Below are 57,671 nucleotides of genomic sequence, written 5' to 3'. Positions count from 1 at the left end.
TCCCATCCGCGGGGGGTTTCAAGCTCAGGCCGATGGCGGCCTGAGGTGTTCGTCACGTTAAATTACCGCGGGTTATAAGAACCACGTTTACGGCAACCAAAACCTAGGTAACAAGGGCCGGCAAGCCGATTGATTCTCATCTTCATTCATGCAAAAAACGGCCACCAGGGCCGTTTTTTGTTTATCTTTCCAAGGTGTTAGAAGTCGTCGACAACCTTGCCGTCCTTGACCTTGAATTCACGGCTTTGCAGATACGCATTACGGATAAAGATGTATTTATCCCCCGTGATCAGTTTTTCGGCCGACAGCAGGTTGGCGCGGGCATCAATGATTTTCATCCCGGCAACGGTGTTGCGCGCCGAGACGTCATGCATGTAGCGGTAGGGTTCGGCGTAGGAGTCCGGGTAGATGCCCAAGGCATCACGCACGGTACTTGGGCCCAGCAGCGGCAGCACCAGGTACGGGCCGCTGTTCAGGCCCCAGTAGCCAAGGGTCTGGCCAAAGTCTTCGTCGTTGCGCTGCAGGCCCATCTTGGTGCCCACATCAAAGAAGCCGCCAACACCGACAATGGTGTTCATCAGCAAACGGGCGGTATCCACGCCCGCAGCGTGCGGCTTGACCTGCAACACGTTGTTGGCCAGGTTGCGCACGTCACCGATGTTGCGGTACATGTTGTGGATGCCATCCTCCAGAAACTGCGGAGTGATGAACTGATAGCCCTGGGCAATCGGCTTCAGGGCATAGGTGTCGAGGGTGTCGTTGAATTTGAACATGACCCGGTTAAACCCTTCCCACGGGTCGTCCTCGGTGGCGGCATTGGCTGCCAAAGGCATCAAGGTCACACCGGCACAGATAAACAATGGAGCGAGACGAACAGTCCAGCGCATAGCAAAACTCCCTGAAGTTACTCAACACTTGGGCGCTATGCCCTGAGTCAGGCCATTAGTATAACGGGAAATGTCTTTTAGGCAGCCCCCAAGCAATAGCCTAAACAGACTTGTATTAAAGATAGACGTTCCCGCCCTTGCAGATTCTTTTAAAACCACCTGCCAGCACGACAAAAAATCACGCACAGGGGATTTTGATAGAGATCATGCACTTCGGGCGCGAGTGGATTAATCTAGAAGCCCGCTTGCAGACCTTTTGTTCACTTCGAAGGTCTACACCAGAGCCTATCAATAAAGGATGAATGCTATGCCTGCCCGCGACCTGCAAGAACAACTCAACACCTTGCGCGAGCAACTGGAACAGAATCCGCCGCTCACCCAGGAAGAGCGTGATCATTTGAACCAGCTCTCCACTCAAATCCAGGCTCAGATTGATATCGAGAAAGCCACCAACGATTCCAGCCTGGCCGACAACGTCAACCTGGCCATCGAACGCTTCGAAGTCGACCACCCTACCCTGGCCGTCACCCTGCGCAGCATCGTGCAGACCCTGGGCAATATCGGCATCTGATCAGCCCGCGACCACCAGCAAACAAAAAAGCCCCGGCTCATGTCACATGAGCCGGGGCTTTTTTTTACAACTCAGGCTGTCAGAGCCCTGATTGACCGCTCAACGCCAGGTCCAGCAGCTCGCGGTTGGCCACCGCGTACATGGCGTAGTCATTGCCCGTGGCAGCCCGCAGATCCACCAGCATCGCGCGCCAGCGCTCAACCATCGAACTGTTTTGCTCAAGCCACAAGGCAAGACGCGCCTCGATACTTTCACCGGCATCGGTCATTTGCAGCACCGAAATGGTAATTGCCCGCTGCTGCCAGTCAATATCGTCACGGAACGCTTCACGCGCCAGCGCCTGCCAGTTGTTCTCCACCGGCAGGTTGCTGATCTGCTGCAAGTACCAGGTCAAGTCCAGCGCGCTGCCCACGGCAAAGTAGGTCTTGGCCACATCCGCAGCGTTCTGCCCGGTCACATCCGAAGCTTCGATAATCGGCAACAGGGTGTACAGGTGCGTCGTACCCGCCACCATGCGCGCCAGCAATTCCGGCACGCCCGCTTCGACGTAAGCCTGATAACGGGTCTGCCAGCCTTCGCGGGTCGGGCCTTCCAGCAGTTCGTCGAGCTTGAGGCCCAGCGCCGCCAGATGCGGGCCGAAGTGCGCCACATCCCGCGCTGCGTCCAGCTCGTTGCGACGGCTGCGCAGGAACCAGCGCGTAGCGCGGCGGCCCAGGCGCATCAGCTCATCCATCAGCGCCAGCTGGATTTCAGCGGGCACCTGGTAGTCCAGCGCTTCGATCTGACGGAACCAGTGCGGGAGATGGAAAATGTCACGCACGATCACGTACGCACCCGCCACGTTGGCAGCACTCATGCCGGTCGACTCTTTCAGGCGTTCGACAAAAGTGATGCCCATGTGGTTAACCAGATCGTTGGCAATCTGGGTGCTGACGATTTCACGCTTGAGACGATGGCGACGCATGGCTTCGGCAAACTTGCTGACCAGCATCGGCGGGAATGCGGTTTCCATGTCCCGGGTCAGGTAGTCGTCATCCGGTACCTGGGAGTTGAGCAGTGCTTCCTTGAGGTCGATCTTGCTGTACGAGATCAGCACCGACAACTCGGCACGGGTCAGGCCGTGGCCCGCCGCTACGCGCTCGTTAAGCTGCTCTTCGGACGGCAGGAACTCGATGGCACGGTCCAGCTTGCCACGGGCTTCCAGATCGTTCATCAGGCGCTTGTATTCGGCAATCCGCTCGTAAGCCTTGCGTGCTGCCAGCGAAATGGCCTGGGTCTGCTTGTAGTTGTTGCCCAGCACCAGGCCGCCAACCTCGTCGGTCATGCTGCCCAGCAGCTGGTTGCGCTGCTTCTCGGTCATATCGCCGGCCTGCACCACTTCATTGAGCAGGATCTTGATATTCACTTCGTGATCAGAGCAGTCGACGCCGCCAGCGTTGTCGATAAAGTCGGTGTTGGAACCGCCGCCGTTGAGGTTGAACTCGACACGGCCCAACTGGGTCATGCCCAGGTTGCCGCCCTCGCCCACCACCTTGCAGCGCAATTCGTTGCCATTGACGCGCAACGCATCGTTGGCCTTGTCGCCAACGTCAGCATGGCTTTCGCTGCTGGCTTTGACATAAGTCCCGATACCACCGTTCCACAGCAGGTCCACCGGTGCCTTGAGCAAGGCGTTGAGCAGTTCGGTCGGGGTCAGCTTGTCAGCGCTGATGGCGAAGCGCTCTTTCATCTCCGGGGAGATGGCGATGCTTTTCGCGCTGCGCGAGAAGATCCCGCCGCCCGCCGACATGATGCTGGTGTCGTAATCCGACCAGGCCGAACGCGGCAGGTCGAACAGGCGCTGACGCTCGGCGAAGCTGTTGGCCGGCTCCGGGTTCGGGTCGATAAAGATATGCAGGTGGTTGAAGGCCGCGACCAGTTGCAGCTTGTCGGACATCAACAGACCGTTGCCGAACACGTCGCCGGCCATATCGCCCACGCCGACCACACTGATGCTGTCCTGCTGGACGTTGATCCCGCGCTCCTTGAAGTGGCGCTGCACGCCCACCCAGGCGCCCTTGGCGGTAATGCCCATTTTTTTATGGTCATAACCGGCCGAGCCGCCCGAGGCGAACGCATCCCCCAGCCAGAAGCCGTAATCGATGGCAATGCCGTTGGCGATATCGGAGAAGGTTGCGGTGCCCTTGTCGGCGGCCACCACCAGGTACGGGTCATCGTCATCGTGACGGACCACGTTCAACGGCGGCACCAGTGCGCCATCTTTCAGGTTGTCGGTAATGTCCAGCAGGCCGGAAATAAAGATCCGGTAGCAGGCAATCGCCTCGGCCTGGATCTCGTCACGGCCACCGCCCAATGGCAGGCGACGCGGCACGAAACCGCCCTTGGCACCCACCGGCACAATGACCGAGTTCTTCACCTGCTGGGCTTTTACCAGGCCCAGCACTTCGGTACGGAAATCTTCTTCACGGTCGGACCAGCGCAAGCCACCGCGGGCCACGTTACCAAAGCGCAAGTGCACGCCTTCAACCCGAGGCGAGTAGACGAAGATTTCAAACTTCGGTACCGGCTTTGGCAGCTCGGGGATCAAGTGCGGGTTGAACTTGAAGCTGAAGTACGAACGGTTGTGACCGCTGGCATCCGGCTGGTAGAAGTTGGTGCGCAGGGTGGCCTTGATCAGGTCCAGGTAGCGACGCAGGATGCGGTCTTCGTTGAGCACCTGAACATCGTCCAGGGCCGTCAGGATCGCCTGCTCCAGACGCACTTGCTTGTCTTCCAGGTCTTCGGCCGTCAGCTTGCGCGCCAGGTAGAAGCGGGTCTTGAACAACCGGGTCAATTCGCGGGCGATATCGGTGTGGTTGTTCAGGGTACTGGCGATATAACCCAGGTCAAAGCCCAGGCGGATCTGCTTCAGATAACGGGCGTAGGCACGCAGCAAGGCCACGTCGCGCCACGGCAGGCCGGCGGTCAAAACCAGGCGGTTGAACGCATCGTTCTCGGCATCGCCGCGCACGATATGCACGAACGCATCCTGCAGCGTATCGTTGAGTTGCTGGATATCCAGGTTCAAGCCTTCGCCGGCGGTAAAGGCGAAATCGTGGATCCAGAACTCACGGCCGTTGGCATGACGCAGACGGTACGGGAACTCGCCCAGCACGCGCAGGCCCAGGTTTTCCAGAATCGGCAGCACGTCGGACAGCGCCAGCGGCGTGTCGGCGTGGTACAGCTTGCAATGCAGTTCCTGGCCAGCGCTTTGCCCCAGCGGCTGGTAGAAGCTCATCACCAGCGGGTTCTTGTCGCTCAGGTTCATCAGGTGCTGCATGTCGACCACGGCCGAGTGCGCGGCAAAGCGTTCGCGGTAACCTGCGGGGAAGCCCTTCGGGAAATCGGCCAGCACTTTGGTGCCATTGGCCTCACCGAAGCTCTCGACCACCAGGCTGGCGTAGTCGTCCTGCCAGCTGCGGCAGGCCTGGATGACTTCTTTTTCCAGCAGCAGCGGATCGATGTCGATGCGGTTTTTCGGGTCAACTCGCAGAATCAACTGCACACGGGCCAGCACGGACTCCGAGAAGAAGGTCCAGAACTCGCAATCCGACGCCTGCAGGCGCTCCATCAGCACCTGCTGGATTTTCTGCCGCACTTCGGTGGAATAGATATCACGCGGCACATAGGCCAGGCAGTAGCAGAAGCGGCCATACGGGTCTTTGCGCAGGAACACGCGAATCTTGTTGCGCTCCTGGATCTGCACGATCGACATCACGGTGCTGAACAACTCGTCCACCGGGGTCTGGAACAGGTCGTCACGCGGCAGCACTTCCACCACCTGCGCCAGTTCCTTGCCCAGGTGCGCCTTGGCCTGGAAGCCCGAACGACGCTCGATTTCCGCGACCTTGCGGCGGATGTAAGGGATCACCCGCACGCTTTCGCCATACACCGACGAGGTGTACAGGCCCATGAAGCGGCATTCCTTGATGACCTTGCCACTGGCGTCGATCTGGCGGATCGACACATAGTCCGGGTAAGCCGGGCGATGCACACGGCTCGGGTGTGCGGCCTTGGCGAACGACAGCAGGGTCGGCTCGCGCAGGTAGCTGACGGCGTAATCCTCGATGCGCAGGTCTTCGGCGGTCAGGCCGGCGCGCAGCAGCTTGGTCAGGCCGAGGAACGAATCGGCGTCATATTCGATATGCCCGCCATCGGCATCGTCGCGCACCACAAATTCTTCATAGCCCAGGAAGGTAAAGTGGTTGCCTACCAGCCATTCCAGGAAGCTTTTGACTTCGGCTTTCTCATCCGCATCCACGGCGTACTGGCAGTTGTCGACACTGGCCAGCAGCTCCTGCACCTTGGCCTTCATCGGCTCAAAGTCAGCCACTGCAATGCGCACTTCACCCAGAACCTGTTCCAGCTCCTTGCTCAGCACGTTCAATTCGGCGGCATGGGCGCAGCGATCGATTTCCAGGTACATCAGCGACTCTTGCGAGACACCTTCGCCCGCAGTGCCCTTGGGCAGGATTTCCAGCAGCTCGCCCTTGCTGCCGCGACGTACGCTCAACACCGTGGTTTGCAGGGTGTGGATGCTGTAGCCGCGACGGTTCAGCTCGGTGCGCACCGAGTCCACCAGAAACGGCAGGTCGTGGTGCAGCACTTCCACTGCCGTGTGGGTGGACTGCCAGCCGTGGCGCTCGTAGTCGGGGTTGAACACCCGCACTTGCGGCTGGGCCGGGTCGAAGCGCTCCAGCAGGCGCCAGGCCGACAGCGTGCAGCCGGCAAGGTCGGACATGCGCCGTTGGGTGAGTTCGTCCAGAGAAATGATGCCGAAGAATTGCTCGGCGAACAGCGCCACTTGTGGCAGTGCCTGTTCACTGATGTGCTGCGCCAGTGCCGCTTGCAGTTGGTGCTGGAAGTCGGCTTTGCTGGCTGCGGTGAAGAACGCCATCTGTGGTACTCCGCTTGGGCTTGTTATTGAGAGAAGCGTCGCGTGTTGGAGCTGTCGACACTGTGCGAGGCCTGTCCTGGCAGTTCACCTTCAACGCACAGCATGACAGGGAGGTGAAGCTGGCCGTGACCCACGGGTCACATTCACGTCCGGGATGGTGATCTGCAAAAACGACTGCCGGATAAACAGGCTGTGCCTTTACGGATAACAATCACCGCGCAGCTTAACGATTGCGCTGTACGACCTGCTTACGGTGCGGCGACATATTCGGTCATCGGGACGCAACCGCCCGGGTTGTCATAGAACAACCCTAGCATTGGCAAGCGAAAAAACTTCATAAAAGCACCGTAGTTTCCGTAGTCAGTATGGGAAATGACTGAGCATTTGCCCTGATGTTCCATTCAAACCTGCACAAATCGGCTCAGGCTGGCAAAATTGCCCCCTGATCGACCCATTCGCGCCCAGAGCGCCAGGAATTACCCATGCAAATGACCACCGACCACCTGCTCGCCAACCCGTGCGACGACGAAGAAGACAATATGGCGATGCTGTGTTGCCACACCCATACGGGCGAGATGTTCCTGATGACCCGCTACCCGGACGAAGACGAGCTGGAAATCACCCTGGAAGACGAGCCTTCGACCCTGGACGGCATCAAGGTGACCCTGAGCCCTACCCGCCTGCTGATCGAAATCGGCGCCGGCGATACTGATGTGCTCAAGGGCGATGACCACCTGGAAATCCTGCACAGCACCGCCGCCGCAGACCTGGCTGAAGTTGAACTGACCCTGCAGAACATCCTCAAGGGCACCGGCACCTATATCAGCGAACTGAATTAACCGCCCCCCGTGGGAGCGGGCTTGCTCGCGATAAAAGCGATGCGATCTGCCTGAAGCACCGCGGTGATGCTTTCGCGGGCAAGCCCGGCTCCCACCGGTATGGCGGTGACTACCCCACATCAACGCGAGCTTGCAGGTACCAATGCCATGCCGCCGATCTTCGATGCCCACTGCCATATCATCGACAGCGCTTACCCGCTGATTGCCAACAACGGCTATGTGCCCGAGTTTTTCAGTGCCGATGATTACCTCACCCGGGTCACCCCATTGGGGGTCGTTGGCGGCGCGGTGGTATCGGGCTCTTTCCAGGGCTTTGACCAAAGCTACCTGATTGCAGCCTTGCAGCGTTTGGGCCGGGGGTTTGTGGGCGTGACCCAATTGCCCGCCAGTGTCACCGACGCCGAACTGACAAGCCTGCACGGCCACGGCGTGCGCGCCCTGCGTTTTAACCTCAAGCGTGGCGGTTCCGGGCAGCTTGACCAGCTCGAATCATTGGCCATGCGCGTGCATGAGCAAGTGGGCTGGCATGCAGAACTGTATATCGACTCGCGAGAGCTGGCGGGGCTTGAGCAGCGGTTGCGGCGCCTGCCTGCGCTGAGCATCGATCATCTGGGCCTGAGCCAGGACGGCCTGCCCAGCCTGCTGCGCCTGACGGAGCACGGCGTACGCATCAAGGCTTGTGGCTTTGGCCGGGTTGATTTCGCCGTAGCGCCCGTGCTGCAACAGATCCACGGCATCAACCCCCAAGCGCTGATGTTTGGTACAGACCTGCCCTCGACCCGCGCACCACGCGCATTTGAGGACAGTGATATCGCCCTGCTGGTTGAGGCATTGGGGGAGGAAGGTGCGCACAAAGCTTTATGGCACAACGCCCGGACGTTCTACGGCCTGTAATTGCAACCGCTCTAAACCGTAGCAGCTGCCGAAGGAACGAGGCTGCGTCCGGCGGCGAAGCCGTCGTAAGACCAGGCACAGCGGTGTGTCAGTTAAACCTGGTTCTCAGGATTTACGACGACTACGTCGCCGGACGCAGCCTCGTTCCTTCGGCAGCTGCTACGCAACATCCCCCTCCTTTTTTATCCGCCATACCCCATGCAGATGAGCACCATTCTCAACAACACGGCTCATTTCAGTTTTTTCCGTAAAAAGCCCCACCGCCATTAGTCCGCAAGGCCTCCAATGGATTAAAGTAACGCCCCCAGCCCCGACGTAATTCTTGCGCCGCCGGTGTCCTTTTCAGGAACAGTATTCGATGGAACATCGTGAAGCGCTGCTAGCGCTGCGAACCTTTCTTTCAACCCAGATCCTCGGTCAGGAAAAGTTGATCGACCGCCTGCTGATCGCGCTGCTTGCCGACGGCCACATGCTGGTCGAAGGCGCACCTGGCCTGGCCAAGACCAAGGCCATCAAGGAACTGGCGGAAGGCATTGAAGCGCAGTTCCATCGAATCCAGTTCACCCCCGACCTGCTGCCCGCCGACATCACCGGCACCGAGATCTATCGCCCGGAAACCGGCAGTTTCGTGTTTCAACAAGGGCCGATCTTTCATAACCTGGTGCTGGCGGATGAAATCAACCGTGCCCCGGCCAAGGTGCAATCGGCCTTGCTGGAAGCAATGGCCGAACGCCAGGTGAGCGTCGGGCGCAGCACCTATGAGCTGTCGCCGCTGTTTTTGGTGATGGCCACGCAAAACCCCATCGAGCAGGAAGGCACCTACCCGCTGCCCGAGGCCCAGCTCGACCGCTTTCTGATGCATGTAAAAATCGGCTTCCCGGACGCCGCCGTCGAGCGCCGCATCCTGCAGCAGGCCCGTGGCGAAGCCCTCAATGGCGAAACCAAGCCCGAGCGCCGGGTCAGCCAGCAGGCCATCTTCGCCGCACGCAAGGAGATCCTTGGCCTGTACATGGCCGATGCGGTGGAGGAGTACCTGGTGCAACTGGTCATGGCCACCCGCACTCCGGGCAAGTTCGACCCGGAAATGGCCGAATGGATCGCCTACGGCGCCAGCCCGCGTGGCTCGATTGCCCTGGACCGCTGCGCACGGGCCCATGCCTGGCTGGCCGGGCGCGACTTTGTCAGCCCCGAAGACATCCAGGCCGTGTTGTTTGACGTGCTGCGCCACCGCATCATCCTGTCGTTCGAAGCCGAAGCCGCCGGTATCGACCAGGACCGCGTGGTGCAGCGCATCCTCGACGTCGTTGCCGTTGCCTGACCGATGAACACCCCCCTGCCCGCCGAGCCCGGCATCCGCATCACCCTGGCGCAACTCATCGAGATGCGTCACCGGGTGCGCGAGGTGCAGCTGTTTTCTTCGCCCAGCCAGCGCAGCCCGCTGGTGGGCCTGCATCACTCCAAGCTGCGCGGGCGCGGGGTCGACTTCGACCAGGTACGGGTCTATCAGGCCGGCGACGATGTACGCACCATCGACTGGCGCGTCACCGCCCGCACCCAGGAACCGCACACCAAGATGTTCCATGAGGAGCGCGAGCGGCCGATCTTTATCCTCGCCGAACAAAGCCGCCGGCTGTTTTTCGGTTCGGGGCTGATGTTCAAGTCGGTGCTCGCCGCCCAGGCCGCCAGCCTGATCGGCTGGGCCGCGCTGGGCCATAACGACCGTGTCGGCGGGTTGGTGTTTGGCGACCATGAACACTATGAAATCAAGCCTCGGCGCAGTAAACAAAGCCTGCTGCAACTGCTCAACCGCCTGGTGCGGGTCAACCAGTCGCTACACACCGAGGTGCAATCGGACCGCGATGCCCTGGGCATGGCCCTGATCCGCGCCCGCGAAGTGTTGCGCCCCGGCAGCCTGGTGATCGTGATCTGCGATGAGCGCGCCCTCACGGACGCCGCCGAACAGCAACTGAGCCTGCTGTCGCGCCATTGCGACCTGATGCTACTGCCGTTGTCCGACCCCCTCGACCATGCCCTGCCCGCCGCCGGGCTGCTGCGCTTTGCCGAGCGCGGTGCGCAGCTGGAGCTGGACACCCTCAACTATGATCTGCGCCAGGCCTACCGGGCCCAGGCCGAGGCCCGTATTGCACGCTGGGAACTGTTGGCGCAAAAATTACGGGTGTTGCTCATGCCACTGAGCACGCAAAGCGAAATGGTCGAACAGCTGCGCGAATACCTCAACGCCAAACGCCCCGGCAAAGCCTCATGAAAGAACTCGAACAACTGCAACCGCTGATCACCCCGCCCGCAGTTGGCCTGTGGCCGCCAGCGCCGGGCTGGTGGCTGCTGCTGGTCGTGCTGCCTGCGCTGGGCTGGGGCCTGTGGTGGCTACGCCGCTACCTGCCCGCCAAGCGCCAGCCGGCTCGTACCGAACAACCGCTGGACCCGGTGCGCCTGGCCGCCCTGGAAGAACTGGCGCGCTTTCCCAAGCCCTACGACGGCGCGCCCGCCGGCGCCTGGCTGCAGCAACTCAACGGCCTGCTCAAGCGCCTGTGCCGCAACCACTACCCCTACAGCCAGAGCCACACCCTCAATGGCCGCAAGTGGCTGGCCTTCCTCGACAACCGCTGCCCGGCTGCCGGCCTGACCCGCTGGATGGTATTGGTCGAAGGCGCCTACAAGCCCGAGTGCAAGCTCGACGACAAGGCCATCGCCGGGCTCAATCAGGCGGTTGAAACCTGGATTCGCAAGCATGTTTGAATTTGCCTGGCCGTGGCTCTTCGCCCTGCTGCCCCTGCCCTGGCTGATGCGTCTGGTGCTGCCGCCTGCCGACAGCGGTGAGGCGGCGCTGCAGGTCAGTTTTCTCAGTGACCTCGAACAACTGGCCCGACGCAAGGCCCGTACCACCCTGCCCTCCTGGCGTCAGCAAATCCCCTTTGTGCTGCTCTGGCTGCTGTTGTTGAGCGCCGCCGCCCGCCCGCAATGGCTGGGCGAGCCGCTGCCGATTGCCGCCAGTGGCCGTGACTTGCTGGTGGCGGTGGATGTGTCGGGGTCGATGGACTACCCCGACATGCAATGGCAGGGCGAAGACGTCACCCGCCTGGACCTGGTGAAGAACCTGCTCGGCGAGTTTCTGGAAAACCGCGAAGGCGACCGCGTCGGCCTGATCCTGTTCGGCAGCCAGGCCTATCTGCAGGCCCCCCTGACCTTCGACCGCCACACCGTACACACCTGGCTCGACGAAGCGCGCATCGGCATCGCCGGCAAAAACACCGCCATTGGCGACGCCATTGGCCTGGCCCTCAAGCGCCTGCGCCAGCGTCCGGCGCAGAGCCGGGTGCTGATCCTGATTACCGATGGCGCCAACAACGGCGGGCAGATCGACCCGCTGACCGCCGCTCGCCTGGCGGCCGAGGAAGGAGTCAAGATCTACCCGATCGGTATCGGCGCCGACCCTGAGGAAAGCAGCAGCAAGGGCATGTTCACCATCAACCCCGGGGTCGACCTTGACGAGCCGGCACTCGAAGAGATCGCCAAGGTCACCGGTGGCCGCTACTTCCGCGCCCGCAACGGCGGCGAACTGGCGGCCATCAAGGACACCCTCGACCAACTGGAACCCGTGGCCCAGCAACCGACCCAGGCGCGCCCGGCGCAGGCACTCTACAGCTGGCCGCTGGCTGCGGCGCTGTTGCTCAGCGTGCTGCTGGTAATCCGCGAGCTGTGGCCCAACAACCGCGTGCAACGCTGGCTGAGCAAGGAGCATTTTCTGCAACAACACCCTGACTGGCGGGCGCGCCTCAAGCGCCTGCGTCTGCGCAGGCGCCGATGAGCATGCTCTGGCCGCACTGGTTGCGCCCCGAATGGCTGCTGGCCCTGCCCCTGCTCGGCTGGCTGCTGTGGCAACGCTGGCACCGGGAAAAACGTGCTGGCCGCTGGCAAAAAATCCTGCCCGTGGCCTTTCATCGGGTGTTGCTCAGCGGCGGCACTGGCCGCAGCAGCAAATTGCCGTGGATCGCCCTCGGGCTTGGCTGGCTGCTGGCCCTGCTGGCATTGCTCGGCCCCAGCTGGCAACGGGTTGAGCAGGCCACGCAAAAGCCCGAAGACCCGCTGGTGGTGATGCTCGAACTGACACCCGAAATGCTCGCCACCGACAGCTCGCCCAACCGCCTGGAGCAGGCACGGCGCAAGCTCTACGACTTGCTGCAAAACCGCAGCGACGCGCAAACCGCGGTGATCGTCTACGCCGGCAGTGCCCACACCCTGGTGCCGCTGTCCGATGACATGGGCACCAGCCGCAACCTGCTCGAAGCCCTCAAGCCGTCGATCATGCCGCAGCCGGGGCATCGCGCCGACCTGGCGATCGACAAGGCCCTGGCGCTGCTGGACCAGGGCGCGCTGGGCCAGGGCCGCCTGCTGCTGATCACCTCATCGCTCAGCGAACAGGAGCGCAGCGGCATCCGCCAGGCCTTGCAGGGCCACGCTCCGCAACTGCTGATCCTGGGCATTGGCAGCCGCGAGGGTGCGCCGGTGGTCGATGAAAGCGGGCAGTTCCTCAAGGACGATCAGGGTGCCATTCTCCTGCCGCGCCTTGACAGCCCGAGCCTGCGCGCCTTTGCCCTGGATGTGGGCGGCCGCTACCGCCAGGCGCGCCTGGATGACAACGACCTGCGTGGCCTGGGCTTGCTCGACGGCCCGAACCACCTGCGCGATGACGGCCAGACCCTGCAACTGGACAGCTGGGCCGACCAGGGTTACTGGCTGTTGCTGCCGCTTCTGCTGCTGGTGGCCTGCGCAGGCCGCCGTGGCTGGCTGTTCTGCCTGCCCCTGCTGTTTATCCTGCAACCGCAGCCAGCCCAGGCCATGAGCTTTACCGACCTGTGGCTGCGCCCCGACCAACAGGGCCTGCGCCTGCTGCAGCAAAACAAGCCGCTGCTGGCCGTGGAGCACTTCAGCGACCCGCTCTGGCAAGGCGTGGCCCTGTACCGCGCGGGTAACTATGCCGGTGCAGCCCAGCGTTTTGCCGAGGTCAACAGCGCCAGCGCCCACTATAATCGCGGCAATGCCCTGGCCATGAATGGCGAACTGGAGGCGGCCATCGACGCCTGGGAGCAAGCACTGGAGCTGCAACCGGAGCTTGAGGCCGCCGCACAAAACAAGGCCCTGGTTGAAAAACTGCTGGAGCAGCAGCGCGCCGCCGCCCAAAGCGAGCAGCCCGCCGAGCCACCCGCGCCCGCCGAGTCTGAAACCCCGCTCAGCTCCAGCGCCCAGGGCTCCGCCAGCAGCACCACGCACAATAATGAAGACCACAGCTCGGCCAGCAGCCCCACCACCGAGCCTGCGCCCGCCGATCAGCTCGACCCCGATCCCGCCCCGCACGCCGATGGCGAACCTGGCGACGAGCAGACCACGCGGGCACCTGTACCCACCGCCAACCAGACCGCAGAAGAACAACGCCAGGCCCTTGAACAATGGCTCAGACAGATCCCCGACAACCCCGGCGAATTGTTGCGGCGCAAATTCTGGTACGAACAGCAGCTCCATCAGGACACGCCCAAATGAACCGCCTCTGTGTTTTGCTTCTTTTGCTGTGTTGCTGGACCTTGCCCGCGCACGCCCTGGGCCTGGTCGCCAGCGTTGACCGCGACCAGCTCAACTCCGGGGAAACCGTTGAGCTGACCCTGGAATCCGACGACGTCACCCAGTTCGGCAAACCCGACCTGGCGCCGCTGGACGGCCTGTTTGAAGTGCGCGGCACCCGCCAGGTCAACCAGCTCAACAGCCTCAGCGACGACAACAAGGGCACCACGCGCTGGATGATCACCCTGCAACCCAAACAGACCGGCACGGTGATCATCCCGTCGCTGCAAGTCGGCGACTACCACAGCCAGCCGATCACCCTCACCGTGACCCAGAGCGTGGCCAGCGACAACGCACTGGCCCCGGTATTTATCGAAGCCAGCCTCGACCAGCCCAGCGTTTATGTGCAGGCCCAGGCCCTGCTGACCCTGCGCATCTACCACTCCGTGGCGCTGTACGACGACAGCAGCCTGACCACCCTGCACCTGGACGACGCCATCGTCGAACAACTGGGGGAGTCGCGCACTTATGAAAAACTGATCAACGGCGTACGCCACGGTGTAATCGAACGCCGCTACGGTATTTACCCGCAGCGCAGCGGCGAGCTGATCATTCCGGCGCAAACCTTCAGCGCCACCCAGGTCGACAGCCAGCAAGCCAGCGCCCCGGCCCCCCTTGGGCCAAAACCGGGCAAGATGGTGCATGTGACATCCGCCGAGATACCGTTGAGCGTCTTGCCCAAACCCGACACCTGGCCGGCCAATGCCCCCTGGTTGCCGGCGCGCAGCCTGAGCCTGAGCGAAACCTGGAACCCCGAGCCTGACCACACCATGGTCGGCGATTCCCTGACCCGCACCCTGACCCTCAAGGCCGAAGGCCTGTCCAGCGCCCAGTTGCCGCCCCTGCCCGCCACCGACGTCAACGGCCTGCGCCGCTACCCCGACTTGCCGCAATTGAGCAACCAGGTCACCGAAAATGGCCTGATCGGCAGCCGCGAGGAGCGTGAAGCCCTGGTGCCGACCCGGGTCGGGCAGATCGAACTGCCCGCCGTCGAAGTGGTGTGGTGGAACACCCACGAAGACCATCTGGAGCACACCTACCTGCCGGCCCGTACGCTGCTGGCAGCGGCCAACCCCAACCAGGCCGTGGACACCCCCGCCAGCGGTACGCCGACGGCGTTCAACGAAGCGTCATCGCTGTGGCTCTGGCAGCTCAGCACCCTGCTGCTCGCCTGCACCACCCTGGCGAGCCTGGCACTGTGGTGGCGTGCGCGCTGGCAACCGGCAATCTCGCGTGCCGCGCAAACCGGGCCAAGCCCGCGCAGCCTGCTCGACGACCTCAAGCGCGCCAGCCTGGCCAACGACCCCCAGGCCACCCGCCAGGCCCTGGACGCCTGGGCGCGGCAACAGCCGGAAACCCTGGCCGATATGGCGGCGCGTTTTGTGCCGCTGTCCGACGCCCTCGACGGCCTCAATGGCGCGCTCTACAGCGAAACCGGCCAGTACTGGCAAGGCGAGGAACTGTGGAAAGCCATTCGCAGCATTCCTGCCACCGAGCGTGAGCAAGACGCCGCCAGCGAACCCAGCAGCCTGCCGCCGCTCTACCCCAAATAATTGCCCAGGCAACCCGTGCCCGCCTGAGCGAGCGGGTTGCCAGCCCATTTTCAAACGGATCCTGTTATGCGCCTGTTTCACACTTCCGACTGGCACCTGGGGCAAAACCTCCACGGCCAGGACCGCGACTTCGAACACGCCTGTTTTCTCACCTGGCTGCTGGCCCAGCTGGCCAGCGAACAACCCGATGTGCTGCTGATTGCCGGGGACATCTTCGACACCGTCAACCCGCCGGTGAAGGCCCAGGAGCGGCTCTACGACTTTATCGTCAGTGCCCACGAACAACAGCCCAAGCTGACCATCGTGATGATCGCCGGCAACCACGACTCCGGCTCGCGGATCGAACTGCCCGGGCCCTTGATGCGGCGTTTGCGCACCCATGCCCTGGGCCGGGTATTGTGGCTCGACGACGGCCAGCTCGATGCCGAGCGCCTGCTTATCCCCCTGCCCGACGCCAAGGGCAAGATTGCCGCCTGGTGCCTGGCGCTGCCGTTTTTGCGCCCGGCCGAAGTCACCGGCGCGCACCTGGGGGATGACTACCTGCGCGGTATCGGCCAGGTCCATGAGTGGCTGATCGAGGCCGCCAATGCCAAACGCAAGAAGGGCCAGGCGCTGATTGCCATCAGCCACGCCCATATGGCCGGTGGCTCGGTCAGCGAAGATTCCGAACGCAGCCTGATTATCGGCAATGCCGAGGCCCTGCCCGCCAGCCTGTTTGGCCCCGATATCAGCTACGTCGCCCTGGGCCATTTGCACAAGCCGCAGCGGGTCAATGGCGAAGAACGCATCCGCTATTGCGGCTCGCCGATCCCGTTGTCCTTCTCGGAAATTGGCTACCAGCACCAGATCCTCGATGTCACCCTCAAGGGCGAAACCCTGGTCAGCGTTGAATCGCGCCTGATCCCCCGCGCAGTCAACCTCCAGCGCATCGGCCCGTTGCCCCTGGCCGACGTGCTTGCGCAACTGGCTGAACTGGCGGATATCGACCTGCTTGCCGACCTGCAACGCCAGCCCTGGCTGGAGGTGCGGGTCAAGCTCGATGAGCCGCAGCCTGACCTGCGCCAGCAGATCGAAACCGCCTTGCAGGGTAAATCCGTGCGCCTGGTCCGCATTGGCGCCGAATACGCCGGCAGCGCCGGCCGCGACGATGACGACGGCACGCGCCTGATCGAACTCGACCAGCTCAGCCCCCAGGAGCTGTTCAGCCGCGCCTGGCAGGAAAACTACGGCAGCGAAGCCGACGAACAGACCCTCAAGGACTTTGCCGTGCTGCTGCAGGAAGTCCAGCAGGAAGGTGAACAGCCATGAAAATCCTCGCCATCCGCCTGAAAAACCTCGCCTCCCTGGCCGGCCCCGTCGAGCTGGACTTTACCGCCGAGCCCCTGGCCAGCGCCGGGCTGTTCGCCATCACCGGCCCCACCGGCGCCGGCAAAAGCACCCTGCTCGACGCCCTGTGCCTGGCCCTGTTTGGCGCCGTGCCACGGCTGAACAACACCGGCCGCGATGCCAAGGTGCCGGATGCTGACGGCGAGATTGCCACCGGCGACCCGCGCACCCTGCTGCGCCGTGGCACTGGTGAGGGCTATGCCGAAGTCGACTTTGTCGGCATCGACGGGCGCCGCTACCGCGCCCGCTGGGAAGCCAACCGCGCCCGCGAAAAGGCCACCGGCAAACTGCAGGCCAGCCGCCAGAGCCTGCGTGACCTGGACAGCGACCAACTGCTGGCCAGCCAGAAAGGTGATTACAAGGTCCAGCTCGAAGCACGCCTGGGCTTGAACTTCGAACAGTTCACCCGTGCGGTGATGCTGGCCCAAAGCGAGTTCAGCGCCTTTCTCAAGGCCGATGACAACGAGCGCAGCGAACTGCTGGAGAAACTCACTGACACCGCCCTCTACACCCGCCTGGGCAAGCGCGCATTCGACAAGGCCAAGGAAGCCAAGGACGCGCACAAGTTGCTGCAGGACCAGGCAGTCGGCGTCACCCCGCTGGAGCCCGAGGCCCGCGCCGAACTGGATCAGCGCTTCACCCAGGCGCAGCAGCAATTAAAAGACCAGCAAGGCCAGCTCAAGCAGCTGGAACAACAACACAGCTGGCTCAAGACCCTGAACGAGCTGCAAGAACAACGACAGCGTGCAGCCGACCAGTTGCAACAGGCCCAAGCCCTGTACGACAGCCAGGCCGAACAGCGCCAGACCCTGCATCTGCTGGAGCAACTGGCGCCGCAGCGCCATCAGTTCGCCCGCCTCGCCGAGCTCAATGGGCAACTGAGCCCGCTGACCGAGCAGATCAACGGGTATTTGCAGCAACAAACCGAACTGGGCCAGCACCAGGCCCAGCTGGAAGCCGAACTGCACCAGGCCAAACTGGCGGCCACCCAGGCGCAGGCCGAGCAACGGGAAGCGGCACCGCGGGTGCAACAAGCCCTGCTGGAGCAGGCCAACCTCGCGCGCCTGACCCAAACCCTCAACACCCAGCAAGCCCTGCAGCAACAGGCCGAGCAGGCCTGCAACCAGGGGCAGCAGGCCCTCAACGCCCTGCTCGAGCGCCAACAACAAGGCAGCCAACGCCTTGCGCACATTGCCGCGCAGCTTGAACGCAGCAGCGAACTGGCCCCCCTGGCCAACGCCTGGGATGCCTATCGGCCAAGGCTTCAGCAACTGGTGCGGCTGAGCAATAACCTCAGCACCGGACGCAAGGAACTGCCCGGCCTTGAGCAGCGTGCCCAACAGGCTGCGCAACAACTCACCGAACTGCGCAACAGCCTGGAAATCCTGTTTCAGGAAGCCGGCGCCGAACCCCATGCGGTCAACGAACAGATCCAGACCCTGGGCAGCCTGCTCAACGACAACCGCCAGCAACAGCGCGCCTTTGAAGACTTACAGCGTTTGTGCAGCAGCCAGCAGGCCCTCGATACGCGCCTGCAGGAGCTGCAAGCCAAGCAACACAGCGTGCAGCAGGAACGCGAGCGCCTGAGCCAGCAAGGCATTCAGGCCAAGGCCGATCTTGAGAAGGCCGAGCAAACCTTGCAGGTCACCCGCCAACTGCTGGAGCGCCAGCGCCTGGCCCGCAGTGCCAGCGTCGAAGAACTGCGCGGGCAGTTGCAGGATGACCAGCCCTGCCCGGTGTGCGGCAGTGCCGAGCACCCCTATCATCAGCCCGAAGCCTTGCTGCACAGCCTCAGCCGTCACGATGAACAGGAAGAGACCAACGCCCGCGCAGTGGTCGACGGGCTCAAGGAAACCCTGGCCCAGTTGCGGGAAAAAGTCGGCGGCCTGATTGCCCAGCAAAAAGAGTTTTTGCTGCAGCAGGAGCGTATCCATCAAGAGCAACAGACCCTGGCCCCAAGCCTTGAAGCCCACCCGCTGTACCCACAATGGTTGGCCCAGGCGCCGGACAAGCGCGAGCCGTGGCTGGCCCTGCGCCTGAGCCAGCTGCAACACAGCATCACCCAGGACGAGCAACGCCAGAACACGCTGCTGGCCCTGCAAAAGGAAGCGGCCCACCTGCAACAGCAAGTGCAGCGCTCTACCGAAGCCAGCACACTTGCCAGCCAACAGCTGAGCGAGCAGCAAGCCCATCTGAATGCCGACAGCCAGCGCCTTGAGGACGAACTCACCGCGTTTGCCAGCCTCTTGCCCGCGGCCACCCTCACGGCCCTGCGCGATAACGCCTCGGCCTGCTTTATGGCCCTCGACCAGCAAGTGGCTGAGCGCGTGGCCCAACTCGACCAGCAGCGCGACGAACAGGCCGAACAGCTGGAGCGAACCAGCAGCATCGAGCGTGAGCAATACCAGCAAGCCAGCCGCCGCAAGGAACTGGAGGCCCTGCAAAGCTCGCTTGGCGAACTGAGCGCACAGCACCAGGCCAGCCAGCACACCCTCAAGCAGTTACTGGGCGACTACCCCAGCGCCGAACACTGGCAGCAGGCCCTGGAGCATGCGCTGGAACACACGCGTACAGCCCAGGCCCGGGCCGAGCAAGCCCTGCAAGCCTGCGCCAACCAGCTGCTGCAACTGGCTGCCGAACTCAAGGCCGGGCAAGCCCGCCTGCAGGCCCTGCAACAGGAACACGGCAACCTCAGCGCCCTGCTCCAACATTGGCGCGCGCAACACGGCGAACTTGATGACCAGCGCTTGCAACAGCTGCTGGCCCAGGATGACGAACAGGTCCGCGAACTGCGCCTGCAGCTGCAACACAGTGAAAAAGCGGTCGAACAGGGCCGTGTACTGCTGCAAGAGCGCGAAGAGCGCCTGGCCCGGCATCAAGCGCAGGCCAACGGCAACCTGGGCGCCGAAGCCCTCGACAGTGCCCTTGTGGCAGTGCACGCCCAACTGGCCGCCAGCGAGCAACTGTGTGCCGAACTGCGCGCCCGGCAAAGCGAAGACCAGCGTCGCCAGCAGGCCAATCAGGCCCTGAGCCAACGCATCAGCCAGGCCTATGACCAATGGCAGCGCTGGGCGCGTCTCAGTGAACTGATCGGTTCAGGCACCGGCGACAAATTCCGCAAAATCGCCCAGGCCTACAACCTCGACCTGCTGGTGCATCACGCCAACGCGCAACTGCGCCAACTGGTCCGTCGCTACCGCCTCAAGCGCGGCGGCAGCATGCTGGGCCTGCTGGTGATGGACACCGAGATGGGCGACGAACTGCGCTCGGTGCATTCGCTATCGGGGGGCGAAACCTTTCTGGTATCGCTGGCCCTGGCCCTGGGGCTGGCGTCGATGGCCTCCAGCACCCTGAAAATCGAATCGCTGTTTATCGACGAGGGCTTTGGCAGCCTTGACCCCGAGTCGCTGCAACTGGCGATGGATGCCCTGGACGGCTTGCAGGCGCAAGGGCGCAAGGTCGGGGTGATTTCCCATGTGCAGGAAATGCACGAGCGTATCCCGGTGCAAATCCAGGTGCAGCGCCAGGGCAACGGCTTGAGCACCGTGGAGGTGAAATGAACGAACACGTACTGTATTCCTTCCGCCGCTGCCCCTATGCCATGCGAGCGCGCATGGCCTTGCGTTACAGCGGCGTGCCGCTGTCTATCGTCGAGGTCAGCCTCAAGGCCAAACCGGCCGAAATGCTCGCCGCTTCGCCCAAGGGCACGGTACCGGTGCTGGTGTGTGCTGATGGTTGGGTGATCGAGCAAAGCCTGGAGATCATGCACTGGGCTCTGGGCCAACATGACCCGGACAACTGGTTGCAAGCAGATGACGCGGGGCTGATCGAGGCGAATGACAGCGTCTTCAAGGTGCTGCTGGACCGCTACAAATATGCCATCCGCTACCCGGAGCAGCCGATGGAGCACTACCGGGCACAGGGTGTCGGGTATTTGCAGCGGCTGGAACATTTGCTGGCGCATACGCCCTACCTTGCGGGGCCTGCGCTGAGCCTGGTGGATGTGGCCCTGGCGCCGTTTGTGCGCCAGTTCGCCCATGTTGATCGCGAGTGGTTTGCACAAGCGCCGTTGCCGCATTTGAATGCCTGGCTGGAGCGGTTTTTGGCGTCGGCGCTGTTTGGCTCGGTGATGAAAAAAACCTGAACCCACTCACTCCCCCTGCGGGAGCGGGCTTGCTCGCGATGCAAGCGCTACGGTCTGTCCGGCCAACCGTGGTGATGCCATCGCGAGCAAGCCCGCTCCCACAATGTGCCTTTGGCTTAGTCCTTGCCGCGCACCATGCTCTGCAACACCCCGTCGCGCCTGACCCAGCCATGAAACAGCGCCGCCGCCAGATGCGCCAGCACGGTAAAAAACAGCAAGTAAGCCAAATACGTATGCGCCCTGCGCAAAAAAGCAAACGTCGTCGCATTGGCTGGCAAAATCCCCGGCAACTGCCATGAACTGCCCAACATCACCGGATCCCCCGCCGCCGATATCATCGCCCACCCCACCAGCGGCAATATAAACATCAAGGCATACAGCAACAGATGCGACAGCTTCGCCGCCAGCACCTGCACCGCAGGCAAATCCGCCGGCAACGGCGGTTGGCGAGTCGCAAAACGCACAAACAAGCGCACCACCACCAGCAACAAAATGGCGATCCCCAACGGCTTGTGCAGACCCAGCAACCACTCATGGCGCTGCGACACCGAAGCCGCCATGCCCGCGCCAATAAACAGCATGGCAATAATCATCAGCGCCATCAGCCAGTGCAGCAGGCGCGCCAGCGGGGCGAAATGCGAAATGGGTGCGCTCATGGTTGTGGCTCCTTGGGTAGCTGGTCAACTTCACGGGTACGCCGTACATAGGAACTGGCATAGGCTGCCGAACGCGCCGCCAGCAACGGATCAGCCGAGCCCTCGATGCCACTGGGCAAAATCAACGGGTCGTAATTGATATCGCGGCATTCGCCGTCGTTTTGCGCCTGGGCCTTTTCCAGTACCAAAGTCCCCGCGTTTACCACCTGGCGCCCGGCAGGCCAGGCCTGGCTGGCATCATTGATCGGGTCACCCGCCGCGGCCAATGTCAGGTTGAGCTGCCATTTCAACGGCCCTTGCGCCAGGCGCTTTTCCAGGTCCTGCTGCAGATAATCGGCATCGCCGGGCGCCACAGTACCCGGCGCATCCTGCCCCAACGGCACCACTCCCCAGCGCACCGCCTGACGTTGCCCGGCGGCGTTAACCAGATAAAACGCATTGATCCCGTTATAGCGTTCAGTGGCATAACTGGCCGACGGTTTTGCCGTCTTGACCCACTGCAAAAACGCCGCCGTTTCAGGGTGCGCCGCAAAAAACGCAGGCATCGCCCCGGGTGCTGGCTTGCCCGTGGCCGCTTCTGGCGCACCGGCTTGCAGCATCTGGTAGAACGCCTCGGGCGTGCCCACCGCAAAAACCGGCATGCTGTTCATCCCGGTGCGCCACTGCTGACCGTTGGCCTGGGTAAAGCGCAGGGCAAAACTGCGGATTGGCACACTGCTGTCGGGCGCATAAGGGTTACCACTGGGCAAGGCAAACCGCCCGACCACCGGCGTGCGCTGGGTGCCGAACACTTGCGCTACGGACAAGCCCTGCGCCGCACCACTGCCCTGGAAATACCCCACCACGCACACGCCCTTGGCATGATTGCGCCGGTAACCCGGGTAAACGCCGTTGTTGTGTTCCAGTGCATTGACCAACTTGGCGGGCCTCAACCGCTGGGGGTCCAGCGTGCCATTGACGTAATAAAAACCGCCCAGGATAACCGCCACCACCGCGCCAATCGCCGCCAGGCGCAGCAGCACGCTGGCAGGGCTCAACGGGGGTTGAACGGGCCGCACAGGCGGCAATTGATCGACCATAAAAAACTCCGGGGCCACAAGACCGTGAGGTGAATGGCCTATAAGACGCACGCCCCCGGGGTCTATTCCCGCCTCGCGGAACATTGTTTTTTTGCACACCTGCGGGAATAAGGTTTATTCATAAGCGTCTGCATTGCACCCACCCAGCCAATTGGCCCGACCATGACCTCATTTGATGAGCAACTGCGCGAACTGATCCCGCGCCTGCGCCGGTTTGCGCTGTCGCTGACCCGTCATGCCAGCAATGCCGATGACCTGGTGCAAACCTGCCTGGAGCGCGCCCTGGGCAGCGTTGCCGAGAAACGCCCCGAGGGCGACTTGCGGGCCTGGCTGTTCACCATCCTGTACCGCCAGTTTGTCGACCAACACCGCCGTTCCCGGCGCTATGCGCGCATGCTGGAGTTTTTTACCGGCCGCGATGACACCCAGCCCTCCACCGAGCGCACGGTGCTTGCGCAATCGACCCTCGAAGCCTTTGAACAGTTGAACAGCGAACAACGCGCCCTGCTGCTCTGGGTGTCGGTTGAAGGCTTGAGCTACAAGCAAGTCGCCGAAATCCTTGATGTGCCCATCGGCACCGTCATGTCGCGCCTGTCCAGGGCGCGTACTGCCTTGCGCCAACTCAGCGAGGGCGAAATCACCCGCCCGGCCCTGCGGAGACTCAAATGATCACCACCCCGCCCAGTGAGCACGACCTTCACGCTTACGTCGATCACGCACTCAGCGCCGCCGAACGCCTTGAAATCGAGCGGTACCTGCAGGCCAACCCGCTAATCGCCGCGCAGGTCGAGGCCTGGCAGCGCGACGCGCAAAACCTGCGCAGCGCGCTGCATCAAGGCTTGCTGCAAGCTGCCAACCCGGCCCTCGACCCTGCGACCATACGCCAGCGCCAGCGCCGCCAGGCACGGCGCCATTGGGCCAGTGCAGCGGTATTGGTGTTGGCCGTGGGCATGGGCGGCATCGGCGGCTGGCAGGCCAGGCAAATGACCCAGGCAGGCAGCAGCTTGCCCATGAGCGACGCACTGGCGGCCCATCGCATGTTTGCCGAAAAAGGATTTTTGCCCGCGGACTATCACGTTGCCCAGGGCAGTGAGATGCAAGGCTGGCTTGACCGTTATTTCAGCCGCGCCGAACGCTTGCCGGACTTGACCGGCGCAGGCTTCCAGCCGGTCAGCAGTCGCTTGCTGAGCACCGACCAGGGCGGTGCGGCGATGGTGCTGTACCAGGACCGGCAAGGTCGGCAGATCAGCTTCTATATCCGCCCGCCGGGCCCGCACAACAGCCTGCTACCACGGGGGAGTCGCCAGGATGGAGAGTTGCAGGCCCAGTACTGGTCCGGCCCTGGCTACAACTACGCCGTGGTCGGCCCGGCCGGGCTGCTGGAAACGGTGGGGCTATGAACGGTGCGGCACATTCCCTGTAGCCGCTGCCGAGGCACGAGGCTGCGTTCGGCGGCGAAGCCGTCGCGAAACCTGAGCACTCAACTTGTCTGACACACTGAAGCGCCTGATTTTACGACGGCTTCGCCGCCGAACGCAGCCTCGTTCCTTCGGCAGCTGCTACGGATAATGTGCTCTCAAGAGCGGGTTTTATGATCCAGCGCCGCATAAAAATTGGCGCTTTGTTGCAGGTATTTTTGCGTGTAGGACGCGGATTTCTTGTCGCTCACCACAGTGCTTGCACTGGCAGGCAGGGCCACGGTGGCGGAGATGGCGGAAGCCGCAATAACGGAGAAAAGATTGAAGTTCATGGCACTAACCCTCGACGATTCAGTTGGCTTGCTTGCCTTTTCAGGCCGTGAAACCAACTTAACGCCAAGGGTCATCGTGCAGAAATTCATTGCAGCACTAGCGTCTATCAGTGCGATTGATACAAGGCTGCACGCCCATGATTACGGGCGGTTGATAAATTTCACATCAGACGGCGCATCCATCGCCAGGGTCTGGACGGTCTCGCCCAGCTTGCCGGTTGCAGGGTCACGCGCCACGACCACGATGGCATTGCTCATCTGGTTGGCAATCAGCAGGAACTTGCCGTTGGGGCTCAGGGCAAATTCACGCGGGTGATCGCCATCCACCGAGCGACGCTGGATTTCACTCAGCTCGCCATTGTCCGGGTTGATCGCAAACACCAGGATTTCATTGGCCTTGCCACGGTTGCTGACGTACAGGAACTTGCCGTCCGCCGAGGCATGTACCGCACCCGCCGCGCGGTTTTGCGCCGGCATGCCCTTGGCCAGCTCCAGCGCCTGGCGCTGCTTGAGGCGACCATTGTCATAGTCGAACACAAACACCTGGGCACTCATTTCCGTGGTCAGGTACGCATGCTTGCCGTCCTTGGAAAACAGCAGGTGACGTGGCCCGCTGCCTGGCGGCAGTTCAATGAAGGCAGGCTCGGCCGCCACCAGCGGATGCTCCGGGTTGGCAGCCGGGTCGTAGCGGTAGACAAATACCTTGTCCGCACCCAGGTCACTGGCGTAGACAAACTTGCCGTCCGGCGAGGACACCACCGAATGCACATGGGCCGACATCTGCCGCTCGGGGTTGACCTTGCTGGCCGGGTGGCTGCTCATCTGCGTCACCGGCTGCAACTGGCCTTCGGCATTGATCGGCAAGACCGCGAGGCTGCCGCCCGGGTCGGCGTGTACGCCATAGTTGGCGACAAACAGGTAACGCTCGTCGGCACTGAGGCTGGAATGAGTCGGCTCTTCACCCAGGGTCTTGACCTGGTTGATCAGGGTCAGCTCGTTGGTTTTCGGGTCAATCGCCACGCTGCTGGCACGCCCCACCACGTCGGCCTGGCCCTTGCCGTTTTCATTGACCACAAACAGACGGGTCTGGTCCCCGGACAGGGTCAGCCACGAAGGGTTGGCGGCCTTGAACACTTGCAGCGGCTCGGGGGCAATGCGGCCCTTGTCACTGTCAAACTGCAAGCGGTAGATACCCTGGCTCTTGCCCTGGGTGTAGGAGCCCACCAGCAGCTCCACTTCATTGCGCGATTCGGCCTGGGCCGACATGGCGCCCACGCTCAACGCCATCAGCATCGGCAGGTTTTTAAACTTCATCCGTCACCTCGGTGTCATCGTCATCGTTGTTTGCGCTCAGGGCGCTGAGGCAAACCAGGCGATGCTCACCCGAGTCGCCGGTCAGGGTCCAGCTTTGCAGGCCCTGGTCAAATACCGCCGCGTCAATCTGCGGCGCGGTGAAGTGCCAGCGTTTTTCAGCACGCCCGTCCATGCACTTGATGAGCAATTGCACATCGTCCAGAGAAAAATCCCAGGCATGCAGCCCGTCAATCACCAGCATATCGCTGGTTTCAAGGGCTGTGCGCAAGGTCTGGTTTGAATCGCTCATTAATCAATCACCTGTTGGAAAGGCGTAATGATAGGTTAAATCCGCGGTGCAACCCATAAGCGCGACACGTGAATGCACGCTTATGGGTGCAGCCTGCTGCCTCTTTTAGTTTATCGGTTGATCAATGCCCGCCTGTAACCGCTGAGGTTCATCGCCCTTGAGCACCTCACCGTCAACGGTGGCACCTGCCAGTAGCAGGCGCCCCTGGCCCTGCACGGAGGCAGTCCGGGCCTCGCTGCCCTGCTCGTTCTGGTACTGGATCTGCGGTTTCAGCTCGCCGCCCGGGGTGAAACCACCGTCTTTGGCGGTTTCCAGCTTCAGTGATGCCGTGGCCCCCAGGGTGCTTGAACTGCGGCTGTGGCTGTCCGTGGCCTGGTTAAGTGCCAGCGCGCCGCCCGCCTTGAGGCTGACATCGCCGGCACCGCCGTCAAACTCGCCACCGGCATAGCGGGCCTCGTTGCGCGTCTGGATACTCACGCCCTGGCTGCCAGCGTAGCGCCCCACCTGAGCGCTGCTGCGGGTGTCCTCGGCTCGCTGGTACTTGCCGGCGCCATTGGCGCGCAGGTTCACGTCCTCGCCGGTGGTGGTGTAAACACGCAGGCCGAGCCGGGCCTCAACCCCCTGCTCGCTGCGCTGGTGGCTGTCGCTGGCAGCAACGGCGTTGTGGCTGGCGGCCTTGATGTTCAGTGCGCCGTCGCCGGCACGGTAGCGCGTGCCTTCATCCTGCAGTGCACCGCGAACATTGAGCTGCACCGCGCCAGCATTGAGCTGGCTGACAACCGCCGTGCTGTCCTGCTGCGTTTGCTGCTTGGCGTTATAGCCCACCAGGCCGTCGAGCCCCACACTGGCCAGCTCGACCCCCTTGAGCCATTCGCCCTCGGGCAGCTTGCCCTGGCTCAGGCCCTTGACGACTTTTTCCAGCGGCCGGCTCAGGCCCTTGATCTCCGCGCTGACCCCAAGCCCGGCCTGCCAGCCTTGCTCGCTGTGGCTGGTGCTGTCAGTCGTGTGGGCAGCCTGGTTATCGACCCGGCCAGCCTCCACCCGCAACTGCTTGCCCGCTTCGATTTGGGTGCCCTGGTTGACCAGTGCATCTGCCGCCTGCAACAGCACATTGTGCGTGGCCGTGACGCCGGTGGGCCTGGCGGTGCTCTGGTTGCGACTGTCCTGCTGGTGCTGGCGCTGGTACTCAAGGCCACTGCTGACCTTGTCCAGGCTGGCAGTCCAGACCACACCACCGGCATTGACCAGGGAGTCAGTGCGGCTGTCTGCCGTGTCGTGGGCTGCCAACAGGTCGATATGCTGACCGCTGAGGCGCACATCGCCGGCAGTGGCCGCGAGGTCGGAGCCCTTGACGCGGAGGTCGCCCCCTGCGCTCACGGCCAGATTCGCGCCACTGACGCTCGCGCCCTGCTGCTGGCGATTGTCGGTGAGGCGCTGTTGCTGTTGATTCTTCAAGCCCACAGCCAGCCGATACTCATGGCTGCCGGGTGTGGTCTCGCCGGCCCCGGCCGTAAAGCCGCGCGAGTGGGTGCGGGTGTCATCCTGCACGCTGCTTTCGCCAGCCACCAGGTGGATATCGCCCTTGGCTGCCAGCGTGTTCTGCCCGTTGGCCGACACCCGCGAGCCGCTGACGGTGATGTCCCCGGCGCTTTGCAGTTCAAGGTTGCTGTCCGAACGCAGGTCGCTGGCGACCAGGTTGCTGTCACTGCGCACCTGATGGCGCTCGTCGTTGATCAGCGAGAAGAACTTGCTGTCCTTGTCATGCGTGTTGCTGCGCAAGGTGTCCTGCACGCCGTCGATCACCAACGCGCCGCTGTCGCTGATCACGCTGGCCTGGGTGCCGCCACGCACCTGGCTGGCGCTGACATGCACCGAGTCGGCCTGGACAATCAGCTTGCCGTCGGCATTCACCCGGCTACCCGTATGCAGGGTCTGGCCCTGGTCAGCATCGCCCTGGCGGCCGAAAAAGCTGCCGCCCACCAGGTCGCCGGAGTAGCGGTTGCCGCTGCTGCTCTGGCTGCGGCTGGCACTGCCGATCGCCACATCCCGCGCCTTGAGACGGATATCCCCGGGGCTTGTCAGTTCGGCGCCTGCCAGCTGCAGCGTGTCACGGCTGGTCAGCTCCAGGCCTTTGCCCGCCTTGAGGCTGCTGGTAACACTGCGCTCCTCGTGGCGGCTGTTGTCCCAGTTCTCCTTCCACAGGTGTTTGCGATGGCTGCCCTGATCGCGGGTTTCATGGGTTTCGGTGGCAGCCGCCAAGCGCAGGCTGGCGCCGCTGTCGATGCGCAACTGATCGCCCGCCTCGACACTGCTGGCCTTGACCAGGGTGTCGCCCGCCGAAGACAGCCGGGCATCGTGCCGGGCCTCGACCCGGGTGCCATGCTGGCGCGAGTCGCGATCACGGGTGGTGCGGTCAAAGGTCTCGTAGGTCACGAACAGGGCCTTGTTCTGCCATTGTTCGTGTTTCTCCTGCAGGGCCGTGCTTTCCAGGCTGCTCAGGGTCAGGTTGCGACCGGCATCAAGGCGCACGTTGCCGCCGCTGATATCGGCCCCGGCCAGGCTCAAGTCACGAGCACTGTGCAGTTCGACATCGCCCTGACGGCTCTGCACCACGGCGCGGCTGGCGTCCAGGCTGTTGGCGTGGGCCTGGCCGCTGACCACCAGATCACCGGCCGAACTGACACTGACCCCCTCGGTGCCCGACACTTGCCCCGGGCCGATATGCACTCCCGCGCCTTCGGCAGTGCTGACGATATTGATGCGCCCGGCCTTCATCGCGCCGAACAAGCTGGCGTCAATACGCGCAGGGCCGCCATCTGCGAGCGGATAAACCTTGCTCACCTGGCCGCTGGCGGCGTCGACGCGATTGCGCCCCACCACCAGATCCAAGCGGTCACGCGCAGTGACAGACCCCTGGCTGTCGATCTGTGGGGCAATCAGCCTGATGGCCCCGTCCGGGTTGCTCAGGCCACCGCCCTGCACCTGCAACTGCCCACGCGCCGCACCGCTGTCCAGGGCTTGCAAGGTGCCATTGGCCACGTCAGGGCGGCCCACCACCAGGCTGGCGTTGCCAGCATTGATAAAACCACCCCCATTGACCGAAATCCCGTTGGGGTTGGCCAATACATAATCGGCCTGGCGCCCGAACACCTCCTGGCGGCCGTTGAGGGCCGAGGCCTTGGTGCCGACCACTTCATTAAGGATCACGCTGGCGGCCTGGCCCTGAAACTGCGGGTTGCCCGCCAGTTGCCCGGCCAACTGGGACTGCCCAGCCTGCAGGGCGTTGTTGAGCACCGCACCCTGGCGATCGACGTTGTAATCAAGGAACTGATTGTGTGACAGCCCCCCGGCATTGGGCGCCACGATATTGACGATCGGCACCCCGCCCTGGTTGAGCAGCTGCGCCGTGCCACCCGGGCCGTCGGCCACGGTAATACCATTGGCCAGCGCCCAGTGCGGTAGTACGCACAAGCCGGCAATGGCCCAGCGCAATTGCCCCTGGGCAGACAGATGAAAGCGTTTTTTTCGAGTCGACATAAAAGTCTTCCTTTGCGTGAGTAACGAGGCGACAAACGTCGCCCCAAGTAACGCTGCAGGGGCTTGCCGTGGCCCCTGCAGGCGTTATATCTGCACGCTCAGGCGTGCCAGCCAGACCGGCGGTTCATGGCTAAAACCCTTGGCAAGATTCAGCGCGTGCTGGTAATCGAGGTCCAGTTGCAGCCTGTGCCAACTCAGGTTGAGGCCGACACTGGCGCCGCTCAGGTACAGCCCCGGTACACCGTGCTCAGGCTTTACCCAGCCGTGGTCCAGCCCCAGCCGCGCCGTGAGGGTGACGGCCCGGTTGCTGCGCACGGGCATATAAAGCGTGTTGCGCCAGAGCGCGCCAATGGCACCCGAGGCACTGTTGCGGCGATAACCGCGCACGGCGGAATCATCGGTGCCCAGCAGGTGTTCGATGGCGGGTAATGGGTCGGGGCTGTACTGCAGCGACACCTGGCTTTGCCACTGCAAGGGCTGCCCGCCGAGCTGGCTGCTGCGCCACTGCACCAGGCTGGCGCGGTAGGTCTGCGACTGCGCCCTGGGCAGGTTGGGCAATACCCGGTCGCTGTCGCGGTCGGCCCCCAGCCAGGTCAGCCCCCGGGTGTAATTAAGGTCCAGGCTCCAGACCGCCGCGTCATGCCAGAACAGGTTGAAGCCGGCCTCGCCCAGGGTCAGGGTCGAGCTCTGGATGCCCAGGCGGGCTTTTTGCAGATAAGCGTCGACATCCTTGTGGGCCAGTTGCAAGTGAGCGCTCAGTTGATGGCCCTGGTTGCGCCACAACACCCGGTCGACGCGCAGGCCAAACTGGTCGGTGCGGCCGCTGCCATACAGGGTGGTCGTGGTGAGCTTGAGCGGGGCGCGGTATTCGATATGGCTGGCGAATGCGCTGAGGGTCCAGTAGCCATAAGGCACGGAGTAGAACAGGCCCGTGCTGCTGCTCAAGCGCGGGCCGTGGTTGAGGGTGTTGCTTGCGCTCAGGCTGAGCGCGTCATTGAGCTGCAACGGGCTGTCCAGGGTCAGGCCCAGCGTCTGCCGCTCAGGCCCGGTGCCGGCATTGCCGGTGTTGTCCAGGCCCAGGTCCAGGCTCCAGTGAGCGGCGCTGGCGGCCGCGCGAAGGATGATCCGCGAAGCGCCCTGGCGGCTGCCGGGCACGATATCGGCGGTCATGTCCACCGAGCGCAAGCGGTTGAGCTGGTCCAGCCCCTGCTCCAGGTCGCGCAGGTTCAGGGGCGCACCCAGCATGCCGGGAAACGCCCCGCGCAAGCTCAGCGGCAGGCGCTGGTCGGCCAGCTCGATGGCCTCGACATAGCCCTCGTCAACCGCGATATCCAGCGTACGCCCGGCCGCCGGCATATGGCGCAAGTAAGGGCGCACGGCAATAAACCCGGCGGCCACATACACACGGGTGATCTCGGCCAGCAGGCGGTTGATCTGGTGGACACCCATGCAGGGCGCCATATGGGCCTTGATACCGGCCTCCAGGGCCGAGGCTGGCAACAGCGTCACACCGGCCAGACGCAACCCTTGCAGGGGCCAGCAGTGCTCGTCCTGGGTGGTCTGCCCCGGTAGCGCCGGGGCTGACGCCGGGGCCTGCGTACCACCGCGCTGCAACTGCCGCCGGCGTTGCTCCAGTTGCAGGCGTTGCAACTCCTGTTGCTGTTGCTGCTGCAGGCGCAGGTTTTCCTGACCGGGCTGCAGGCCTTCGGCGGCGACCAGCGCCGATGAATAAAGACACAGCGAACACAGGATTCGCCTCGGGGTAAAGCGCCGGGGTGTACCACAATGCCGGTTCATCGCAAGACATCCTCAGAGCGCCTCGAAGGCGAGTCAGGACCCTGAACCCACTGTCAGGTTCAGGGCATATGCCACAGTGACACCTACCAATGTGTATTATTACATCCCGAAAATTAATATTACAAATCGTAATAATTCTGTAGCCGCCCCCCCCCCTTTGCTTACACCGCAGCCGCTGGCCGCAAACCAAAAGCCACGCCAAAACGGTTGTAGGCGTTCATCAGGCCGATGGCATAGGTCAGGTCCGTCAACTCCTTGTCGCTGAACTCGCTGGCAGCGGCCTGGTAATCCGCCTCTGCGATACCGCGCTCGGCCACTCGGGTCACGCGTTCAGCCCAGGCCAGGGCCACCTGCTCGCGGGGGCTGAACAAGCCACCGGCTTCGTGCCACACCGGCACCAGCACCAGCTTTTCCACGGCCAGGCCGGCCTTGAGCAAATCCCGCGAGTGCATGTCGATGCAGTACGCGCAGCCGTTGATTTGTGACACCCGCAGGTACACCAGATCAATCAGCCCCTTGCCCAGCCCGCTGCCCTGCAGATACGCATACACCCCGCCAAACGCCTTGTAGCCCTCGGGTGCTGCCTTGGAATAATCGATACGCTGCGTCATGACGTGCCCTTGCATTGGCTGTTTAAGTGGCGCCATAGTGCGGCTTTATGGCCTTGCCAAAAAGAGCCATGATTGGCCTTTGTCACCAGGCCATGATCATCAAGGACCCCCATGCAAACCCCGCCGCCGCCCTTCCCCGACCTCGACCGCGACGCCAGCGAACCCATCTACCGACAGCTCTACTGGCGTTTTCGCGAGGCCATCGCCAATGGTTTGCTGCGCCCCGGCGAACGTGTACCGGCGGCGCGGGCACTGGCCAGGGAACTGGGGTTGGCCCGGGGCACCATCGACACCGCGTACTCGCTGCTGACCTGCGAAGGCTACCTGCAAGCCCGTGGCCAGGCCGGTACCGTTGTTGCGCCCGATATCGGCAGCAACCCCCTGCCCGCCAGCCGCAGCCCCCAGGCCAGCCCGGCGATCAGCCACACCGCCCAGCCCCTGCCTTTTCAGCTCGGCGTACCGGCACTGGACGCCTTCCCGAAAAAGCTCTGGGCCCAAATCGGCGCGCGCTGCGTGCGCAGCACCTGCCCCCAGGACATGGCCAACCCTTCAGCCTATGGCCTGCAGGCATTGCGCACGGCCCTTGCCAGCTATCTGCAGGTTTCCCGGGGCATCAGTTGCGTGCCCGAGCAAGTGTTTATCACCGCGGGCTACCAGGACAGCCTGGCGCTGATCACCCATGCCCTGCTCAAGCCCGGCGACCGGGTACTGATCGAAGACCCCGGCTACCCGCCGACCCGACAGTTGCTGCAGCACCTGCAGATACAAACCGTGGCCCTGGCCGTCGACCACGAGGGCATGCGCTTGCCCGCAGCCCACACCCGCGCCCAGGCCGCCGTGGTCACCCCGGCCCATCAAAGCCCGCTGTGCGTGTCTCTGTCCCTGCCGCGCAGGCTCGAGCTGCTGGCCTGGGCCAACCGGCAACAGGCGTGGATCATTGAAGACGACTACGACGGCGAATACCGCTATATCAGCCGCCCGCTGCCGGCCCTGAAAAGCCTGGACCGTGAAGGTCGAGTGATCTACAGCGGCACCTTCAGCAAAGTCCTGTTTCCGGGGCTGCGCCTGGCCTATGTCGTGGTGCCTCAGGCCCGGATCGAACGCTTTGAACACGCCAGCCGGACCGTGCGCAGCAGTTGCCCGCAACTGACCCAGGCCATCGTCGCGAGCTTTATGACCCAAGGCCATTTTGCCCGGCACATCCTGCGCATGCGCAAACTCTATGGCGAGCGCCGGGCGTTTACCCGCACCGGCCTGCAAAATGTGTTGGGGGAGCATGTGCGCATCGACAGCAGCCCGGGCGGCATGCACTTGATCCTGCGCCTTGGCGGGCAGCAATCAGACGTCGAACTGGCCCGGCGCATGCACAAGGCAGGCTTGTTTGCAGAGGCCCTGAGCGAGTGGAGCCACCTGGGGGAAAAGCCTTCGGGGCTGCTGCTGGGGTTTGCCAACATCGATTCGCAAGCCAGCGCCGAAGCGCTGGGCAGGCAGATATTGGCGCTGATGTGAGACGCCCCCCCTGTAACCCGTAGCGGCTGAGGAGCGCAGCCGCGCACGGCTCGTCAGCGGCTAAATCTCAGATAAAACTGCGCGGCTCGCGTAACAAGGCCTCCAGCTCCAACGCTGGCAGGGGCCGGCAAAACAGATAGCCTTGCACCTGGTCGCAGCCGTTACGGGTCAAAAACTCCAGTTGCTCACGGGTCTCCACGCCTTCGGCGATCACCTGCAAATCAAGGCTGTGCGCCAACTCGATAATCGTCCGGGCAATGGCCGCATCCTGCGGGCTGAAGGTCACCTCGCGAATAAACGCGATATCGATTTTCAACTTGTCGATCGGAAAGCGGCTCAAATACGCAAGGCTCGAATACCCCGTGCCAAAGTCATCAATGGAAATCTTCACCCCGATATCACGCAGCGTCAGCAGGCTGGCCACGGTATGCGGCGTGTTCTCCATCAGCGACCCTTCGGTCAGCTCCACTTCAAGCAATTGCGGGTCGAGTTGATGGGCCTTGAGCGAGCGCTCGATATCATCGACCAGGTCCCCCTCGCAAATCTGCAGGGCCGACACGTTCACCGCGACCTCCACCCCACCAAGGCCCGCACTCTGCCACTGGGCGATCTGGCTGCAAACCCGGTCAATCACCCACTGGCCCACCTTCGAAATCAGCCCCAGGCTTTCCAGCAGCGGCACGAACACCGCCGGAGACACCGTGGCATGCCCCGGCCGGTGCCAGCGCAACAGTGCCTCAACCCCGCTGATGCGCCCGTCCGCCAGGTTGATCTTGGGCTGGTAATACACCTCGAAGGCCTGCTTGCGCACCGCATCACGCAGCGCGGTTTCCAGCTCCTGGCGGGCCAGCACCTCGACGTTCATTTGTGCCGTGTAAAAACGGTACGTATCCTTGCCCGCCTGCTTGGCCAGGCCCATCGCCGTATTGGCATGCTTGATCAGGCGGTGCGCCTCGGCGCCATCGTCCGGGTACAGGGCAATCCCGTAACTGGCCGTCATCGGCGTATCATGGCCATGCAGCTTGAACGGCTCGCGCAGCACTTCGCGGATCCGGTCAACCATCTGCCGCGGCCCGGCCTGACCCTTGCGGATCATCAGGATCAAGGCCAGCTCATCACCGTCCATCCGCCCCAGGGTGTCACTGACATTCAGGCAGTTGGACAGGCGCTGGCTGAACTCGGCCAACACCTGATCGCCCATCAAATGGCCCCAGGTCAGGTTGATATTTTTAAAATCATTGAGCCCCACCGTCACCACGGCCAATTGCCAACCCCGCAGCGCCGCCTGGGTCAGGCCCATCTGCAGCGTGGTGTAAAACAGGTCGCGATTGGGCAAACCGGTCAGCGGGTCGTAATTGGCCATTTTCAGCAGCCGCTCATCGGCCCCCATCGCCGTGCGAAAGCCTTCCAGGTCGATGGTGCGTTTTTGCAGTTGCTGTTCCAGCATCATGGTGTGTACGGCCTGGTAGTCACCGAAGGCCTTGAGCCGCAACAGATTGCGTACCCGCAACCACAGCTCGTCACTGGCCACGGGCTTGAGGAGGAAATCCTCGGCCCCCGCCTCCAGCCCCAAAAGACGGGCGCTTTGCTCACCCTGCCCCGACAGCATGATGATCGGGATATTGGCCGTCGAGGTATTGGCCTTGAGCCGGCGTGCCACCTGATAGCCGTCCGTGCCCGGCATCATGGCGTCAAGCAGGATCAGGTCCGGTGGTTGTTGCGCCACCGTGGCCAGCGCCTGCTCCCCCGAATCGGCCGTCAGCGTGTGGTAGCCCTGGTCTTGCAGCAGGGACTCCAACAGCTGGCGCACATGAACATCATCGTCAACGATCAACAGTGTGGCAGGTGTATTGGACATGGATAGCGCTCAAATAAGAGGCTGTTAAGACAGCTAAGTGCCTGATCTGCCGGCATCCCTGCGCAGCGTTTCGTGCCCGTTTAAAGATCCAGTAAAGCACTGATATGAACCCTTCACCACGCCAGTCGTTCAATCCGCAGGGTGGATAAAACGGCGGGTGACGGACCCTCTGCCAGCGGCCGTATCGAGCAGGTTTTGAAAGCTGGGGCAGTCTGCATGCCGCGGTGCAGGGCATGCGGCCGCCCGGCGAAGTTCATCCCGGGCCGCACAGAGCCTGCCGATCAGTCCGTCCAGCTCGGCGGCCTTGTGCTGCAACCGGGTGCGGTCAAGATCGGTGAAGCCATCGCCCTGCACCATCGGGGCAATATCATCCAGGGAAAACATCAGCGACTGAGCCAACGCTATCAGCGCCAGTTTATCCAGCACATCGGCGCGAAATACCCGGCTCAGGCCACGGCGCCCCACGGAGCGAATCAACCCCCTGTCCTCGTAATAACGCAAGGTCGACGCCGCGACCCCCGAGCGTCGCGCCACTTCACCGATCACCAGCTCTTTCATGCTTGACCTCAAGTCGACTTGAACTTGCACACTCACTGATTCAAGCAACCAGACACACACCAGGCAAGGGGCAATTGAGATGAATATCGTGGAAGTCATGGTCAACGGGGCCGCGATCGGCACAGGCGCAACCCTGTTTATGGACGCCGTGGCCGTTGGCAAACAGCGTTTGGCGGGCATCGCGTCGCTGGATTACAGACTGGTCGGCCGCTGGCTGGGCCATATGCGCCAAGGCCGCTTCAGCCACCGCTCGATTGCCGCTGCCAGCCCCACCCGACATGAACAACTAATCGGCTGGGGGTTCCACTACCTTACCGGCATGGTCTTTGCGACCCTGCTGGTAGCCAGTGCCGGCAGTGCATGGCTGGCCAGGCCAACCTTGCTGCCGGCCCTGTTAACAGGCCTGATCAGCGTCGCCGCACCCTGGCTGCTGATGCAACCGGCGTGGGGCATGGGAATGGCTGGCGCACACACCCCCAAGCCCTGGGTGGCGCGGCAAAAAAGCCTGACCACCCACCTGACCTTTGGCCTGGGGCTGTATATCAGCGCGCGGCTATTGGCAGCCTGCGGATAAAGAACAGCCTGGGGGCACAAGCAACGCAGTGGCTTAACCCGCCAGGCCCGCGGCCCGGGCCCGCGCCGCATGCAGCTTTTTATAGCTGTCGATCAGGCGCAGATGCTTGTCCAGCCCTTCGAGCTTGATGCTGGTCGGCGTCAGGCCATAGAAGCGCACGCTGCTGTCCACCGACCCGATGGCCGCATCCATGCGCTCGTTGCCAAACATGCGGCGGAAGTTGGCTTCGTAGTCTTCCAGTTCCAGGTCTTCATCCAGCTTCATTTCCAGCACCGCATTCACGGCCTGGTAGAACAAACCACGCTCGACCGTGTTGTCGTTGTACTGCAGGAACATCTCCACCGCTTCTTTCGCCTCTTCATATTGCTCAAGGGCAAGCCAGATCAGCAGCTTCAACTCCAGGATGGTCAACTGGCCCCACGGGGTATTGTCATCAAACTCGATGCCGATCAGGGTGGTGATATCGGTGTAGTCATCCAGCTCGCTTTCCACCAGACGCTCGACCAGCCCCTGCAACTCTTCTTCGTCAAGGCGATGCAGGTTGAGGATATCGTTGCGGAAAAACAGCGCCTTGTTGGTGTTGTCCCAGATCAGGTCATCAGCCGGGTAGATTTCCGAATAGTCCGGCACCAGGATACGGCACGCCTTGGCGCCGATATGCTCATACACCGCCATATACACCTGCTTGCCCATGCCTTCGAGAATGGCGAACAGGGTCGCGGCTTCCTCGGCATTCGAGTCCTCCCCCTGACTGGTGAAATCCCAGTCGACAAACTCGTAATCGGATTTTGAGCTGAAGAAGCGCCAGGACACCACACCGCTGGAATCGATAAAGTGCTCGACGAAATTGTTCGGCTCGGTCACCGCCTGCCCTTCAAAGGTCGGTTGCGGCAGATCGTTAAGCCCTTCAAAACTGCGCCCCTGCAGCAACTCGGTGAGGCTGCGCTCCAGCGCCACTTCCAGGCTCGGGTGGGCACCGAACGACGCAAACACGCCACCGGTGCGCGGGTTCATCAAGGTCACACACATCACCGGGAACTCGCCGCCCAAGGAGGCATCCTTGACCAGCACCGGGAAGCCCTGCTCTTCCAGTGCCTGGATTCCAGCCAGAATCGACGGGTACCTGGCCAGCACGGCCTGCGGCACATCCGGCAAGGCAAATTCGCCCTCGATGATTTCACGCTTGACCGCCCGCTCGAAAATCTCCGACAGGCACTGCACCTGGGCTTCGGCCAGGGTATTGCCCGCGCTCATGCCGTTGCTCAGGAACAGGTTCTCGATCAGGTTGGAGGGGAAATACACCACCTCACCATCCGACTGGCGCACGAAAGGCAGCGAACAGATACCGCGCGCTTCGTTACCCGAATTGGTATCGATCAGATGGGAGCCGCGCAACTCACCTTCGCGGTTAAACGCCTTGAGGCAGTACGGGTCGAGAATCTCGCCCGGCAGCTCGTCGTTGGGCCCTGGCTGGAACCAGCGCTCGTCCGGGTAATGGACAAACTCGGCATTGGCGATCTCTTCGCCCCAGAACTGATCGTTGTAGAAGAAGTTGCAGTTCAGGCGCTCGATAAACTCGCCCAACGCCGATGCCAGCGCGCCCTCCTTGGTCGCGCCCTTGCCGTTGGTGAAGCACATCGGCGACTGCGCATCGCGGATATGCAGCGACCACACATTGGGCACGATATTGCGCCACGAAGCGATTTCGATCTTCATCCCCAGGCCAGCCAGAATGGCGGACATATTGGCGATGGTCTGCTCCAGCGGCAGATCCTTGCCGGCGATAAAGGTACCGCCTTCAGAACCGGACGCCGGCATCAACAGGGCCTGGGCATCGGCGTCGAGGTTCTCCACCTCTTCAATCACAAACTCGGGGCCGGCCTGCACCACCTTCTTCACCGTGCAGCGGTCAATGGAGCGCAGAATGCCCTGGCGGTCCTTCTCGGAAATATCCGCAGGCAACTCGACCTGAATCTTGAAAATCTGGTTGTAGCGGTTTTCGGGGTCGACAATATTGTTCTGCGACAGGCGAATATTCTCGGTAGGAATATTGCGTGTCGAGCAGTACAACTTCACAAAGTAGGCCGCGCACAGCGCCGACGACGCCAGAAAGTAATCGAACGGACCAGGAGCCGAACCATCGCCCTTGTAGCGGATGGGCTGATCGGCAACCACGGTGAAGTCATCGAACTTGGCTTCAAGTCGGAGGTTGTCGAGAAAGTTGACCTTGATTTCCATGCGGGGTTACCAGAATTGCCAGACAAATAATGGCGGCCATTATCCGGCTTTTCGCCGGCAAGTGTTGTGCTTTCGCGCAACGCCCGCCGACCGGGCAAACACACCCCCCGTAGTCGCTGACGAGCGAAGCGAAGCTGCGTCCGTTTGCGCAGCAACTGTCAAACCTGAATCCGGTATCCCCGCCGAGTCCGGCTACACACCCAAGGAGCAGCCACAAACCGCCCGTAGCAGCTGACGAGCGAAGCGAGGCTGCGTTCGGTTGCGCAGCGACCGTCAAACCTGAACCCATGATTTACCTGAAACCCCGCCGAGTCCGGCTACACACCCAAGGAGCAGCCACAAACCCCCTGTAGTCGCTGACGAGCGAAGCGAGGCTGCGTCCGGTTGCGCAGCGACCGTCAAACCTGAGACCGGGATTCACCTGAAACCCCGCCGAGTCCGGCTACACACCCAAGGAGCAGCCACAAACCCCCTGTAGCCGCTGACGAGCGAAGCGAGGCTGCGATCGGTTGCGCAGCGACCGTCAAACCTGAGCCCGGGATTCACCTGAAACGACGCCGAGTCCGGCTACACACCCAAGGAGCAGCCACAAACCCCCTGTAGCCGCTGACGAGCGAAGCGAGGCTGCGATCGGTTGCGCAGCGACCGTCAAACCTGAGCCCGGGATTCACCTGAAACCCCGCCGAGTCCGGCTACACACCCAAAGAGCAGCCACAAACCCCCTGTAGTCGCTGACGAGCGAAGCGAGGCTGCGATCGGTTGCGCAGCGACCGTCAAACCTGAGACCGGGATTCACCTGAAACCCCGCCGAGTCCGGCTACACACTCAAAGAGCAGCCACAAACCCCCTGTAGCAGCTGACGAGCGAAGCGAGGCTGCGTCCGGTTGCGCAGCGACCGTCAAACCTGAGTCCGGGATTCACCTGAAACCCCGCCGAGTCCGGCTAAACACCCAAGGAGCAGCCACAAACCGTCCGTAGCAGCTGACGAGCGAAGCGAGGCTGCGTCCGGTTGCGCAGCGACCGTCAAACCTGAGTCCGGAATTCACCTGAAACCCCACAGCACCCACCCCCAAACCGTGACCACAAACAACATTCCAGTCACCATCTTGGTGCAACTCACCCATCGCTGCTATATAACGGCACACACTTGATGCACAAACTCACATCAAAACTATATATGCATCACTTATAACCCCAACTAACCCATAAACTTCCATACAACTAACTGGCCTGTAACAACACTATTTAAAAGACCATTTACACAGCCATATCACAATGCCATCATTGCGACACACTGGTGCCCAAGCGCCCGGTGCGCAGCCAACCTGCTGCCCGAGCACCGGTTGGCAGGCCAAAAATACCGGCCTGCACATCACCTCCTGCCCGTACACGGCCCCGGCAAGGGCCGCCCCCAAAGTCCGGGGCAGCGCCCGCTAGCACGGGGCCCTGCTCAAGACACCTGCCATTGGGATGAGTTATTTTTGGTCGGCAACGGCCGAAATGTTATTTATTGTCGGCCAATAAATATTGAAATACGCCTATATAGCTCAAATAAAATCATCTGCTGATTTAAAGGTTGATATTGCAATCGGTTCGCAGTTAATATTTTGTCCGTTCAACTTCGTACCGACCCTTTATCTGTAATAAAGCCGGAGCAACTGTGCTCCCGCCCAGGCCATCGCCACATCATACTGATGCCGGCAGCCTTTATTGATAGGCACTGCCACTCCCTGGACAGGGAGTATTGGTCGTGACGATTCGTTAAGTGCTCTCGCCGGCTGAGCATGTATGGCACAAAGGAAGCTGCCTTGTTTAAACGAATCTTGATTGTCTGCATTGGCAACATTTGCCGCAGCCCTACCGCCGAACACCTCTTGCGGGTCGCCCTTGCGCCCACCGACATCGTCGTGAGCTCCGCAGGCCTGAGCGCCGTAAAAAGCAAGCCCATCGAAGCCACTGCTGCTGCTGTTCTAGAAGAACATGGCCACGCCGTGCCCGAACACATCTCCACCCAGCTGACCGCTGCCAAGATAAATGAGGCCGATCTTATCTTGGTCATGGAACAACATCATATTGGTGGTGTCCTAAGCCTCGCTCCAGAGGCTCGGGGCAAAGTATTCCTGCTGGGCAAATGGCAAGACAACCGCGAAATCAACGACCCGTACCGCCAGGGCAAGCCTGCCTTTGTGCATGCGTACGCACTGATTGATGCCGCTGTAAATGCATGGGCCCAGCGGATCAAACGCTGAGTCATCCCTCGAATTACCGTGAAGATAAGAAACCGACTTATGCAGCAAGCACCCGTGACAAAGCCCCATGAACAAGATGACGATAACGACGAAATCGACCTGATGGGGTTGTTGGGTACGCTGATCGACCATAAATGGCTGATCGCCAGCGTCACGGGCGTGTTTATGGCGGCAGGCGTTGCCTATGCCCTGCTGGCCACGCCGGTGTACCAGGCGAATGCGTTGATTCAGGTGGAAGCCAAGAAAAATGATCCGCTGGGCTTTTCTGATATCAGCAGCATGCTGGGTAAAGAGTCGCCGTCGGCGACGGAAATTGAGCTGATCAAGTCCCGCAGGAATATCGGTGCTGCTGTCGATAATCTGAAGCTGGATATTGAGGTAGAGCCGAACCGTTTTCCGCTGATCGGCGAGTTTATGGCGCGACGGTTCAAGCCGGATGCGGAAAATCCTGTGGCCAGCCCGTTGTTCGGTATGAACAGTTTCGCCTGGGGTGGTGAAAAGCTGAAAATTGCCGAACTGGAATTGCCGAAGGAGTTGCTGGGCAAAGAGCTGACACTGGTCAGCGGCGAAGCAGGCAGCTTTACACTGCTGGATGACGATGACAACGTACTGGCCAAAGGCCAATTGGGTACGGCCATTAACGATAATGGCGTCAAGCTGCTGGTAGAAATACTTCAAGCCAACCCTGGAACAACATTCAGCGTTGTCCGCGAGCCCCGCCTCACTACCATCATGGCTTATCAGAAAGCGCTAGATGTCGCCGAGCGCGGCAAAGAGTCCGGCATGATTGGCATGGCCCTGGAAGATACAGATCCTGCCATCGCCATCCAGACCCTCAATGAAATTGCCCGCCTCTATGTGCAGCAAAACATCGAGCGTACTTCGGCCGAAGCCGCACAGAGCCTGGGTTTCCTGAAAGATCAATTGCCACAGGTTCGCAAAGATCTGGAAAAAGCCGAAAACGCACTGAATGCCTTCCAGATTCGCAGCAAGTCGATCGATATCAGCTTGGAAGCCAAAGCCATCCTCGACCAGATCGTGGCACTGGACACCAGCATCTCGACCCTGAAACTTCAACAAGCCGAAATGGACCGCAAATTCACGCCACAGCATCCAGCCTACCGCGCGCTGATGGGGCAATTGGCCGAGCTGACCAGCAAGCAAAACCGTCTGGCCAAATCGGCTTTATATTTCCTTGTCCCTGCAAGAAGCTCAACGTATTGAAGCGCTATATATTGACCTGCTGGACCTGAATGTCGATGTCGTCTGGGTTCCCGATCTGGACAGCATGATGCTGCTTAACCATTCGGTCAGTGAAATCGGCGGCCGTCCGGCCATCCATTTAAATGAAAGCCCGCTTACAAGCTATCCGACTGCGGCCTTGAGCAAGGCATTGATGGAGCGCTCGCTGTCACTGGTCGCCATTGTCTGCCTCAGCCCGGTGCTTGCAGTGATTGCCATGGCCGTAAAGTTGTCGTCCCCAGGCCCGATCCTGTTCAAACAACATCGCCATGGCTGGAACGGCAAGGTCATCAAGGTGTGGAAGTTCCGCTCCATGCAAGTTCATGATGACAAACAAGTCAAACAAGCCAGCCGTAACGACTCGCGTGTTACCGCTGTTGGTCGCTTTATCCGCCGCACTTCGCTGGACGAACTGCCACAACTGTTTAATGTGCTACATGGTGATATGGCACTGGTGGGGCCACGCCCTCATGCAGTGGCCCATAACGACTATTACACCGGCAAGATCCACGCTTATATGGCTCGTCACCGCATCAAGCCCGGCATTACCGGCCTGGCACAAATCAGCGGTTGCCGGGGTGAAACCGACACCATCGAGAAGATGCAAAAGCGTGTTGAAATCGACCTCGACTACATCAACAACTGGTCGCTGTGGCTCGATATAAAAATCATGATCAAGACTCCGCTTACCTTGATCTCGAAAGATATTTACTGACAGCACGAAACTCCAGCCTGCCACGTATCAAAACTGTGAGAGCGGGCTTGCTCGCGAGGGTAGTTAACGATGACGCCTATTAACTGAATCAGTGCGGCGTTATAAAGACCCTCGCGAGCAAGCCCGCTCCCACACTGAGCAGCGTTGCTGTTTCCCGTGACTTTTCCGTTTCAGAGCAAAATATCCCCTCGCCTCAATCCCGCCGTAGCGCACTCCCATCCCCGCGCAACAAAACAACCCCTCTCGCACTGACCTCAAATATCCTTTTATAGATTCAAGTTCTGCCAAAGTTGCCAGCCATTAAATTGACGTCAATATATCCGCCAATTTAGCCACTCTAACCACTTAACGAAACAACCCCATCGTCTCGACAGCAAACATATATGGCGATATGATATCACTCCGCTCAGCAAGCCCCACTCAAACAGGATGTTTTGTGTGCCGAAGTTCTTTTATACGGACTGCGTAATAACCGATCTTAAAAAAATAGACTTTCACCGTGACGAGTTCACTGCCCGTATCAATGGGCGCACGGCCAAACGCCTGGCCATGACCCATGACCTTTATCACCACCTGATGGGCGCTGACTGCAGTGGCAAAAGCCGGGTCTGGTTTTACGCCCCCGGATTCAATAAAGCGCTGGTCATCGCCGCTGTACGGCCTGCCGGCCAAGAGCACAGCGTGCTGCGCAATCGCGCAATCAGAAGCCCTTATAAAATGCTGTTCAGAACCTTGCTTGCCGGCCTGCTGGCCTGGTTCGCCACCTGGGCCTTGCTGGCGATTCCGGTGCTGTCCTGGTATGGCGCCAATGCGCCCAAAGGTGTGCTTGTGCTCGAAACGCTCAGCATTCAGATCGGGACTGGTGTTGCAGCTTTGTACTTGAGCTACCTGTTGTGGGTCAGGGCAAAAATGAACAGGCTCGATAGCTGGCAACCGGGTGATATAGCGCCTTACACCCGGGCACTAAAAACCAAAACACAAACCGCTCCGCAAACCCACCCCTCGCCCGTCAAAGTGATTGCCCCTGAACTTGTCGACTAATGGTCCTGGTTGGTGCTGGCAGTCCCTCTGAGGTCCACAGGCACTGCTTGGTAGCAATGCGCAAGCAGTGGGAGGTCTGGCCTGTTCTTCAGCTGTAGTCAGACACGAACCAGGCCATTCAGATATCCGTAACCAGAGTGCCATCTGGTAGGCGAAGATTGACTCAGTTCAACCGTCTAAACCTTCTAGATATCGAAGTTGATTGTTGCCATTGGAATTATCCGCCTTGAGCCATGTCTAGGAAGTTGTAACCCGGTTTACCTGCCAAACGGGTCAGCAATGGGTAGCAACCAGTACCTCGAATAGTAAGGACCTGTGTCAGCGCTGGCCATTTGATAAAGTGTCCGGGTTGAAATTGGAAGTGCTCATTCTCTATATCCCCAGATCAACCACGAAGGCACCCGCATGCCCGCCCCCACAGCCCGCCCCGACCTAGTGTATGAATACCCGGTGCATCTGCGCGCTCAGGTTGAGGCCGCTCCGCGAGCACCCGGGGTGTATTTATTTTACGCAGAGGGCGACTCGATCCCGCTCTACATCGGTAAAAGCATCGATATCCGCAGTCGACTGTTTTCTCACCTGCGTACACCGGATGAAGCCCGGATGCTGCGCCAGGCGCAACGGATCGAGTACCGGCAAACCGCTGGAGAAATCGGCGCCCTGCTGCTGGAGTCCCGATTGATCAAAGAACTGCAACCCTTGAAGAACAAGCGATTACGTCGCCAGCAGCGCCTGTGCTCGCTACGAATTCGCGACGGGGTGCTGGAGATCATCGACACCACCGCGATCTGCGAAGGGCCGCAGTTGTACGGGTTGTTCCGTAACCGTCGTATGGCCACCGAGGCGCTGATGCTGATCGCGGACGAGCACCGGCTCTGCCACACGCTGCTGGGTCTTGATAAATCAACCGGACGAAGCTGCTTCAGGGCTCAAATCGGCAAGTGCGCCGGGGCCTGCAAAGGCGCAGAAAGCCTTGAGGCGCATACCCAACGCTTGTTGAGTGCTTTAGAACGCTGGGCCGTGCATCACTGGCCGTATCAAGGCGCAATCGCTTTGCACGAGCGCCACGGCGAGATCGAGGAGTACCACGTCGTGGACAGCTGGCGTTATATCGGAACCTATGCCTGCGAAGCAGAAGCCCGACAGGCACCCAAGTTGACTGGTCAGGCATTCGATGCTGACTGCTACAAGATCCTGGTGCGCCCGGTGCTGCTCGAAAGCACACCCATCATCATGCTGAAGTAGCCGATGACTATATACGGCCTGGCGCAGCGAGACGTTTACATTGACCCGCAGTATTCATGCTCTAGCCATATGCACTGGGCTAAACGATCCGTAACCACGGCCAGCGCGATTGATAACTTGTCGCCTTTTGATGGAACAAGTCCGGCTGAAGATTTTTGCTGTTGGGCCGCAGATACCCCAGTGCAACATCATCCAGCCCGTAAGGCGCATAGACCTCACCCGTGCCAGGGTCCAGGCCAATGCAGGTGCCCGCAACAAGATACCGGTCAATCCCGTCCTTGGCCGACTCAAGCTGACGATAAGCCCTGCCAAAGCGTTCGCCGTACCAGAGATGGACACGAGCCTGATTTTTGATATCAACCTTTGCGTCCAGATCCTGGAAAAGCTGCCGGGTACGGAGAATAACGTCGTTCTCGGCCTCCCAGGACAGATCCGTGTCGAAGTAAAAAATATCGTAGTCCTTCACGCCTGATTCCGGTGGCAGATTTGCTTGGTGATTCCACACGGCCTGGAACAGACAACCAGCTGTCAGCATGCATTGGCTGAGCCCAAGCGAAGGCAGCCGCTCTGCAATCTGCACGTTAATCGGATTGGTCATCGCTATCGTGACCAGGCGCTCTGGAGTCAAATTCACTTCAAGCCCTCGGGTTTCGACACGGCACGCTTTCCCTTAAATGGCATCCAGCATAAAGCAGGCACCTATACTTTGCGTCCGCATATCCGGGTTATGGCGGCTGTGCGTGGGAGACCTTTGGTCTCTGCCGGGAACCTGCATGCCCGGTCCGTCAACCTGCGTACAACTGCCACACTCATTCGTTTGACGGCGAACAGTGGCAGATCCTCACTGAACTGCCCCTCCATGTGGAGCGAAGGTCGGAGTCAGGTCGTCGCTAACCGACCCTAAGCAGCCCTTGATGTCTGTTTGTTGTCGTCATATGTTGTCGGCATTCATGGAGGATTCTGACTGATGGCACGCGTGGGCTTGATACTGACACCCGGTTTTGCGGACTGGGAATACGCTTTCATTGCTGGTACGGCGTCCCCCTTTTACGGGATCGATGTCAGGTTTTTCGCTCCTGCTACGGGGCAGTTTCGTTCACAGGGTGGATTGACTGTAACGGTCGATAACAGCTTGCAACACTGTCTGGACTGGAAACCGGACGTTGTCGTCGTCATTGGAGGAATGGTCTGGGAAAGTGCTGAAGCCCCGGATATTCGCGACTTTCTTCATGCAAGTCGTTCAAGTGGAGCAACTGTTGCCAGTATCTGCGGAGGAACACTGGCACTTGCGAGGGCCGGGCTTCTAGACACGGTTCCTCATACCTCGAACAGCGCTGACTTCTTACAGAATGCCGACAGTTATAAAGGCGGCATGCTTTACCGAAGCAGCTCAACAGCGGTGATGGCAGACCGCATCATTACTGATCCAGGCACCGCTCCCGTTAGCTTCACCTGCGCAGTGTTTGAAGGTGCCGGGCTATCTTCACAGAGCATTTCTCAGTTCAGGTCAATGTTGGCAGCGGAACATGGGTGATCGCATCGTCCCGGTATGGCGGGCACATTCTCAGGAGATAATTGATGAGCGCTGGCGATGTACCTGTGGGGCAAGTAGTACAAGGCTACGTAACCTTTGTAGGGAGTGAGGGACCGTGGATTGGAGCGCAGTTGATGTGCTTCAGTTATAGCGTCAATGGAAAGCGCTTTCACAAGTCTCTCAACGAAACCGTTGACGCTTGGTCAAGCGCAACTCTGCGTAAAGCCTCATACGGGCTGAAGGTAGGCGACCCTGTGTCGGTTTGGTGCTCTCTCAGCGACCCGGGCGTGTGTTGCATCGGCGAGAAACCCGCCGAAAAACCAGCCTTGTTGCGTTTGATTGAGGCTCTGGGAGCGATAGGGTTTTTAAGTTGAGCCACGCTGCCCAAGCCGACATGTTTTGGGCGTCTACTGTATAGGCGTGCTGGATCATTCGATGCCCGAATCCTGGCGATCAAAATGAAACCCACCAAACACCCGACGAATATCCGTCTGGTCATTGATGCTTAGCATCACCCTCCCCTGACACCCGCGCATAAACTCCGCCACTCGCTCCTCATTCTCGAACCCGAATACGACACCATAGCCCGCCACCTGCCAATACAGCGGGTTCATGTAGGGAACGTATGTGACTGGTCGTAGCGTTCAGCGCATGCAAGCCAAGGCCGGTTCTCGATATGGACCCCTGCCAGCCGCTGCCATGCTGCTGACAGGTTTTCTTTAATCCGCAGCAGATGGACGGGCTGGCCGCTCTTTCTCTGAGCAATTCAACGCTTTTTGGCTTGATTGTAAACTGCGCTGCGTTCTCGTTTACCGACGGTAATCACCGACACAATGATTCGCACATCAATAACCTTGTACACCAGCCGATAGCACGCAGCTTGATTTAGTAGCGGTGTAGTAATTTTGCGCTCGCAAAATAAAAAGAGACATTCAGTATTCGCCGCCAGAAATACCCTCCCACCCCATTTGGCTTCCCACCTTCGATACCTACATGCGGAAGCCTTCCAAAAATGCGGAACACATCCCCCCTTTTTCGCAGCCATAAAAAAACCCCGCAGACCGTAATCTGCGGGGCTTTCGAAGGTGGAGGCCGAAGCCGGAATCGAACCGGCGTGGGCGGATTTGCAATCCGCTGCATAACCATTTTGCTATTCGGCCAATTGTGCTTGAGATTTCGTTGGAAACATCAAAAACAAGAGTTTGTTACTGCGATCTAATCGCTACAAGCATTTGATTCTTCAGCACTTCAGGTTGTTGCCCCGGGCTGATGGCGCGCATTATGTACTAGAAGCTGGAAGCTGGCAACCCCCTGAATTCTAATAATTTTTAGTTATTTTCTTACCACCCGTTTTCAGATCACGACGTTGCGCACAAAGCGCAGTATCCCGTCACCGTCATTACGGTAGGCATGGGGGCGGTTGCTGGCGTACATGTGGAACTCGCCCGCGGCTATGTGCAGCACCTGTTCGTCCATCTCCAGGGTCAGGCAACCCTCAAACACGTACAGCTGTTCACTCCAGCCTTCAGCATCCGCTTGCGATTGGTATTCCTCGCCCGGCTCCAAGGTCCATTCCCACAGTTCAACTTCGCGGCTGGCCGTGGCCTTGGACAGCAGTACTGCTTTGCTACCCGCATGGGTGCCTGTCCAGGCCACTTCGTTGATGCGGCTCGGGTCCGGCGAGCCCGGGGCCTGGATCAGGTCGCTAAAGGCAACGTTCAACGCCTCTGCCACACGGTCCAGGGTGCTCAGGCTGACGTTCTTTTCGCCCGCCTCTATAGCCACCAGCATCCGGCGGCTCACACCGGACAGTTCTGCCAGCGCGCTCTGGCTCAGATGCGCGAGCAGCCTGAGGCGGCGCACGTTTTGGCTTACATGCTGCAAAACCGATGCGCGTTGTGAATTTTCTTTGGGCACTATATTGCTCACCTTGTGGGGCTGCGCAGTATACTGCCCAGCTTTGGCGCATTGTGCGTCTCCATTCCCGTAACACGCAAGGTTGCAACGCCATTGAAAATTCCCGGATTGCTGTCATTGACTTCCCGTTTCAGTAAAGCGGAGTGTGTGCTGATCCTGATCACCATGGTCTGGGGCATCACCTTTCTATTGGTGCAGCATGCCTTGACGGCAAGTGGGCCGATGTTTTTTGTAGGGCTGCGCTTTGCTGCGGCCGCCATAATCGTCGCCGCGTTTTCAATTCGCAGCCTGGCCGGTATCACCCTGTTCGAACTCAAGGCCGGCATGTTTATCGGTGTTTCGATCATGCTCGGCTATGGCTTGCAGACCATTGGCCTGCAAACCATCCCAAGCAGCCAGTCTGCCTTTATTACCGCGCTCTACGTGCCTTTCGTTCCGCTGCTGCAATGGCTGGTGCTGGGGCGCAGGCCCGGGTTGATGCCGAGCCTGGGGATCATGCTGGCCTTTACTGGCCTTATGCTGCTCTCCGGCCCCGGCGGTGCATCTCTGGATTTCAGCCCGGGGGAGATCGCCACGCTGATCAGCGCCATTGCCATAGCTGCCGAGATCATTCTGATCAGTGCCTATGCAGGCAAAGTCGACGTGCGACGGGTCACGGTGGTGCAACTCAGTACGGCGTCAATTCTGGCCTTTTTCATGATTATTCCTACACAAGAGGCCATTCCTGACTTTTCGTGGCTATTGTTAGCCAGTGCTGTAGGCCTTGGTGCCGCCAGTGCGGTGATTCAGGTGGCGATGAATTGGGCACAGAAAAGCGTTTCACCCACCCGCGCCACTCTTATTTATGCCGGTGAGCCTGTGTGGGCAGGCATTGCCGGGCGCCTGGCGGGTGAGCGGTTGCCAGCCATTGCCTTGCTTGGCGCGGTATTGATTGTTGCAGCGGTGATCGTCAGTGAGTTAAAAACAAAGGGTAAAAAGCCCGAGGCGCTTGAAGACAAGCAAGGCGATCAAGCCTGCGATTAAAGCGACAAGCCTGAGATGCGGTAAGAATTTTCACTCAGAAGCGTTTATACAGGGATAGAACTGTAGGAAACCTGACAGGTTACTGACAGTCTTTGTAGGATTCAGCCACAGGTTTGCTGTTGGTGATCTGCAACTCGCCCCGTATGATCGCTTACAAACTCCTGCAGATTAGAAGCCTATGTCCCTGATAGTTCTACTGCTTCTGCCCTTTGTCGGCAGCTGTCTGGCGGCTGTTTTGCCGCATAACGCACGTAACAGTGAATCACTGTTGGCCGGTCTGATTGCATTGATCGGCACTGTACAAGTAGCCCTGCTCTACCCACAGATCGCCCACGGTGGCGTTATTCGTGAAGAGTTCATGTGGCTGCCCAGTCTCGGCCTGAATTTTGTCCTGCGTCTGGACGGGTTCGCCTGGTTGTTCTCGATGCTGGTGCTGGGCATCGGCACGCTGGTGTCGCTGTACGCCCGTTATTACATGTCACCCGAAGACCCGGTGCCGCGCTTTTTTGCGTTTTTCCTGGCGTTTATGGGGGCCATGCTGGGCCTGGTGTTGTCTGGTAATTTGATCCAGATCGTATTTTTCTGGGAGCTGACCAGCCTCTTCTCATTCTTGCTGATTGGTTATTGGCATCACCGCTCGGATGCCCGCCGCGGCGCTTATATGGCGCTGATGGTCACGGGTGCCGGGGGGCTGTGCCTGCTGGCGGGGGTCATGCTGCTCGGCCATGTCGTCGGCAGCTATGATCTGGATGCAGTGCTGGCTGCCGGCGACAAGATCCGCGCCCACAGCCTGTATCCAATTCTGCTGCCGCTGATCCTGATCGGCGCCCTGAGCAAAAGCGCGCAGTTCCCGTTTCATTTCTGGTTGCCCCACGCAATGGCCGCGCCAACCCCCGTCTCGGCTTATCTGCACTCGGCGACGATGGTCAAGGCCGGGGTGTTTCTGCTCGCCCGCCTGTGGCCTTCGTTGTCGGGCAGCGAGGAGTGGTTCTGGATTGTCAGCGGCGCCGGTGCCTGCACCCTGGTGCTGGGCGCGTATTGCGCGATGTTTCAAAATGACCTTAAAGGCTTGCTAGCCTACTCGACCATCAGCCATCTGGGCCTGATTACCCTGCTGCTGGGCCTCAACAGCCCGCTGGCTGCTGTGGCTGCGGTGTTCCACATTCTTAACCACGCCACCTTCAAGGCTTCGCTGTTTATGGCGGCCGGGATCATCGACCACGAGACCGGCACGCGGGATATCCGCAAGCTCAGTGGCCTGTTCAAGCTCATGCCTTACACCGCGACGCTGGCGATGGTCGCCAGTGCCTCGATGGCCGGGGTGCCGCTGCTCAACGGGTTCCTGTCCAAAGAGATGTTCTTTGCCGAAACCGTGTTTATCAATTCAACCGCCTGGGTCGAAATCGCCCTGCCGGTGATTGCGACCATCGCCGGTACCTTCAGCGTGGCCTATGCCTTGCGCTTTACGGTGGATGTGTTCTTCGGCCCGCCGGCGACCAACTTGCCCCATACCCCCCACGAGCCACCGCGCTGGATGCGCGCACCGGTCGAACTGCTGGTGCTGACCTGCCTGACGGTGGGGATTTTCCCGGCGCAAACCGTCGGCCCGCTGCTTGCCGCAGCGGCGCAGCCAGTGGTGGGCGGCGAGCTGCCCGAGTACAGCCTGGCCATCTGGCACGGCCTGAATGCGCCAATGATCATGAGTTTGATCGCCATGTCCGGCGGTATCCTGCTGTATGTGCTGTTGCGCAAGCAGCTCAAGCTCGACCGTTTCCCGCTGCCGCCGTTGATCCAGTACTTCAATGGCAAACGCTTCTTCGAACGCAGCCTGGTGGTCATCATGCGTGGCGCGCGGCGCCTGGAGCGCCGCATCAGTACCCAGCGCCTGCAAACCCAGCTGTTTTTGTTGATTCTGGTCGCCGTGATCGCCGGCCTGATCCCGATGCTGTACAGCGGGCTGGGCTGGGGCGACCGGCCGAAAATCCCCGGCTCGATCGTGTTTATCACCCTGTGGCTGATCGCGATTGCCTGCGCCCTGGGCGCCGCCTGGCAAGCCAAGTATCACCGTCTGGCAGCCCTGACCATGGTCAGCGTGTGCGGCCTGATGACCTGCGTGACCTTTGTATGGTTCTCGGCGCCGGACCTGGCCCTGACCCAGCTGGTGGTGGAGGTGGTGACCACGGTGCTGATCCTGCTGGGCCTGCGCTGGCTGCCACGGCGTATCGAGGAAGTTTCGCCACTGCCGGGTACCTTGCGCAAGGCCCAGGTCCGTCGTTTGCGCGACTTGCTGCTGTCCACGGCAGTGGGTGGCGGCATGGCGTTGCTGTCCTATGCCATGCTGACCCGCCAGACGCCCAACGACATTTCCTCGTTCTACCTCAGCCGGGCCTTGCCTGAAGGCGGCGGCAGCAATGTGGTGAATGTGATGCTGGTGGACTTCCGTGGCTTCGACACCCTGGGGGAAATCACCGTACTGGCCGCCGTGGCCCTGACCGTGTTTGCCCTGCTGCGCCGCTTCCGCCCCTCGAAAGAGAGCATGCAATTGCCTGCCCAGCAGCGTCTGCTGGCCAAGGACGTGATGACCGATCTGGTCAACCCGCGCAGCGCCAGCGACACCGCACTGGGCTTTATGATGGTGCCGGCGGTGCTGGTGCGCCTGTTGCTGCCGATCGCCTTCGTGGTGTCCATGTACCTGTTCATGCGCGGGCACAACCAGCCCGGCGGCGGTTTCGTCGCGGGTCTGGTGATGAGTGTGGCGTTTATCCTGCAGTACATGGTGGCCGGCACACAGTGGGTCGAAGCACAGATGAGCCTGCGACCGCTGCGCTGGATGGGTACCGGGTTGCTGTGTGCGACCCTGACCGGGCTGGGTTCGATCCCACTGGGTTATCCATTCCTGACCACCCATACCGTGCACTTCAGCCTGCCGCTGCTGGGCGATATCCATGTGGCCAGCGCCCTGTTCTTCGATATTGGCGTGTATGCCGTGGTGGTCGGGGCAACCCTGCTGATCCTGACGGCGCTGGCGCACCAGTCGGTGCGCGCCCATCGCCCAAGCAATCAGCTTGCCCCGCTGCCCGCCCTGCAACCCGCGCCTGCCAACAAAGAAGGAGCCGCCTGATGGAAGAAGTCATCGCCATCGCTATCGGAGTTTTGGCCGCATCGGGCACCTGGCTGGTTCTGCGTCCGCGAACCTTTCAGGTGGTCATGGGCCTGTGCCTGCTGTCCTATGGGGTCAACCTGTTCATCTTCAGCATGGGCAGCCTGTTTATCGGCAAGGAGCCGGTGATCAAGGACGGCGTGCCCCAGGACTTGCTCAACTACACAGACCCGCTGCCCCAGGCACTGGTACTGACCGCAATCGTCATCAGTTTCGCCATGACCGCGCTGTTTCTGGTGGTCTTGCTGGCCTCCCGGGGCCTGACCGGTACCGACCACGTTGATGGCCGGGAGCCTAAAGAATGAATTTGATGCCGCACCTGATTGTCGCGCCCATTCTGCTGCCGCTGCTGACCGCAGCCTGCATGCTGTTGCTGGGGGAAAAACACCGTCCGCTGAAAGCGCGGATCAACCTGATCTCGACCCTGCTCGGCCTGGGTATCTCGGTGATGCTGTTGCTGTGGACGCGTGAACAAGCGATCCCGGCTTCGATTGGCGTGTACCTGCCCAGCAACTGGCAAGTGCCGTTCGGGATCGCCCTGGTAGTCGATCACCTGAGCGCCTTGATGCTGGTACTGACCGGCATTATCGCCAGTTGCGCCCTGCTCTTCGCCATGGCCCGCTGGGACCGTGCCGGGGCCAGCTTCCATGCCTTGTTCCAGATCCAGCTGATGGGCCTGTACGGGGCCTTTCTGACCGCCGACCTGTTCAACCTGTTCGTGTTTTTCGAAGTGCTGCTGGCCGCTTCCTATGGCCTGATGCTCCACGGTTCAGGCAAGGCGCGGGTGTCGGCGGGGCTGCACTACATCTCGATCAACCTGCTGGCCTCGTCGCTGTTCCTGATCGGTGCCGCGTTGATTTACGGCGTGACCGGCACCCTGAACATGGCTGACCTGGCACTGAAAATCCCGTTGGTGCCCGAGGCCGATCGCGGCTTGCTGCACGCCGGCGCGGCCATTCTGGCAGTGGCCTTCCTGGCCAAGGCCGGCATGTGGCCGCTGAACTTCTGGCTGGTACCGGCCTACTCATCGGCCAGTGCGCCGGTGGCTGCGCTGTTTGCAATCATGACCAAGGTCGGCATCTACACCGTGCTGCGCCTGTGGACCTTGCTGTTTTCCGGACAAGCCGGGGCTTCGGCGTACTTTGCCGGTGACTGGCTCATCTACGGTGGCATGGCCACCATTGTTTGCGCCGCTATCGCCATCCTCGCCGCCCAGCGGCTGGAGCGCATGGCCAGCCTGAGCATTCTGGTGTCTGCCGGTATCCTGTTGTCGGCTGTCGGTTTCGCCCAGCCCAACCTGACCTCCGCGGCGCTGTTCTATCTGGTCAGTTCCACCCTGGCATTGAGTGCACTGTTCCTGCTGGCCGAGCTGATCGAACGTTCGCGCTCTTCCGCCGACCTGGTGCTTGAGGATGATGTCGAGCCGCAACCCAGCCTGAGCGAGTCGATACCCCCACCGCGGGGCAGCAACCTGGACGACGACCAGAAAGTCGTCGTCGGCCTGATCATTCCCTGGACCATGGCCTTTCTGGGCTTGAGCTTTATCGCCTGCGCGCTGTTGATTATCGGCATGCCGCCGCTGTCCGGGTTTATCGGCAAGCTCGGTTTGCTCAACGCCCTGCTCAACCCGCTGGGCCTGGGCAATGCGACGGATGCGCCAATTTCAACAGCAGCCTGGAGCCTGCTGGCGTTGTTGATTCTCTCGGGCCTGGCCTCGTTGATTGCTTTTTCGCGCATGGGTATCCAGCGCTTCTGGACCCCCCTTGAGCGTCCGTCGCCGATCCTGCGGCGCATCGAGTGCCTGCCCATCGTGCTGCTGCTGGGGCTGTGCGTGGTGCTGACCTTCAAGGCCGAGCCGGTATTGCGATATACCCAGGCCGCCGCCAACACCCTGAACAACCCCGAGCGTTATGTGATGGCCGTGATCGCCACGCGTCCGGTGCCGAGCCCGCAAGCCAGGGCGGCGCAGCAGGAGGTGCAGCCATGAAGCGCCTCTTCCCTGCTCCCTGGCTGTCCCTGGCACTGTGGGCGCTGTGGCTGCTGCTCAACCTGTCGCTAAGTGCCGGCAACCTGTTGCTGGGCGCGGCGCTGGCCATCCTGGCCCCGGTCATGTTCGCGCCACTGCGCCCGCTGCCGGTACGCATTCGCCGCCCCGGGGTGATTCTCAAGCTGTTCTTTCTGGTGGGCCGTGATGTGGTGGCCTCCAACATCGCCGTGGCCTGGGGTGTACTGCGCGCGGGCAAAAATCCGCCACGTTCGCGGTTTATCAAGATCCCCCTGGACTTGCGTGATGCCAACGGCCTGGCTGCCCTGTCGATGATCACCACCGTGGTGCCCGGCACCATCTGGTCGGAACTGGCCCTGGACCGCAGCGTGTTGTTGCTGCATGTGTTCGACCTGGACGACGAGGCAGCGTTTATCGAGCACTTTAAAACCGCTTATGAGCGCCCACTGATGGAGATCTTTGAATGAGTGCCCTGCTCAGCAATGCCATCCTGCTCAGCCTGTTCATCTTCAGCCTGGCGATGGTCCTGACCGTGATCCGCCTGTTCAAGGGCCCGTCGGCCCAGGACCGGGTACTGGCGCTGGACTACCTGTATATCCTGGCCATGCTGATGATGCTGGTGCTGGGTATCCGCTATGCCAGTGACACCTATTTTGAAGGCGCATTGCTGATTGCCCTGTTCGGCTTTGTCGGTTCGTTTGCGCTGGCCAAATTCCTGCTGCGTGGCGAGGTGATCGAATGAGTCTCTGGATTGAAATACCGGTGGCCGTGCTGCTGGTGCTCAGCAGCCTGTTTGCCCTGTGCGGGGCGATCGGGTTGTTGCGCCTCAAGGATTTTTTCCAGCGCATGCACCCGCCTGCACTGGCCTCGACCATTGGTGCGTGGGGCGTGGCGCTGGCGTCAATTCTGTACTTCTCGGCGCTCAAGTCGACGCCTGTGCTGCACGCCTGGCTGATGCCGATCCTGCTGTCGATCACCGTGCCGGTGACCACCTTGCTGCTGGCCCGCACATCGCTGTTCCGCAAGCGCATGGCGGGTGAGGATGTACCGGCAGAAGTCAGCAGCGGCGGGCGCAGCGAGAACGCTAACTGAACCTGTGGGAGCGGGCTTGCTCGCGATAGGAACGACGCGGTGTGTCTGTCAGACCGCAGCGCCCCCTATCGCGGGCAAGCCCGCTCCCACCCACTGGGCTACATCCAGCCCAGCCAGCTCCAGTACGTGGCGCCAAACAGCAGCATCAGCAAGTACCCCACCGCCGTCACAATCAACCCGACCTTGGCGAACTGTTTGGCTGTAAAGGTCTGCGTGCCCAAGCACACCATGTTCTGTGGTGCGTTGATCGGCAGGATAAAACCGTAGCTGACCACAAAGCCCAGCAGCATGGTCATGCCCAGGCGGTTGAATTCACCCGGCAGGGTTTGCAACACCGCGATCAGGATCGGCAGCAGTGCCGAGGTCAACGCCGTGGCACTGGCAAAGCCCAGATGAATCAAAATCAAAAACGCCCCCAGAATCGCAAAGATCCCCAGCGGCCCGACCTGGTCCAGCCCGGTATTGGCCACCACCTGCCCGCCCAGCCACTGCCCGGCCTGGGTCGTCAGCAAGGCCGTGCCCAGGCTGATGCCGACCCCGAACACAATCACCGTGCCCCACGGAATACGTGACTGCACATCTTTCCAGGTCATCACGCCAAAGCGCGGTAACAGCAAGAAAACCAGGCCGGCATAGGTGGTCGAGGTGGTGTCAAAGCTGTGCAGCTTGCCCTCGGTGGCCCAGGCCAGCAGCAAGGCGATCGACACGCCCATCAGGCGCTTCTGCGGGCCGGTCATGGGGCCCAGTTCGGCCAGTGACTTTTCCACTGCCTCTTTGCCGCCAGGGATGCTGTCGCTCTCTGGCGGCAGCATTTTGAGCACCACGAACAGCAGCACCGCCGACATGATGATGGCCCACGGCGCACCGGCGATCAGCCAGTCGAGCCAGTTCACCCGGGCACCGAGCATCTTGTCCATAAAGCCTACGGTCAGCAGGTTTTGCGCCGCCGCCGTCTGAATCCCGACGTTCCAGATGCTGGTGCCCTGGGCGACCACAATCATGATCCCGGCGGCGATGTTCGAGCGCTTGTCCACGCCAAAGGCCAGGATCACCCCCATCATGATCGGCACCACGCAGGCACTGCGCGCTGTGGCGCTGGGCACCACCAGGCTGAGCAGGATGGTCACCGCAATCGCCCCCAGCAGGATGCGCCGGGTGCTGGTACCGATGCGTGACAACGTGACCAAAGCAATGCGCCGGTCAAGCCCGGTATGGGTCATGGCCGCGGCAATAAACAAGGCCCCCGCCACCAGCGCCAGGGCGGCATTGGAAAACCCGGTCAGGGCCATAGTAATACCGGCGGAGGTGCCGTAGAGCTTTGACGGGTCAGCCAGGGTGGGCGCCATGCCGATCAGGAACGCCATCAGCGAGGTGATCATAATGGCGCTGGCTTCGTACGACACCGCTTCGGTAATCCACACCACCACGGCAAACGCCAGGATCGCCAGCATGCGGTGCCCGGCCACTGGCAGGTCGGCGGGCAATGGCAGCAGCAGAATGCCGATCATCACCAGCACAGCAATCACCAGACCTATGGGGAGTTTTACTTTTGCCGCAGCAGGCGTGGGGCTGGTTGCAGGGGCACTCATGGCCATCTCCTTGAACTTGAAAACCCGTGGAGCATAGGTCAAGGCTGCCTGAGGGATGTTGATACTCGTCAGGTGCGCTGCAAACCTTGTGGGAGCGGGCTTGCTCGCGATTGCATCAACCCGGTGTAACTGAACCACCGCAGCGCCTGCATCGCGGGCAAGCCCGCTCCCACAATAGGCCAGAGCTCACAGGGTCACTGGATCTTGTAGTGAAAGGTATTGCGCACCCCCGGCACTGTCACTGG

The 57,671-nt window shown here is 61.1% G+C and carries 44 protein-coding genes, 1 tRNA gene and 5 pseudogenes (1 of these 50 running past the window's edge); 29 read left to right on the top strand and 21 right to left on the bottom strand.

Annotated features, from left to right (window positions below; genetic code table 11):
- Positions 1-197: 197 nt before the first annotated feature.
- Entirely contained in the window at positions 198-887 is a 690-nt protein-coding gene (locus BFC21_RS03195; RefSeq protein ID WP_120265678.1) for a VacJ family lipoprotein, read from the bottom strand.
- 307 nt (positions 888-1,194) lie between these two features.
- On the opposite strand from BFC21_RS03195, the gene BFC21_RS03190 reads away from it, so the two are divergent.
- On the top strand, positions 1,195-1,458 hold the full coding sequence (locus BFC21_RS03190) for a DUF4404 family protein (protein ID WP_088377176.1): 264 nt from the start codon (positions 1,195-1,197) through the stop codon (positions 1,456-1,458).
- Between the two features lie 79 nt (positions 1,459-1,537).
- On the opposite strand, the gene BFC21_RS03185 is transcribed toward BFC21_RS03190, so the two are convergent.
- Positions 1,538-6,394 (bottom strand): NAD-glutamate dehydrogenase, encoded by a 4,857-nt coding sequence (locus BFC21_RS03185; protein WP_088377175.1) that lies wholly within the window; start codon positions 6,392-6,394, stop codon positions 1,538-1,540.
- 482 nt (positions 6,395-6,876) lie between these two features.
- On the opposite strand from BFC21_RS03185, the gene BFC21_RS03180 reads away from it, so the two are divergent.
- From BFC21_RS03180 to BFC21_RS03130, 11 genes are all read left to right on the top strand, one after another.
- Complete coding sequence (locus tag BFC21_RS03180; RefSeq protein ID WP_120265677.1) at positions 6,877-7,233, top strand: hypothetical protein; 357 nt, start codon at positions 6,877-6,879, stop codon at positions 7,231-7,233.
- 147 nt (positions 7,234-7,380) lie between these two features.
- On the top strand, positions 7,381-8,127 hold the full coding sequence (locus BFC21_RS03175) for an amidohydrolase family protein (protein ID WP_120266681.1): 747 nt from the start codon (positions 7,381-7,383) through the stop codon (positions 8,125-8,127).
- A 358-nt stretch (positions 8,128-8,485) separates the two neighbouring features.
- Positions 8,486-9,445 (top strand): MoxR family ATPase, encoded by a 960-nt coding sequence (locus BFC21_RS03170; protein WP_016780594.1) that lies wholly within the window; start codon positions 8,486-8,488, stop codon positions 9,443-9,445.
- A gap of 3 nt (positions 9,446-9,448) precedes the next feature.
- Positions 9,449-10,393: a DUF58 domain-containing protein gene (locus BFC21_RS03165; protein WP_016780593.1), complete on the top strand. Its 945-nt coding sequence runs from the start codon at positions 9,449-9,451 to the stop codon at positions 10,391-10,393.
- Complete coding sequence (locus tag BFC21_RS03160; protein ID WP_088377172.1) at positions 10,390-10,884, top strand: DUF4381 domain-containing protein; 495 nt, start codon at positions 10,390-10,392, stop codon at positions 10,882-10,884. The genes BFC21_RS03165 and BFC21_RS03160 overlap by 4 nt, the downstream gene beginning before the upstream one ends.
- Positions 10,877-11,953: a VWA domain-containing protein gene (locus tag BFC21_RS03155; protein WP_088377171.1), complete on the top strand. Its 1,077-nt coding sequence runs from the start codon at positions 10,877-10,879 to the stop codon at positions 11,951-11,953. Before BFC21_RS03160 ends, BFC21_RS03155 begins: the two co-directional genes overlap by 8 nt.
- On the top strand, positions 11,950-13,683 hold the full coding sequence (locus tag BFC21_RS03150) for a VWA domain-containing protein (RefSeq protein ID WP_088377170.1): 1,734 nt from the start codon (positions 11,950-11,952) through the stop codon (positions 13,681-13,683). The genes BFC21_RS03155 and BFC21_RS03150 overlap by 4 nt, the downstream gene beginning before the upstream one ends.
- Entirely contained in the window at positions 13,680-15,314 is a 1,635-nt protein-coding gene (locus BFC21_RS03145) for a BatD family protein (protein WP_088377169.1), read from the top strand. Before BFC21_RS03150 ends, BFC21_RS03145 begins: the two co-directional genes overlap by 4 nt.
- 66 nt (positions 15,315-15,380) lie before the next feature.
- Entirely contained in the window at positions 15,381-16,622 is a 1,242-nt protein-coding gene (locus BFC21_RS03140; protein WP_083369486.1) for an exonuclease SbcCD subunit D C-terminal domain-containing protein, read from the top strand.
- On the top strand, positions 16,619-20,260 hold the full coding sequence (locus BFC21_RS03135; protein ID WP_120265676.1) for an AAA family ATPase: 3,642 nt from the start codon (positions 16,619-16,621) through the stop codon (positions 20,258-20,260). Before BFC21_RS03140 ends, BFC21_RS03135 begins: the two co-directional genes overlap by 4 nt.
- Positions 20,257-20,844 carry a glutathione S-transferase gene (locus BFC21_RS03130; RefSeq protein ID WP_088377167.1) on the top strand — a complete coding sequence of 196 codons (588 nt, stop codon included), beginning with the start codon at positions 20,257-20,259 and terminating at the stop codon, positions 20,842-20,844. The genes BFC21_RS03135 and BFC21_RS03130 overlap by 4 nt, the downstream gene beginning before the upstream one ends.
- Before the next feature lie 116 nt (positions 20,845-20,960).
- On the opposite strand, the gene BFC21_RS03125 is transcribed toward BFC21_RS03130, so the two are convergent.
- Positions 20,961-21,500 (bottom strand): cytochrome b, encoded by a 540-nt coding sequence (locus BFC21_RS03125; protein ID WP_088377166.1) that lies wholly within the window; start codon positions 21,498-21,500, stop codon positions 20,961-20,963.
- Positions 21,497-22,579, bottom strand: a complete 1,083-nt coding sequence (locus BFC21_RS03120; protein WP_120265675.1) for a catalase family peroxidase — start codon at positions 22,577-22,579, stop codon at positions 21,497-21,499. The genes BFC21_RS03125 and BFC21_RS03120 overlap by 4 nt, the downstream gene beginning before the upstream one ends.
- Positions 22,580-22,741: 162 nt before the next feature.
- Between BFC21_RS03120 and BFC21_RS03115 the strand changes: the two genes are divergently transcribed.
- Together BFC21_RS03115 and BFC21_RS03110 are read left to right on the top strand one after the other, a co-directional pair.
- Entirely contained in the window at positions 22,742-23,248 is a 507-nt protein-coding gene (locus BFC21_RS03115; RefSeq protein WP_016780583.1) for a sigma-70 family RNA polymerase sigma factor, read from the top strand.
- A complete protein-coding gene (locus BFC21_RS03110; protein ID WP_088377164.1) occupies positions 23,245-23,979 on the top strand; it encodes an anti-sigma factor in 735 nt (244 codons plus the stop codon). Before BFC21_RS03115 ends, BFC21_RS03110 begins: the two co-directional genes overlap by 4 nt.
- Before the next feature lie 176 nt (positions 23,980-24,155).
- Here the strand turns inward: BFC21_RS03110 and BFC21_RS27125 are convergent, their stop codons facing one another.
- The 6 genes from BFC21_RS27125 to BFC21_RS03085 all read right to left on the bottom strand — a co-directional run bounded on the left by BFC21_RS27125 (position 24,156) and on the right by BFC21_RS03085 (position 31,877).
- Complete coding sequence (locus tag BFC21_RS27125; protein ID WP_141229043.1) at positions 24,156-24,404, bottom strand: hypothetical protein; 249 nt, start codon at positions 24,402-24,404, stop codon at positions 24,156-24,158.
- 66 nt (positions 24,405-24,470) lie between these two features.
- A complete protein-coding gene (locus tag BFC21_RS03105; RefSeq protein WP_120265674.1) occupies positions 24,471-25,643 on the bottom strand; it encodes a lactonase family protein in 1,173 nt (390 codons plus the stop codon).
- Positions 25,633-25,932 (bottom strand): DUF5629 family protein, encoded by a 300-nt coding sequence (locus tag BFC21_RS03100; protein WP_086796434.1) that lies wholly within the window; start codon positions 25,930-25,932, stop codon positions 25,633-25,635. Before BFC21_RS03100 ends, BFC21_RS03105 begins: the two co-directional genes overlap by 11 nt.
- 105 nt (positions 25,933-26,037) lie before the next feature.
- Positions 26,038-29,469: a hemagglutinin repeat-containing protein gene (locus BFC21_RS03095; protein ID WP_120265673.1), complete on the bottom strand. Its 3,432-nt coding sequence runs from the start codon at positions 29,467-29,469 to the stop codon at positions 26,038-26,040.
- An 84-nt stretch (positions 29,470-29,553) separates the two neighbouring features.
- Positions 29,554-31,266, bottom strand: a complete 1,713-nt coding sequence (locus tag BFC21_RS03090; protein WP_120265672.1) for a ShlB/FhaC/HecB family hemolysin secretion/activation protein — start codon at positions 31,264-31,266, stop codon at positions 29,554-29,556.
- 161 nt (positions 31,267-31,427) lie between these two features.
- Complete coding sequence (locus BFC21_RS03085) at positions 31,428-31,877, bottom strand: carboxymuconolactone decarboxylase family protein (RefSeq protein ID WP_088377160.1); 450 nt, start codon at positions 31,875-31,877, stop codon at positions 31,428-31,430.
- Between the two features lie 111 nt (positions 31,878-31,988).
- On the opposite strand from BFC21_RS03085, the gene BFC21_RS03080 reads away from it, so the two are divergent.
- A complete protein-coding gene (locus BFC21_RS03080) occupies positions 31,989-33,386 on the top strand; it encodes a PLP-dependent aminotransferase family protein (protein WP_120265671.1) in 1,398 nt (465 codons plus the stop codon).
- Between the two features lie 67 nt (positions 33,387-33,453).
- Here BFC21_RS03080 and BFC21_RS03075 read toward each other — a convergent pair whose 3' ends face one another.
- Together BFC21_RS03075 and BFC21_RS03070 are read right to left on the bottom strand one after the other, a co-directional pair.
- The gene (locus BFC21_RS03075) at positions 33,454-35,244 is read right to left on the bottom strand and encodes a bifunctional diguanylate cyclase/phosphodiesterase (protein WP_088377158.1); all 1,791 of its coding nucleotides are present in this window, start codon (positions 35,242-35,244) and stop codon (positions 33,454-33,456) included.
- A gap of 129 nt (positions 35,245-35,373) precedes the next feature.
- Complete coding sequence (locus BFC21_RS03070; protein ID WP_120265670.1) at positions 35,374-35,802, bottom strand: helix-turn-helix domain-containing protein; 429 nt, start codon at positions 35,800-35,802, stop codon at positions 35,374-35,376.
- Between the two features lie 79 nt (positions 35,803-35,881).
- Between BFC21_RS03070 and BFC21_RS03065 the strand changes: the two genes are divergently transcribed.
- Positions 35,882-36,376 (top strand): DUF2938 domain-containing protein, encoded by a 495-nt coding sequence (locus BFC21_RS03065; protein ID WP_120265669.1) that lies wholly within the window; start codon positions 35,882-35,884, stop codon positions 36,374-36,376.
- 33 nt (positions 36,377-36,409) lie between these two features.
- Here the strand turns inward: BFC21_RS03065 and BFC21_RS03060 are convergent, their stop codons facing one another.
- Positions 36,410-38,614 carry an OsmC domain/YcaO domain-containing protein gene (locus BFC21_RS03060; protein ID WP_095005214.1) on the bottom strand — a complete coding sequence of 735 codons (2,205 nt, stop codon included), beginning with the start codon at positions 38,612-38,614 and terminating at the stop codon, positions 36,410-36,412.
- Positions 38,615-40,398: 1,784 nt separating this feature from the next.
- On the opposite strand from BFC21_RS03060, the gene BFC21_RS03055 reads away from it, so the two are divergent.
- From BFC21_RS03055 to BFC21_RS03045, 3 genes and pseudogenes are all read left to right on the top strand, one after another.
- The gene (locus tag BFC21_RS03055) at positions 40,399-40,863 is read left to right on the top strand and encodes a low molecular weight protein-tyrosine-phosphatase (protein WP_120265668.1); all 465 of its coding nucleotides are present in this window, start codon (positions 40,399-40,401) and stop codon (positions 40,861-40,863) included.
- Between the two features lie 39 nt (positions 40,864-40,902).
- A pseudogene (locus BFC21_RS03050) lies at positions 40,903-42,042 on the top strand (Wzz/FepE/Etk N-terminal domain-containing protein); the annotation flags it as partial.
- Position 42,043: 1 nt separating this feature from the next.
- Positions 42,044-42,820, top strand: a pseudogene (locus BFC21_RS03045) (exopolysaccharide biosynthesis polyprenyl glycosylphosphotransferase); the annotation flags it as partial.
- Positions 42,821-43,240: 420 nt separating this feature from the next.
- Here the strand turns inward: BFC21_RS03045 and BFC21_RS27120 are convergent.
- Positions 43,241-43,498 (bottom strand): hypothetical protein, encoded by a 258-nt coding sequence (locus BFC21_RS27120; RefSeq protein ID WP_162939282.1) that lies wholly within the window; start codon positions 43,496-43,498, stop codon positions 43,241-43,243.
- A gap of 3 nt (positions 43,499-43,501) precedes the next feature.
- Here BFC21_RS27120 and BFC21_RS27115 point away from each other — a divergent pair, with 3 nt between their 5' ends.
- The gene (locus BFC21_RS27115) at positions 43,502-43,861 is read left to right on the top strand and encodes a hypothetical protein (protein WP_162939281.1); all 360 of its coding nucleotides are present in this window, start codon (positions 43,502-43,504) and stop codon (positions 43,859-43,861) included.
- 405 nt (positions 43,862-44,266) lie between these two features.
- Complete coding sequence (locus BFC21_RS03035; protein WP_120265665.1) at positions 44,267-45,106, top strand: endonuclease; 840 nt, start codon at positions 44,267-44,269, stop codon at positions 45,104-45,106.
- A gap of 79 nt (positions 45,107-45,185) precedes the next feature.
- Here BFC21_RS03035 and BFC21_RS03030 read toward each other — a convergent pair whose 3' ends face one another.
- Positions 45,186-45,740 (bottom strand): nucleotidyltransferase family protein, encoded by a 555-nt coding sequence (locus tag BFC21_RS03030; protein WP_120265664.1) that lies wholly within the window; start codon positions 45,738-45,740, stop codon positions 45,186-45,188.
- Positions 45,741-46,073: 333 nt separating this feature from the next.
- Between BFC21_RS03030 and BFC21_RS03025 the strand changes: the two genes are divergently transcribed.
- Positions 46,074-46,640 (top strand): DJ-1/PfpI family protein, encoded by a 567-nt coding sequence (locus BFC21_RS03025; protein ID WP_088377152.1) that lies wholly within the window; start codon positions 46,074-46,076, stop codon positions 46,638-46,640.
- A 443-nt stretch (positions 46,641-47,083) separates the two neighbouring features.
- Here BFC21_RS03025 and BFC21_RS03015 read toward each other — a convergent pair.
- The 4 genes and pseudogenes from BFC21_RS03015 to BFC21_RS03000 all read right to left on the bottom strand — a co-directional run.
- A pseudogene (locus BFC21_RS03015) lies at positions 47,084-47,379 on the bottom strand (DNA adenine methylase); the annotation flags it as partial.
- Between the two features lie 27 nt (positions 47,380-47,406).
- A pseudogene (locus BFC21_RS27495) lies at positions 47,407-47,511 on the bottom strand (type II toxin-antitoxin system mRNA interferase toxin, RelE/StbE family); the annotation flags it as partial.
- A gap of 215 nt (positions 47,512-47,726) precedes the next feature.
- Positions 47,727-47,800: transfer RNA gene (locus tag BFC21_RS03005), tRNA-Cys, on the bottom strand.
- 193 nt (positions 47,801-47,993) lie between these two features.
- Positions 47,994-48,557 carry a helix-turn-helix domain-containing protein gene (locus BFC21_RS03000; protein ID WP_088377149.1) on the bottom strand — a complete coding sequence of 188 codons (564 nt, stop codon included), beginning with the start codon at positions 48,555-48,557 and terminating at the stop codon, positions 47,994-47,996.
- A gap of 93 nt (positions 48,558-48,650) precedes the next feature.
- Between BFC21_RS03000 and BFC21_RS02995 the strand changes: the two genes are divergently transcribed.
- The 7 genes from BFC21_RS02995 (at position 48,651) to BFC21_RS02965 (ending at position 55,837) form a co-directional block, all read left to right on the top strand.
- Positions 48,651-49,580, top strand: a complete 930-nt coding sequence (locus BFC21_RS02995) for a DMT family transporter (RefSeq protein WP_232462726.1) — start codon at positions 48,651-48,653, stop codon at positions 49,578-49,580.
- A 178-nt stretch (positions 49,581-49,758) separates the two neighbouring features.
- Positions 49,759-52,701: a monovalent cation/H+ antiporter subunit A gene (locus BFC21_RS02990; RefSeq protein WP_016780541.1), complete on the top strand. Its 2,943-nt coding sequence runs from the start codon at positions 49,759-49,761 to the stop codon at positions 52,699-52,701.
- Positions 52,701-53,045 carry a Na+/H+ antiporter subunit C gene (locus BFC21_RS02985; RefSeq protein WP_003446102.1) on the top strand — a complete coding sequence of 115 codons (345 nt, stop codon included), beginning with the start codon at positions 52,701-52,703 and terminating at the stop codon, positions 53,043-53,045. Before BFC21_RS02990 ends, BFC21_RS02985 begins: the two co-directional genes overlap by 1 nt.
- Positions 53,042-54,727 carry a monovalent cation/H+ antiporter subunit D gene (locus BFC21_RS02980; RefSeq protein WP_088377148.1) on the top strand — a complete coding sequence of 562 codons (1,686 nt, stop codon included), beginning with the start codon at positions 53,042-53,044 and terminating at the stop codon, positions 54,725-54,727. Before BFC21_RS02985 ends, BFC21_RS02980 begins: the two co-directional genes overlap by 4 nt.
- Positions 54,724-55,212, top strand: a complete 489-nt coding sequence (locus BFC21_RS02975) for a Na+/H+ antiporter subunit E (RefSeq protein WP_016780539.1) — start codon at positions 54,724-54,726, stop codon at positions 55,210-55,212. The genes BFC21_RS02980 and BFC21_RS02975 overlap by 4 nt, the downstream gene beginning before the upstream one ends.
- Positions 55,209-55,487: a K+/H+ antiporter subunit F gene (locus BFC21_RS02970; protein WP_016780538.1), complete on the top strand. Its 279-nt coding sequence runs from the start codon at positions 55,209-55,211 to the stop codon at positions 55,485-55,487. The genes BFC21_RS02975 and BFC21_RS02970 overlap by 4 nt, the downstream gene beginning before the upstream one ends.
- The gene (locus BFC21_RS02965; RefSeq protein ID WP_016780537.1) at positions 55,484-55,837 is read left to right on the top strand and encodes a Na+/H+ antiporter subunit G; all 354 of its coding nucleotides are present in this window, start codon (positions 55,484-55,486) and stop codon (positions 55,835-55,837) included. The genes BFC21_RS02970 and BFC21_RS02965 overlap by 4 nt, the downstream gene beginning before the upstream one ends.
- A 98-nt stretch (positions 55,838-55,935) precedes the next feature.
- Here the strand turns inward: BFC21_RS02965 and BFC21_RS02960 are convergent, their stop codons facing one another.
- The gene (locus tag BFC21_RS02960) at positions 55,936-57,426 is read right to left on the bottom strand and encodes a DASS family sodium-coupled anion symporter (protein ID WP_088377147.1); all 1,491 of its coding nucleotides are present in this window, start codon (positions 57,424-57,426) and stop codon (positions 55,936-55,938) included.
- Between the two features lie 194 nt (positions 57,427-57,620).
- Positions 57,621-57,671: pseudogene (locus tag BFC21_RS02950) on the bottom strand (TonB family protein); it runs 740 nt beyond the window's last position.

This window comes from Pseudomonas sp. TMW 2.1634 (assembly GCF_001703595.1).
Classification (GTDB): domain Bacteria; phylum Pseudomonadota; class Gammaproteobacteria; order Pseudomonadales; family Pseudomonadaceae; genus Aquipseudomonas; species Aquipseudomonas fragi.
Note: the sequence above shows the minus strand (reverse complement) of the source record. Positions and strands in the feature narration are given on the sequence as shown.

What these genes read in the sequence shown, in the direction of transcription:
- BFC21_RS03155 (WP_088377171.1), top strand. Translation starts at nt 10,877, where the DNA reads ATGTTTGAATTTGCCTGGCCGTGGCTCTTCGCCCTGCTGCCCCTGCCC.
- BFC21_RS03060 (WP_095005214.1), bottom strand. Translation starts at nt 38,614, where the DNA reads ATGGAAATCAAGGTCAACTTTCTCGACAACCTCCGACTTGAAGCCAAG.
- BFC21_RS27125 (WP_141229043.1), bottom strand. Translation starts at nt 24,404, where the DNA reads ATGACCCTTGGCGTTAAGTTGGTTTCACGGCCTGAAAAGGCAAGCAAG.
- BFC21_RS03095 (WP_120265673.1), bottom strand. Translation starts at nt 29,469, where the DNA reads ATGTCGACTCGAAAAAAACGCTTTCATCTGTCTGCCCAGGGGCAATTG.
- BFC21_RS03160 (WP_088377172.1), top strand. Translation starts at nt 10,390, where the DNA reads ATGAAAGAACTCGAACAACTGCAACCGCTGATCACCCCGCCCGCAGTT.
- BFC21_RS02980 (WP_088377148.1), top strand. Translation starts at nt 53,042, where the DNA reads ATGAATTTGATGCCGCACCTGATTGTCGCGCCCATTCTGCTGCCGCTG.
- BFC21_RS03175 (WP_120266681.1), top strand. Translation starts at nt 7,381, where the DNA reads ATGCCGCCGATCTTCGATGCCCACTGCCATATCATCGACAGCGCTTAC.
- BFC21_RS03145 (WP_088377169.1), top strand. Translation starts at nt 13,680, where the DNA reads ATGAACCGCCTCTGTGTTTTGCTTCTTTTGCTGTGTTGCTGGACCTTG.
- BFC21_RS03070 (WP_120265670.1), bottom strand. Translation starts at nt 35,802, where the DNA reads ATGAAAGAGCTGGTGATCGGTGAAGTGGCGCGACGCTCGGGGGTCGCG.
- BFC21_RS03085 (WP_088377160.1), bottom strand. Translation starts at nt 31,877, where the DNA reads ATGACGCAGCGTATCGATTATTCCAAGGCAGCACCCGAGGGCTACAAG.
- BFC21_RS03025 (WP_088377152.1), top strand. Translation starts at nt 46,074, where the DNA reads ATGGCACGCGTGGGCTTGATACTGACACCCGGTTTTGCGGACTGGGAA.
- BFC21_RS03125 (WP_088377166.1), bottom strand. Translation starts at nt 21,500, where the DNA reads ATGAGCGCACCCATTTCGCATTTCGCCCCGCTGGCGCGCCTGCTGCAC.
- BFC21_RS03035 (WP_120265665.1), top strand. Translation starts at nt 44,267, where the DNA reads ATGCCCGCCCCCACAGCCCGCCCCGACCTAGTGTATGAATACCCGGTG.
- BFC21_RS02985 (WP_003446102.1), top strand. Translation starts at nt 52,701, where the DNA reads ATGGAAGAAGTCATCGCCATCGCTATCGGAGTTTTGGCCGCATCGGGC.
- BFC21_RS03180 (WP_120265677.1), top strand. Translation starts at nt 6,877, where the DNA reads ATGCAAATGACCACCGACCACCTGCTCGCCAACCCGTGCGACGACGAA.
- BFC21_RS03110 (WP_088377164.1), top strand. Translation starts at nt 23,245, where the DNA reads ATGATCACCACCCCGCCCAGTGAGCACGACCTTCACGCTTACGTCGAT.
- BFC21_RS03190 (WP_088377176.1), top strand. Translation starts at nt 1,195, where the DNA reads ATGCCTGCCCGCGACCTGCAAGAACAACTCAACACCTTGCGCGAGCAA.
- BFC21_RS03100 (WP_086796434.1), bottom strand. Translation starts at nt 25,932, where the DNA reads ATGAGCGATTCAAACCAGACCTTGCGCACAGCCCTTGAAACCAGCGAT.
- BFC21_RS03140 (WP_083369486.1), top strand. Translation starts at nt 15,381, where the DNA reads ATGCGCCTGTTTCACACTTCCGACTGGCACCTGGGGCAAAACCTCCAC.
- BFC21_RS03135 (WP_120265676.1), top strand. Translation starts at nt 16,619, where the DNA reads ATGAAAATCCTCGCCATCCGCCTGAAAAACCTCGCCTCCCTGGCCGGC.
- BFC21_RS03195 (WP_120265678.1), bottom strand. Translation starts at nt 887, where the DNA reads ATGCGCTGGACTGTTCGTCTCGCTCCATTGTTTATCTGTGCCGGTGTG.
- BFC21_RS03130 (WP_088377167.1), top strand. Translation starts at nt 20,257, where the DNA reads ATGAACGAACACGTACTGTATTCCTTCCGCCGCTGCCCCTATGCCATG.
- BFC21_RS03075 (WP_088377158.1), bottom strand. Translation starts at nt 35,244, where the DNA reads ATGTCCAATACACCTGCCACACTGTTGATCGTTGACGATGATGTTCAT.
- BFC21_RS03170 (WP_016780594.1), top strand. Translation starts at nt 8,486, where the DNA reads ATGGAACATCGTGAAGCGCTGCTAGCGCTGCGAACCTTTCTTTCAACC.
- BFC21_RS03185 (WP_088377175.1), bottom strand. Translation starts at nt 6,394, where the DNA reads ATGGCGTTCTTCACCGCAGCCAGCAAAGCCGACTTCCAGCACCAACTG.
- BFC21_RS02975 (WP_016780539.1), top strand. Translation starts at nt 54,724, where the DNA reads ATGAAGCGCCTCTTCCCTGCTCCCTGGCTGTCCCTGGCACTGTGGGCG.
- BFC21_RS03105 (WP_120265674.1), bottom strand. Translation starts at nt 25,643, where the DNA reads ATGAAGTTTAAAAACCTGCCGATGCTGATGGCGTTGAGCGTGGGCGCC.
- BFC21_RS02965 (WP_016780537.1), top strand. Translation starts at nt 55,484, where the DNA reads ATGAGTCTCTGGATTGAAATACCGGTGGCCGTGCTGCTGGTGCTCAGC.
- BFC21_RS02970 (WP_016780538.1), top strand. Translation starts at nt 55,209, where the DNA reads ATGAGTGCCCTGCTCAGCAATGCCATCCTGCTCAGCCTGTTCATCTTC.
- BFC21_RS03150 (WP_088377170.1), top strand. Translation starts at nt 11,950, where the DNA reads ATGAGCATGCTCTGGCCGCACTGGTTGCGCCCCGAATGGCTGCTGGCC.
- BFC21_RS03165 (WP_016780593.1), top strand. Translation starts at nt 9,449, where the DNA reads ATGAACACCCCCCTGCCCGCCGAGCCCGGCATCCGCATCACCCTGGCG.
- BFC21_RS02960 (WP_088377147.1), bottom strand. Translation starts at nt 57,426, where the DNA reads ATGAGTGCCCCTGCAACCAGCCCCACGCCTGCTGCGGCAAAAGTAAAA.
- BFC21_RS02990 (WP_016780541.1), top strand. Translation starts at nt 49,759, where the DNA reads ATGTCCCTGATAGTTCTACTGCTTCTGCCCTTTGTCGGCAGCTGTCTG.
- BFC21_RS03080 (WP_120265671.1), top strand. Translation starts at nt 31,989, where the DNA reads ATGCAAACCCCGCCGCCGCCCTTCCCCGACCTCGACCGCGACGCCAGC.
- BFC21_RS03055 (WP_120265668.1), top strand. Translation starts at nt 40,399, where the DNA reads ATGTATGGCACAAAGGAAGCTGCCTTGTTTAAACGAATCTTGATTGTC.
- BFC21_RS03090 (WP_120265672.1), bottom strand. Translation starts at nt 31,266, where the DNA reads ATGAACCGGCATTGTGGTACACCCCGGCGCTTTACCCCGAGGCGAATC.
- BFC21_RS03115 (WP_016780583.1), top strand. Translation starts at nt 22,742, where the DNA reads ATGACCTCATTTGATGAGCAACTGCGCGAACTGATCCCGCGCCTGCGC.
- BFC21_RS03065 (WP_120265669.1), top strand. Translation starts at nt 35,882, where the DNA reads ATGAATATCGTGGAAGTCATGGTCAACGGGGCCGCGATCGGCACAGGC.
- BFC21_RS03120 (WP_120265675.1), bottom strand. Translation starts at nt 22,579, where the DNA reads ATGGTCGATCAATTGCCGCCTGTGCGGCCCGTTCAACCCCCGTTGAGC.